We start from the raw sequence: 54,218 nt of genomic DNA on the forward strand, positions 1-54,218 counted from the left end.
ATAGGCGGGATCGTAATCGGCGACAAACTGCCCCTTGGCCCAATAGTCCAACAGCGCCAGTTGGGTATTGGTCAGGTAATTCATCGCATTGGTCACCGCCGGCATGGGGATGTCCATGGCATCACCGTAGACCCAGGGCCAGGGTTTCATGGACACATCCCCTGCAGCCGGGTTGCGAAATGCATTGGCTAGCGTCCGACGCAACTCGGCATAGGTGTCACCGGCCATGGACAGCTTGTGTAAATACTCGGGTGCCAGGAAATGCTGGGGCATGCCATAACCGAACCCGGCGGCAAATCCGGCATTCATCCACTGCAAATCGCACATGGCCTTGAGGATGGGGTAGATATCATCGCGGAATGACGGGCAGGTAGGGGCTGGCAACTGGCCCGCGGTAATGGCCAGATCGGTCATCAGGGCATACATGGTGCGCACGGACTTTTGCTGGGGCCCGTAATTGGGCGGTGCCACCACGATCCACGCGGGAGCCACCTCCAGTGGCTGGCCATCCAGGATGACCCGGGCGGTGACGGGACCATCGCTGGTGTCATCGTACCAGCCATCATTGTTAGCAAAGGTGGTCGGCGGCTTGTTATCGATAGAGGCCGATTTACCCAGGCCGCCAAATACCCGCAGGCGCCCCTTGGCATCGGTGCGCAGCTCACCCAGGGGTACCTCGGTATCCATAAATGTCCCGCCGCTGAAATGGTAGTCGGGCCCCTGGGCAGCGGGTGTTGCAATAGTCCTGGCACCGGGGGTGATGGACAAGCGCTGGCGCTCGACCTTGACGTTCGCATTGCGCCTTGTTGATGGCGTGGCCGTCGCCGCTTCGGGAATATCCAGCGCCAGTTCAAAGTTGTACCAGCCGGCCTTGTGATTGGCGACCTCAACTGTCCATTCGATATGGGTGGCACTATCCATCACCAGCTCACGCACCACCTGCCCCCTGGCGTTGTAACCATAGAGGCGGAACTCCGCCACTTCGCGTTTAAGTGCACCGGTGGAATCGCGATAAAAACCCGGCGGCTGAGGATAGGGATCGGGCACCTGCGGGCCGATATAAAAACCTTCTTCTTTCTTGGAATTCCCTACCCGGGCAATACCAATTGCAGGGTGGATCTTGGCGTACACAATATGGTTATCTGTTTGTTCTGTTGCAGTCATTGGTGTCTTTCCTTTTGTACCAGCGATAAAGAAAAAACGGATTCCCGTAGTTGTATTACAGGAATCCGTCATGGCCTATTTGGCAGCGGGTGACGTCGCAAAACTAAAAATAAAACTGTAATCCGTTGCGTAAGCCTTACCGCCCAGCTGTGCCCTGGCATCGCGCGCGACACTGGCATAGGCATGGCAGGACAAACAGTTAAAACCCTGTGCGTAGGTTTCCAGCATGGTATTGGCAACCGGCACGGTATTGAGCGATGGCGTTTCACCGCTGATCGATAAGGGCGTCAGCGGCGGATTGCCCGGTGGTGCATTGTCATTCACCGCCGCCGATGACCAGAGCACATTCACCAGCTGGTAATGGGTATACACCGAATCGGCATTGCTGCTGGCAATCAGTTGTTGTACTGCGCGGTTGAGCGAGGCCACGTGGTTATCGGTGGAATCCTTGATCGCAAAATCGCGGCTCACCTGGATGGGATAGGCCGGACAGTTGCCGCTAGTATCCAGATAATACGCGGGCGATACATTCACGTGGCAGGAGGTTTGGGTAACCGATGTGCCATTTTCAACCTTGGCCTTGCAACCCGCCGGCACCGGTTTGACCGTGCAGCTGTTGCTATAGAAGGTGTAATCGCCATCCACCGTGCCATCACTTTTAATACTGGCAGTATCCGGCGCATTGTCCTTGTGCTCAAACGTGGCCCAGATCCACTGCGGTTGCGATGCGGTCTTGCGGATAATGTGCATGCCCACTAACGCAATCGTGCTCGCGTGGCAATCCTTGGAAACCGGATCGTAAATCACACTGGTACTGAGCTTGTAATTTTTCCACTTGGGATTTTGTGGATCGCTCACGCTCAGCCAGGCCGCTTTAATCTCCAACCCACCCAGCACCTTGTCGTGGCCCAGGGGCATGGCAATATTCTTGTTCTGCTGGATATGGGCAGCCTGGGTATTGGCGTTATACAAACCATTATTATTGATGTAATCGTACTCGTCCTTGCCAATCAGGATTTCGTAATACACCAGGTTGCCACTCTTATCCGCCAGCCAATTGGGATTGTTGCCGGGAAATGCCTGCGAGGCCTCCTTACTCATATTAAAACTGCCCGGCATGCGGCTCGCCTGCATAACGCGCAAGCCCAGTGTCTGGGATATTTTTTGACAGCTGGATGGCACATCGGGCGTATGTCCCCAGGGCAGGGGTGGTTGGGCGTTTGCACGAAATACACTCTTGCTATTGGCATAGGTTTCCCACACCGAGGTTTGGTGCAAACCCGGCTCACCAAACACAGACGCAGACGCCGTCTTATCCGGCTCACCCGGATGGCTGGCATCGACCGGCCAGTTCAGGCCAATAAACGTTTGCCAGGCAAAACAATTCACACCATCTTGCGAAGTGATGGGTGTATCCCCCGGTGTGTTGTAATTAACCGCCGGTTTATTCAGGCAGGGAAAGCTGATTGGCGCACTGCTGCTGGACACCGTGCTCACGGCGGGAGCGTCAACCGCTGCGGATGACTCCTGTACCGGTTGCTGGCAGGCAGCCACCAGCAAACCGGTGGTAACCCCTATCAGTAATGTATGCTTCATGGATTAGTTTCCTTTTGCAGTCACAAACAACACACCCGGCAACGGCAAGGGCATATCACATGCGGGGTTGCGCACCGTCACACCTTTAAAGCCGGGACTTACCCCCGGCGCGACACTGATGCTGATAATGTAATTAAACAGTCCATCACCACCGGCGCTTTTTCCCGCCGGTGTCCCATCAGCAGTCTCTATGGCCGTTACTGTCACACTGATGCCCGGCTCGCTATTGCCCTGTGCATCCCAGAATGCAATTTGCGCCTCCTGGAAATTGTCATTGGCGTAACTGACCTGCAAAGCCATATTGGTGAGTGTTTGACCCTGGGCAATTTGTACCGGCAATTGCACAAACGGGGGAAAGGGGTTCACTGCCTGCATGGCCAGCAATACCGGGTTTGCCAACAGCATGCTCACCTGGCCGTTGGTATTACCGGTTTTATCAGTCACCGGTGGTAAAAATGCTTGCGAAGGTTCACCTGTAGCGGGGGCAATCGCTGTTCCCGCCAGGCATACATGGAATGTTTCTGCAATTTGACCCGCATAGAGAATCGGCACAGGCACCTGGGAACTGCCGGGCACGGCGTTGCCAATCAAAATATCACTGACGGTATAACCCAGTTCTTCCGGTACTGAAAATTCCGCATGCAATATCTGGTCGTAAGTCGTACCTGCCTGTTGGGCGGTGCGACCGCGAATGACCTTATAGAATTGGCCGGCATCCTTACCATCGGGTGTCTTATAGCTGCTGAAATCCGGGCGCTGCAAATACAAACCCACCGGGTTGGTTAAGGTGATTTTCACACCCAGGTTTTTCACCAACTGGTTTGCCTGCAAACCGATATGCGGATCACTGTTGCGATAAGCGCGTCCATAGGCACCGGCGCATACCATACGCTGCATGTTGTACTGGTCCGGCGGCAAATCGCGCAACAGGGTTGCCTGTGCCGCCAACATAATTTCCGCACCGATGGTGTTCGGTGGGCTGGTGAGATGCACAGCACCGCCATAGGTTTCTGTCGCCACCGTACCGGAATTCCATTTATTCAAGGGGTTATAGGCAGGGCGCCCTGTTGTCGGATCGATAACAAATCCCTTGCCATCGGCTGATGGCAATTGCAAATCCTCCAGCACCACATTCGGGCTCACCAATTGCTGGTAAAGCGCCAATACTTTTTCCGGTGAAACCTGCCACAGGGTAAACCAGTACTCCGGATTCTCGCAGGTAAACGCAATCTTGGTAATTTTTCCATCGGCATTGCGCGTCACGGACCACTCACAATATTCATCCAACCAACCGCGCGGCCCTTTAGGATCGTACTGTACCCACTCAGCAATCGACTGCTGCCAATTCAAATTAGGGCAGCGCTTGCTGGGAATAATAAACGGCAAACCTGTGGGAAACGCCTTCGATTGCGGAACATTGCCAAAATCCGCCAGCGCAAAAACCTGCGCATTCGCCATTTGATAAGGACTTTTTTCAGCCGCCGAAAAATAAATTTTCAAGCGGTTGGGAAAAGCCGTCCAAAAAATAGGTTCAACCGGATTAGCTGCGGTAATATCCGCCTGTTTGGGATTCACATACCAATCGCAGGGAGCCTGGTAATCCACAGTCCAGGGATTGCTAACCAGGGCAGCCTGGGTATACGCATCAATTGCCAAATCCCAATTTTGGTTGAGTTGCTGCTGCAGGGAGGGGTTGTCGCTGAAATCCTGAATTAATGCAGGAGTGGAAAATGTAAACGCTGACATATAAAAATTCCTTGTACATCGACATGTATTGGATAAGTGATGATCCATAGAAAAGCGCAGCCAAGATGCGCAATCGCTGTATTAACCCGGCATCATCCCTAGGCCAAGTTAACAGTAAAGCACCCCACCCCGAGTATTCCACCTGGAAATATTACAAAGGATTACAGGGATTGTTTTTTAAACAGCGGATTATGTTGATTGTGGCGGCAATACTAAAACTATTGTCAGTGAGTTTATCGAAGTAATTAGAACCATCGGTACGCGCAATAATACTGTACCTCGCTTGTATGCATGCAGATAGTTACGGTATTGCGTCTATAATTACCGTAAGCGCCTAACTAACCCCATCTATCGAGTTAATTGTTTTTTTACTAAGGTACTTTTCCTAAATTCACCAGGAGGCCTTATGAAAAAACGTAACGAAGAACAATGGCGAGCACTGTTTGCGCAGCACGACGCCAGCGGTGTATCAGCAGCCGTTTTTTGTAAGCAGAACGAGCTGTGCCCCAAATACTTCAGCTTGCGCCGCAAACAATTGGCAAAGATGGCCAGTAAAGAGGAAGCCGGTTTTGTTCGTGTAAAAGTAAAGCCCAAAATACCGCACGAAGCTTCTGGTGTGAAGGCTGCATCACTGACCATTCGCCATCATGTAGGCCAGCTTGAATTTGGCACACTACCGCCACCTCAGTGGCTGGCCCAATTGCTCAGGGCGTTGGCATGATCCAGTGGGATGATGTGCCGGTATACGTACACCGGCAACCGGTGGATTTTCGCAAATCCATTAATGGGTTGAGTGTCTTGGTGCAGGAGTCCATGGCACTGGAGGTATTTTCCCGATCCGTGTTTGTGTTTGGCAATCGCACCCGCAATAAAATAAAAATCCTCTACTGGGATAAAACCGGGTTTTGTCTGTGGTACAAGCGGCTGGAAAAAGACAAATTCAAATGGCCACGCCGGGGCGATGACGTGTTATCCCTCACCAATGAACAGTTCGATTGGTTATTACGTGGATTGGATATCGAAAAGCTACAACCGCATACTGAAAAATATTTCTTTTCTGTCAGTTAATGCTATCAACCTGTGCATGGGTTTTATAAAATATACCCATGAAAAATATTTCTGACCTTGTGCAAGAAAATATCGAACTGCAAAAAATAGTTGCGAATAAAGACGACATTATTTCATTGCATGAGAGATCCCTTCAAGAAAAAGAACAATCCCTTCACGCCAAAGAAAAGCGCATTCGCCTCCTTGAGGAATACATCCTCTCGCTTCAGCAAAAACAATTTGGCAGTTCCAGTGAAAAGCAGGAAGTGCTTCAAGCGGAGCTGGTCTTTACCGAAGCGGAGGATACCGCGGAAGCCGAAGCCCCTGAACAAGTGGATGCCTTTGCCGATGACACGGTTGTTGTAGCGGAGCATAAACGCAAGAAGAAACGTGCATCCATTCCCAAAGAGCTACATCGTATCGAGATTACCCACGATCTGCCTGAGGATCAAAAATGCTGTCCGCACGATGGATCGTTATTAAAACCCATCGGTTTTGAATCCCACGAACAATTAGACATTATCCCCGCCAGTGTTCGGGTGTTACATCACAAACGATTGAAATACGCCTGCCCCTGTTGCGAAAACTATCTTGTGACCGCAAAGAAACCCGCACAACCGATTGAAAAAAGTATCGCCTCACCCGGGCTGTTGGCCCATATTGCCACGCAAAAATATGTAGATGCCATGCCGCTGTATCGCCAGACGGACATTTTCAAACGTATTGGTGTGGAGATGGATCGCACTACACTCGCCAACTGGATGATCCGTTGTGGAAACCTGGTGCAGCCATTAATTAACTTGCTGCACGAAAGAATGTTGGAACAAACGATTCTTCATGCGGATGAAACGCGTGTGCAGGTGTTGAATGAAACCGGTCGTGCGGCTGAAACACAGAGTTTTATGTGGGTATTGCGCAGTACGCAACCCACGTGTGCAGCAGTGCTTTATCGCTACGAACCGACACGCAGTGGAAAAGTAATCACGGAATTGCTACGTGATTTTAATGGCGCACTCATGACCGATGGCTATGCAGCTTACAACGCACCTTGTGAAAAAAAGGGTATTACCCATTTAGCCTGTTGGGCACATGCGCGTCGCAAGTTTATCGAGGCACAAAAAATCCAGGCGAAGGGAAAAACCGGTAAAGCAGATCAAGCGATTGCGTTTATCCAGCAGCTCTATGGAATAGAAAAGGCGATTAAGGACAAAACGCCGGAAGAAAAATATCAACTGAGACAAACACAATCGCTGCCGGTGTTACAAAAAATAAAAGTCTGGTTGGATAAAGGCTTGGCACATTCACCGCCACAATCGTTGATTGGAAAGGCATTGCATTATTTGCATGAACAATGGCCGAAGCTGGTTCGCTATGTGGAATCGGGGGATTATCCGATTGATAACAATGCAGCGGAGAATGCAATCCGCCCGTTTGTGATTGGGCGAAAAAACTGGCTATTCTCCACAAGTCCCAAAGGGGCCACGGCGAGTGCAAATTTATACAGTGTGATTGAAACCGCCAAGGCCAATGGGCTGGAGCCTTATGGGTATTTAAAAACAATCTTCACTGAATTACCCAATGCGACAAGCCTCGAACAGATCGAGGCATTATTACCGTGGAATTACAAGGATGGGGTTAGTTAGGCGTTTACCATATAAAATGTATACGGTTACATATGGTATTGTTAAAATGGCGTATCAGATATATGACTCGGTTCGCAAATTTGAGCTATTTCGGGTTAATTGATCCATAACCACAAAACACAGGAATAAAAATGAAGAAGCTATTTTTCTTTTTGCTTTGTTTAGGAGTAGGAATGTCTTGTCATGCGCATGAAAATTTCATTACCCGACAAGACCATCAATTATTTGATGGTAAAAAATTATTTCGTTTTGCAGGAATTCAATTTCCAGAACTCCATAGAATTGAAGACGACAGCAAGGGTGTTTGTCATTTGGATCCGCGCGGCTGGGGGCAATTTTTTAAATGGCCGACAGCAGATGAACAAGAAAACTGGATTAAATCTTTGGTGCATACAGGGCACAAAGCTATGCGGGTTTATGTGCTTTCTATAGAGCAAGAGTTTGATCATGCTTGTAACCGACAAACGCATATTATGAAACCTGCTACTCCAAATGCTATGCCCAGATTAAATCCTATAGCGATGGAACACTATGATCGAATGATTGCCTTAAGTGACAAATATGGATTACGTTTAATACTCCCCATTGTTGACCACTGGCCTTGGTGGGGAGGACGTGAGCAATTAGCAGCTTTCTATGGCGAAAAACCAGAAGATTTTTATAATACAAACAGTAAAACATTTAAGGCTTATTTGAATATTATTGAGCAGTTATTGACGCGTAAAAATACGATAACAGGAAGAGAATATCGAGATGAAAAAGCAATCATGGCCTGGGAAACTGGTAATGAACTGCAAGATACAACAGCAGATTTTCTTCGCATTACGGCTGCACATATCAAAAATCTGGATAAAAATCACCTGGTTGTAGATGGCACTTATAAAAAAATTAATGAGTTTGCCTTAAACGATCCCAACGTGGATATCATCTCCAATCATTATTATGAAAATGCAGGCAATTTATCCCCATCTACGGTCACTGATGATTTAACCGCTATTAAAGGTAAGAAAGCTTACTTGATAGGAGAGTTTGGTCTGTTATCATCGCAGCAATTAGAAGAAATTATGAATGCTGCTGTTGATACCAAAATTAATGGCGCTAGTGCAGTTGGAGCATTTATTTGGGGCGGCAGAGGCCGTAGGCACAACGGTGGTTTTTACTGGCATCTCGAACCTGCCAATAATAAAACATACAGTTATCATCTACCTGGTTTTGCAGATGGAGATGCGAATGAAGAGATTACTGTGGTGAATATGGTGCGGCACGCTATTGCGAGAATGGATGGTGAAAAAGCTATGCGCCCACTTCCTATTCCTGAAGCACCATTATTGCGTACCATATTTTCGGAAAAAAATATCCAATGGCTGGGCTCTTCCACAGGCAGGCATTACACTGTCGAAAGGGCTGAAAATCCCAAAGGCCCCTGGAAAGTCATTGGAAAAAATATTTCTGATGGGAAAAATAAATTTAATCCTGATAGCGACAGCCTTTTTTCAGACAGTAGCAAATTTGAAGCGGGTAAAGAATATTTTTACCGTGTAACTGCTGTTAATGAAACTGGTGTATCGCACGCATCCAACATCCAATCCTTTAAGCGCTAGATAAAAATAAGAGCTGTTTACCTAGATGTGTCGGTGTAAAATAATTAGTGATACTTTTAGAAAGCTAAGCTATTGATTTGTATAGCTGACTACTTTTGTGCTTTAAAATAAATAGTGATACTAATTTTATTGATCGTTATTAAACAAAAATAATCATTAAAATAATTGGCGATACTATTTAATCTAATGCAGACATCCCACTATTTACTAACCGAACTGCGGTACCTCCCTCAAACTCACCTTTTCCAACCGTAAAGCCTCAAAATATCGGCTTTTAACCAGACTGGCCGAAACAGACTGTAGGACTATGCCCCAAAGCAAACGAGCCACCATTTTTTCATTGTAGGCACAATGCCTAAATTCTCTCCTTCAAATGAGTATATCAAAAAAAGTGATCTTGCCCAGCAACCGTGGACACAGTTTCAAGCACTCATCCGGGCCTCGTAGGCTTGCGGGCTGATGTGCCCCAGCGTGCTATGTCGCCGCTGGCGGTTATAGTCGGTTTCGATGTATTCAAACACGGTTTCACGCATCTGGGCGCGGCTCATGAAGCGCTCGCCATGGATGCATTCGACCTTCAGGCTGTGGAAGAAGCTCTCTGCACACGCATTGTCGTAGCAGTTGCCTTTCGCGCTCATACTGCATCGCAGCTGATGAGCGCGGATTAGACCCTGATAAGCCGTTGAGCAGTACTGACTGCCGCGGTCGCTGTGTACGATCACTCCCTTTGGCTGCTTTCGCCGCCACAGCGCCATGTGCAGAGCATCGCAGGCCAGGTCAGCCGTCATGCGTTCGCTCATGGCCCAGCCGACCACCATGCGCGAGTACAGATCAATGATTACGGCGAGATACAGCCAGCCCTCGTCCGTGTGCAGGTAGGTGATGTCGCCCACCCATTTCTGATTGGGTGCTGATGCTGTGAAGTCTTGCTTGAGCAGGTTCTCTGCCACCGGGAGCGAGTGTCGGGAGTTAGTTGTGGCCTTGAACTTCTTGGCCGCCTTGGCGCGTAAGCCTTGTCGCTGCATCGAGGCTGCAACCGTCTTGCGATTACAGCGCAGCCCGGCTTCCCACAGGTCATGGCACAGCCGCGGGGCGCCACTGCGGCCCTTACGGGCGTTATACGCTTGCGCGACCCGCTGATCCAGCTCGGCCCGTTGCTGGTGGCGCGTGGATGGCTCGCGTGAGCACCAGGCGTAGAAACCACTGCGGGCGACACCCAGAACACGGCACATGGCTTTCACCGAAAACGCTGGGGCATGTGTCCTCATGAAGGCGTACTTCACTTGAGGCTCTTCGCAAAGTACGCCGCGGCCTTTTTTACGATGGCCAGTTCTTCGGCTTGCTCGGCCAGGAGCCGCTTGAGGCGGGCGTTTTCGTCGGCCAGTGACTGTTCGCGCTCACTGCTGCTCAGGGTCTGCTGCTGCTTACTGCGCCATCCATAGAGCTGAGACGCATGAAGACCAAGCTGTTCGGCCGCTTTACTAACGCCAATTCGCTCGGCCAGCGCTAACGCTTCATTCTTGAAGGCTTGGGAGTGACGGGTACGGTTCTGTTTCATCGGGGTAGCGGTTCTTGCCATGGTTCACCTCGTTGCAGTTTATCGCTTAACGGGGTGTCCACTCGTGCTGGGCAAGATCAAAGGACCCGACCCATTAAATGCAAACGTTAACCAAAGGTTAAAGACGCCCCCCCCTTGACCACGCCTTGACCACGCCTTGAACAAGGCTTAATTGAAATAACTTAAAGAGTATGGATACATATCTTCTAAGCGATGGCTGACAATCAACGCTACCTTATCTCCATGCCTATCTGGATTGAATCCCTAATAAAAATGGCACCAAAAAGATGTCTTTAGGGTATCCAGAATCACTTCCGAGGTTATGTCGGTTAATAGGCCCACCTCGACATTTTTTGAGTAAGGTTCGTAATTGACAGGTTAGTCGCAAAAACCTAACATAAATCTGTTGCCCAAGAGGCCTTATTGCTTCCCCCCTTTCCCTTGAGGACTTGAAAGCCCAGCGTAAATCTGGGCTTTTCCGTTTCAGCTACGCCTCCCAGCTTTCCGGTCTAACATGGAAAGCGTATTAAGGACACTTGATCTTCGATGGGTATTGAAAGGCGTCGTTCGGGTATGCCACGCGCCAGTCTGCCCATATCAATTGTTGGTTTAGATTTGATTAATTAGTATACTGGCCGCGTTGGTGCGGACCGGAACCCGAAAGGGGGCATCAATGTCGGGTTGTAAAACCCCCTAGCCAGTGAGCAGGATATTCGGAGGCATCCGATAAAGAGTAGGCCGGACTTTTTTCTTTGACTATCGAATTCGGGGCTTTGCCTACAATGAAAGATGGTCGTCCGCTTGGTTTGGAGCATAGTCCCGCAGGCGGCTCCGACCAGCCTATTAAAGAAGGTCGACATTTGTCGACTTTTCATTTTGGTGGGCAGCAGTTTTGGCTCCTGCATGTGTGCGCTTATCTTGAACCACGTTTGTTTCATTCTAGTTCGGCGTAGCATACAAGTTAGGTAGATTCCTTCCGTACCCGTCGCGGTCAATGCCGAAACCGAATACGAACCTCATATCATCCAAATTTATTCCGACAAAATCTGGAGTAATTTCTTTATTTTCGCGCATCGCTCTATTGATCAAAACAGCTGTGTACACTTCATTTGCGCCTCGTTCTAGGCAGTAGTTTTTTATTTCATTTAATGTTTTACCCTCATCGCAAATATCATCAACAATAAGAACGGATTTTCCGTTGAGAGATTCATGACACTCAGAAATCCAATTCAGTTTGCTCCCCTTAGTTGAATCTCCATATCGAGAAGCGTGAACATAGTCAAGATTAATGTTTACTTTGAGAAGCGGCAATAGATGACCACAAAAGACTAGCGCTCCCTTCATAACACATATAACTATAATTTTCTGATTCTTTAACGTGCTATTTATTTGAGCTGCAATATGGGATATAGAACTCATGATTTCTTTGTTATCAAAAAGTTGTTTAGATGTAAAACTATGATCTTGAATTTCACTATTCATATAGAGATCCCCTCCAATATCGTTTAAATTTGCCCGAGTAAAAAATTTTCCCCACTTACGACAAGTCTCCAACTCATTAGATGCTCACCATTTTGGAACAGCTATGTCAAACTCACAGAGCAATTAATCAATTGGGTTGAAAACAATTCTGTCAGTTAAACATCAAAAAAATTGCTAGAGAACCGCTGCTCTGTGATTATAGCTTGGGGAATTAGAATGGCGGATAAGCGTTCCCTGCACTGGGCAGACGACTTCGACCTATTACGACTCACTTTAATCTTTAAGTGAAGCTCCTACATGTATTGGTAAGCATATAAACTAAAAGCCGATTTACCAGCGCGATTAATATACTATCCACGAACTTCCAATTACATAAACAACATATAAAAATTGACCGAAAGTAAGATGTGCCAAAATACTCATAATTGGCGTTAATATTGGGCGCTTATGCTTCCTAGCGAAAAATCCATATCCCAAGGCAGGCTGCATAATAAGATAAGGAAAAACAAGGGTTGAGGCACCAAAAATGGTGGCATTGTTAAGGTTGGGTTCAATCCCAACATATGCCATGAAATTAAAATAAAAAACAGAAAAGATCACACCAATTAGATAGTGCATAAACCAGCCCATGAACAGCTCATATCGTTCTGGCGCTGAGCTGCCAATCGGGTTATGCAAAAATTGCAGATACTGCATTTTTATAAACCATCTGCCGATAAACCGCCATTCAGTTTTTGGAATTCTAATTGTATAGTGCAATAATAACCCCAAACAATCCAAGAGAAATGTTGCCGCAATTCCTATTAGGATGTATAAAAATTGATTTTCCATATTGCCACTCAGTTATAGAAATTAAATCAATGCTGAATTATAAATTCTGCTTTCCAGTTCTCGAAATAACTCATAATCCTCTTTCATTTTTTTAGGGTGCCCACGTAAATAAGCAAAGCCAGGACTTTTAAAAAGATCAATTGTTTTCTCCAATTTCATGCCTGCGCAAAGAGAAGATGTAAGTGAGAAAAAACTTTGAATTTGAGCAATTTCTTGAAAATCAGGATTTCTGCGCAATAGCCCGTCAGAGTGAGACATCAAATATATGTGCCGCATAATTTCTGGATTTGGATGTCTAGGTTTTCTTAATAATGCATCGAATTTTTCTGGAGAAAAGCATGCATCAATCGTAGCAAGAAACTGATTCGTTTCATAATGGCTCGCTATTGCAGCCATATCAACAGCACCTTCAAATCTCGCTCCGCATTCTATTAAAATAGGCCCGCTAGTTGTCATCATGATCTCGCAGTGTGCTGGGCCAAATTTAATGCCTAGCGCATGCAATGCTGATTCTGCATACGAAGTTAGTATTTTCCAAACGTCGGAATCTACGTTCACTGAGTCCGCATAAGAACAGACCGCATGTTGCTCAAAAAAACCCTTATTTATTTCCCAAATATCAGTAAAATATGGTTTACCATTTCTTGAAACTGAATTAACGATATATTCTTGACCAGACAAGAACCCTTGGGCAAGAACCTCATGATTTGGTTGGTTAAACAAATTTCCTGTACCAATAATTTGCTTATATGCATTTTCAACTTCTTTTTCGCTCTCACATATAAAAACATTTTGACCACCACCGCCCGAGCAAGGTTTTAATACACACTTTCCACTAATATTTGTCCCAATCCATTTTTGTAGTTCAATTAAACTGGAGCTGCAAAAATGGTTCATTGATGGAATATTTGCTTTTTTTAAGGACTCGTGCATTAGATATTTATTTCTTCGAGCAGCTGAAAGGGAGAAATTGTTATAAGAAATGCCCAAGTAATCTGCAATAATATCCGCTGTCTCCACTCCCGGTTCTGAACCCGCCATAACAAGTTGTATATTCTCTTTTTCTAATGAATTTAAGATGTTATTAATTCCCTGAGCGTCCACACAAAAACACTTAGAAAAATTAGTTTCAATGAAAGAATTTTGAAGTTTTTCAGGGAGATTTTTTGAGCTGCGAACATGTAAACACTCATAGCCAAGACCATTTAATACGCTCGAAAACCCAGCGCCAAGTGAATAACTATCCACTAACAATATCTTTGCTTTACTGATTTTCATTACATTTTCTCTCTAGGGAGCTGAAGGAATCCAATATAAATTCACTATTTGAAATTAAATCAATAGATTTAATAATTGAATCTGAAAGATTTGAAACTGCCATGTCGAAGTTGTTGACAAATTGATGCTCTGAAGTAACTTGGCTCAATAGAACATTCGTAATTGTTTTTATTGCAAAAAATGGCGTATGTGTTAAAAAACAGATCCAAGCTATAGCTGCGCACTCCATATCCTTGACTATAGAATTGCACTCTCTCATGGCGTCTAGGTCGCTTATGGTCAAAGCTAGCGAGCTACCAGACGATACTATTCCTTGCGTCGCTCCTATAGCAACGGCGAGCGCTGTAGTGTCAATAACGGGATAGCCACCAAGCGCTGACTCATTAAACCCCGGAAGCGGAACCCTTCTATCATGGAAAAAGCAATGCTCATTGCTAATGTAGGTTTTTCCAATCTCGGTAGAATCATCTGAAAGTAACCCTGCCGTACCGCAAGAGATCAACAGATCAGGTACAAGGTGCGCACAAGCCATGGTTGCTGCTAAAGTGGCAGGAACTGGACCAATAAGATCAACATTGTAAGCAGCATCCACTCCAATTATTATGCAAGAAATTGATAAATTATTATATTTACCACGATAAAGAATTAATGGCAGATTGTTGTCCCATAGAGGTGTAGCTCTTATTAATTTGAGTCTTTGGATAGTAGGCATCGCTTCATCTCGCATGGCAAAGATAATGCATAAATGCTTTAGTTTATTATTCATAACACTTACACCTTAAAATCGGGTGTAATGGATGAGGGCGCTTGAATGTAAATACCACGAAATATTTTCCCTTCGTCGTAAATTGTGACTTTACGAGAATTAACATTTAAAGACTCTAACAAAAAATTAAGTTCATATGCGATCGTATTTAGGTTCTCTTTAGATGAGAATCGAACGCCTTCATCAGTAAAATTACATTGTATCTCTGAGTAACCACTTTTTTTGTAGTAATCAGATCGTGCTCTGTGCGCACAAGCGTTAGTTTGATAAGTAGAAATAAAGATATCCGCATTTAAATTGCAGATAACGTTTTTTATTCTTTTAAAATCAGGAATATTACCGAAACAATTAAACGGAAAGTAAACCAGACAAGACTTATTGAGTAATTCAGGGACGGTATCAAAATTTAAATCATATGCTGAGAGTAGCTTAGCGTGACCATGTTTTTCAATTTTGCTTTCACGAATTGCAATATTTGCCTTTTCAATATACCGCTTAACAATATCAATCCCACAATAACTTATCTGGTGTGACTCGGCCAAATATATTGACCGGCCTTCCATGCATCCCACCTCAACCAGGCAGCTGTAGTTTCCATTGCCCAGAATTGAATTGACCATTTTATCTTCTAAAACAAGATAAGATTCAATGTCATTAGAAAAGTTGCTGGAATCAACCAGTGAGTCGCCAAAAGAATCATAAAATGTCGAGACTATTAAATCATTTTCAGATGCTGAATTCATGTTCCGTCCTAATTAATTTTCCTATTGCACTACGATTGGTGATCCTATCTAGTTATGCGTATTAACTCATTAATTAAAATCGCGTTATGTCGCATAATAAACATCTCCTAGTGAAATATTGCTAAAACCTTTCAGTAAAGACAAGTACTCGTCCATTGCTTCCATCAATAAATTGGCATCTTCAGAAAAGGAAAATAAAACAGTAATGATCTTGCCCAGCAACCGTGGACACAGTTTCAAGCACTCATCCGGGCCTCGTAGGCTTGCGGGCTGATGTGCCCCAGCGTGCTATGTCGCCGCTGGCGGTTATAGTCGGTTTCGATGTATTCAAACACGGTTTCACGCATCTGGGCGCGGCTCATGAAGCGCTCGCCATGGATGCATTCGACCTTCAGGCTGTGGAAGAAGCTCTCTGCACACGCATTGTCGTAGCAGTTGCCTTTCGCGCTCATACTGCATCGCAGCTGATGAGCGCGGATTAGACCCTGATAAGCCGTTGAGCAGTACTGACTGCCGCGGTCGCTGTGTACGATCACTCCCTTTGGCTGCTTTCGCCGCCACAGCGCCATGTGCAGAGCATCGCAGGCCAGGTCAGCCGTCATGCGTTCGCTCATGGCCCAGCCGACCACCATGCGCGAGTACAGATCAATGATTACGGCGAGATACAGCCAGCCCTCGTCCGTGTGCAGGTAGGTGATGTCGCCCACCCATTTCTGATTGGGTGCTGATGCTGTGAAGTCTTGCTTGAGCAGGTTCTCTGCCACCGGGAGCGAGTGTCGGGAGTTAGTTGTGGCCTTGAACTTCTTGGCCGCCTTGGCGCGTAAGCCTTGTCGCTGCATCGAGGCTGCAACCGTCTTGCGATTACAGCGCAGCCCGGCTTCCCACAGGTCATGGCACAGCCGCGGGGCGCCACTGCGGCCCTTACGGGCGTTATACGCTTGCGCGACCCGCTGATCCAGCTCGGCCCGTTGCTGGTGGCGCGTGGATGGCTCGCGTGAGCACCAGGCGTAGAAACCACTGCGGGCGACACCCAGAACACGGCACATGGCTTTCACCGAAAACGCTGGGGCATGTGTCCTCATGAAGGCGTACTTCACTTGAGGCTCTTCGCAAAGTACGCCGCGGCCTTTTTTACGATGGCCAGTTCTTCGGCTTGCTCGGCCAGGAGCCGCTTGAGGCGGGCGTTTTCGTCGGCCAGTGACTGTTCGCGCTCACTGCTGCTCAGGGTCTGCTGCTGCTTACTGCGCCATCCATAGAGCTGAGACGCATGAAGACCAAGCTGTTCGGCCGCTTTACTAACGCCAATTCGCTCGGCCAGCGCTAACGCTTCATTCTTGAAGGCTTGGGAGTGACGGGTACGGTTCTGTTTCATCGGGGTAGCGGTTCTTGCCATGGTTCACCTCGTTGCAGTTTATCGCTTAACGGGGTGTCCACTCGTGCTGGGCAAGATCAGTTTTTTTGAAAGCACTGTACCAGACAAATTTTTTTAGGGAATACTGCCGAATTAAGCTATTTGTGTTTTCGTTAGTACCTAGTTAGAGTGATATACCAGAGAGCTGATTCCAAATTTTCTTGTAATCAGCTCCACTCATGCGAGAAGTATTTGGCTTAAGTCTTTCCCAATCTTCAGAGCGAAGACTTTTAAGATATTCATTTACATCTTTAGAGGATGGTAGTGTATCTTTGGTTTTTGCCATCGTTTTATAATCTGCTCCTACGGATTCAGCAATACTTCGCGGTACAAAGTTCATACGCATAACAACCGCCTCTTCTGATCGGACCCCGTGATACAACATTGCGGGAAGATTGTTAATTTGCTGACGCTCAACCTCCGACAACTTTTCAAAATCAATTCCAGCAGTTGGCATTTTACTTAATGCCGATAATCCCCAAGCTCCATTATTAGCCAAATCACGATACAAAGCTTTACAAGCTTTTGATATTTTATCGGTTAATGAATCACCATCAAAATGAGTTTCGGCAATTTTAGCTAGGGATTCACCTGAGACCCAAGCTTTGGTTATATCTGCAAGTTTTCGGTGACCTGGACCGCTCCCCTTAATGTCATCAAGTCCCTTTTTCAATTGAGGGATTTGAATCATTACGCCCATTAAATCAGCCAACGAAGAATTATTACTGCCAAATAAACTAGATGGATGCCAATCCTCTTGTGATATGTCGAGTTGATTCATAGAAAGCAAAGCAGTACGAACTCCTTCAGGCGAAAAACCAGTGGAGTCTGCCAATACAGCATTAACTGGATGTTGTGCCAATTCCTGAGCGTAACTACGGGTGGCATCCAATAATGCGTCAGCTTTTTCTTGCGAAAGGATATCTTGCTTTGCTCGCAATGCACCAAATCCAAAAGTATTTCGCAATGTTTGTTCAGCTTCGCTGATAACTGTATCTAAATTTTGTTTTTCATTCCATAAATGAGCTATGTAACTACGAAAGTCAGCCCACTGATCATGTTTAAGAATCAACTTTAAATTGTTTAGCTCACCCCTCTGAAGCAGTTCTTCCAACAAAATTTCCAACCGGGAAATTAAAGAGCCCGTCGCCGCACTAACATATTTTTTTATTTCGTCAGGATTGTCGCCTGCTGCAATTCCTACGACACCAACACTCCCATGCCCTATACGACCCGCACGGCCGGCTAAATTCCAGAACGTACGATGAGACATTTTTTTGCCGTAAATAAAATCTGTCGATGCCAGAAATACCGAAGAAACAGGGAAATTTAATCCCTGTGCAATTGTAGTTGTCGCGCATAATATTCGAATGCGATCGTTTTCAGTAAGCCACTCTATTAATGCGAGCACTTCAGCAGGTAACCCAGCATGATGAAGCGCAACTCCCTTTGACAGCATTTCTATAAGCTCGAACTCCGGGCTAATCTCTGTGGCAAGAAAACGCTGAACCAATCTAATGTCTTCATGAATAGTGTCGAAAGGCTCAAGCGCATCCGACACCATCCTTGCCATAGACCAGGCATCAGGAATTTTTTGCGCAACCGCAATACTTGTGCCTCTTTTTGAAAAAGCTTTCGCCATTGCGACGGCTTGTCCAGACAACGTTTTTGCTGTTGAATAACTTAGCTTAGGGATTGGACGAACACCATCTACTTCATAAACCCCTTTAAGGTTAATGGTTCGTTGCGTAGTTATTAGTGTTTCAAAAGTAAGTCTCCAATCTCCCTTTTTTTCACAGGGAATTCTGTTAAATATTCCTACGATACGTTCATTTGGTTGCCACGCGGAAGTGCTTAGACTAATAGACCGCCCTCTGTCTGCTCCTAACCATTGAGCAAGATCTTCAGCATTCGGAACAAACGGCATCATTAATAAAAAATTAGCTTTTGGTGCTTCATGTTTGATAGTTGCCAGAAGTAACTCGATTCGTAACCCACGTTCTTCGTCTTCAATATTGTGAGCCTCATCCATAACAACCAATGCTAGTGGCCGCTTCACTTTTTTGTTGCGCATCACTAATTGCAATTTTTCTGGAGTTACCACCAAAACCTGAAAGGCTTGTTCTTTGTTGAGAAGACTCTCTTCAAATGAATCTATTTCTATTGCGCCTACAAGTTGCGCCACATGAATACCCAGCGGTTCAAAATCAGATCGCAAGCGTCGAGTGATTTGTGACACCAATGCCCGAGTGGGTGCGATGTAGACCACCCAACCATCATCTTGCGCAAACTGATTAAGCGCTTGCAGTATGCGAAATTGAGCGAGCTGCGTCTTTCCACCGGATGTCGGCATTTCAACAACTACCGCTCTATTAGCCTGATCCAGTAAACCTAACTCCTGAATCGCTGCTCTTTGGGGAGGAAGAAGCTCAAACATACTCCTGTGTTTCGTTATCTGATCGACAAAGCGAGTAACACGCGAGTTAACAGCATGAGCAACCCACCATAAGGAACCTGCAGCCATCTTACGACTAGCGACGTGAAGCCATCGCAATATCATCTCAAATTGGGAGTCTTGTGATTTTTGTGCGGCTTTTACAGCAGCCTCAAAATGTTGATCAAGCTCAGTTGCGATAGACGACGGTTCGCCTTGTAGCATATACATAGCAAGGCGTTCAGTTGCCTTAGCAAAATGATAAAGTGCAATCAGCCTTAAAGCGATTGACTGGCCATGTCCGGCAGCACCTTCTAATAAGTGCTTCTCAAATTCTGCCTGATCAGTACGTAAGCCAAGAATGATTAACGATACTTGTTCCAGATCATCCCATCGATCTTTACGTAATAGGCGAATCCAAGCGTCGAATAATCGATACAAGACTCTTGTATCCCAACTTACATCTGCTATCGATGGAATTGCAAAAGATTCTTGATGATCAACAAACCATCTGCGCAAATCCGTCCAGCGTTCGCCACAATAAGCAAGTCCAGCTAAATGCAAAACATGGAAAATTCTTTTATCGGCATCACTTGGAATCGGTAAAATACGATATAAACCAAAAGCCCTATGCGCACCGGCTTGAGCACTCTTCTGCAAAGCCAAACTTTCATTGGATTTTGCAGGATACAGCAACACATTTAAGCCCTCGATTGCGGCAAGCTCATACACCATTGCAACTTGTTCAACGAGTGCAAATTCAGAAATACTACTACCAGTATTGTTATGAAGTAGTTGACCAAGCGAGGATTTAACCAAGAGTGAATCAGCAAGATCTAACGCCGTGGCACGCATTTCACCACTCAGAGACTGAACCGCCCAATGCTGATCAATTTGCGCTAAATCCTGAAGAGAAATTGTCATTTCTCATCTCCAGATTTTCCGGCAGCAACTACTTTATCGGGTAAGCCGGCAATTGAAGCTTCTGGCAAATAAAGCGCATAAAGTTCGATAGTAGTAGCAGCGGGACAATTTTGATCCAATGAAACAGCTCTACTTAAAAGATCAAGCTCTTTCGGTTCAACATCGCGCACCAGTACACCGAAGATAGCGACATCTGCATTATCTGAGATATAGCGTTTTGCGGCGCTTTTATATTTGTCGGCCCAGTCTTTATCTATTGCCCTGTAGCCCAAATATCTTATTAAGCTGCCTTTGACATGGGCACTATCACGAAGATCTTCCAATTGCTTGGTCAAGCCACTGCGACCATACATGACTTGCGGCGGCCACTTAGCTTCACTGGATGTTTTAATTTCTCCGAACGCAAAACGATGGGAATTAACTTCTAAATCTGTTTTTTGAAATCCAACCAAATCTGCTCCCGCAGGACTTGCATTTGGGTTTTTCAAATCACGGCTCGTTGGCCAAGGAAAAATACAATTGTTGTTTTCTGTAACGTGAAATTCTGCAATGGCTTCACCAACCCGCCAGTCTTCAGGCTTCGTATTATCAACCAATAAATTATGAATTCCGGCTGATTCGAAATCAGTGCTAGCCAAACTGGTTACTAAATTTAAAATTTCAGAAATACCTGATGAGTCCAGCAAAAGATCTTTAACAGGGCCGCTAATGATATGGCTCACTTCATCATGAGTATAAGACAACCCTCGCGCCACAACGGACGTTTGGTCCACTGTGTAAACAATCTTAGCTACCGGTTTGAATGTCATTTTGCATATCCCTACATTATTTATTTTTTTGGATTTTATTTTCCAATTCCAAACTTTGTTGTTTGTTACCACCGAATTTATTGTGTCCTGCCCCCCGGGGTGATTTGGCCGCAAATTCGATCCGCGAAATGACTTGCTGAAAGTCGATTTCTTTTTCTTTCATCTCACCCAAAAGCGCGGCTATTACCGCTAAATGCGCAGGCACTTCACCTTTTTTTGCATAATTACTAATAGAACTTCTATTCATTTTAAGTAGCTCTGCAAGCTCATGAATTTTAAGCCCGGCCTTACTAACGTGACGCTGAAATTCTTGATAGTTCATTACTAAATATTAGCAAAAATACCCAAAAAAAACAATTTTTAAGGCATTAATTTATGATTTTTAGGCATTAATTTATGTATATTTCACACACCCATGTACACAACCAATTCAAGATCAAAACTGAAAAAATTGAAATATTCAACCGTAAGCTTTATATGGCTTGAAGAATACCCTCGGGTTCATCTGCATCTATGGTTGATCAACCGACCGAGACCCAATTCAGCTAGTTATAAAACGCTAAATATTTTCCACGATCATCGAGTTAACCTCCTTGCATTAATGGTCAGAACGCATTCGCTATTCGCACTGCCCAGCTCTTATATACAGTTTCAGGCATATCAGGCTTCAGCTCGTTCGGATGCCGTATACACGCATGCATAAGCGTCATCTGCTGTAGTCTTTCCCTATCCCAATGCCCCGACTTTTTTACCAGATCATCCAAAATAGCTTTGATAGTATTTTCTACCCTTGTGTCATCGCGAAGACGAAAGGCTAGGGTAGTCAAACTGTGATCATCGCTGAGATCAATTTCTATTACATGGATGTGGTCCCCGCCTGCGATCTCCAATTGAGCATATAAAAATGCACGCTTGGTGTTGGCTTTGATATACAGGAACTTTTTAGCTTGGGATGACTGAATGACGTCAGCTTTTTCAAAAATTTCCGACACGCCGAGATGTTCGATCACTTTGAGCTGTTCTAATCCGTTGCGAATGTAATTAAAAAAGCCAACATCAGATGGCGAACTATCGTCCAGGGATTTAAAATCAGCGGATTTATGATTTCCCTTTCCTTTGCCGCCTAAAACACTGAGCGTTGTGGTTTTTGGTTCTTGATCGTCTTCGCCTTTTTTTGATTCATCTTTAGCGGCCACTTCTACCACCTGAACTTCAAAAACCCGTTGAGTATTCAATATTTCATTGAAGTAAAGCGCTCCTTTTGGAACGTCTAATATTCTGGCTCTACTTAAATTTGACGGACTTTCATCGACAGTTGTCTCTGGATCAAAATTTTCAGATGGCCACTGACCGCCCGGCTTTTTATCCTCTTTTGGTACTTTATCTTTTTCAAATTTTATATCTAATGGATGATGAAAACTTATCGTATGAAATTGATCTGTCATGGGTAAGTTGGCCACACTGGAAATTTCTTCGACCAATACATTTCTACCATGATTTTGCGTGTAAGCACGAATAAATACATCGCTCATATCAAACGGCTCAAATCGGAACAGCCACACCTTTGCGTTTGATTTCTCGATTGAAGTTTCCAAAATGTTCTTGAATATGGATAAATAACTATTTGTCACTTCAGGATTTAAATTGAGCCAAGCAATATAACTTTGATGGGCCTTGATATCTAATAGGCTATGTGGGTAAGTCTCGCTTAACCTGATGTGCGCATGTGATCCATCCAGCTCCACATCAATCAATCTATTCAAGTTTGCTTCATAAAATGCCGACCTAGTATTCAACGCGGTTTTAAAAAACAAAACTCTGGCTAATTCAATACATGGAATCCACACATACCGTTGCTTGAATGAAAATCTAAAAAGCAGCTGATTCGCATATTCACTAGAAAGCTTCTTTCTCGTAGTGAACTTTTCATAATCTGCCATGGTTTGAATTGACCATGATGATGTAGGAGGTAGATCAATTGCTAAAAAATTAGATTTTGGTCTAACAATTCTATTTTTAGGATAAACTCTGCCAATTGCTAACGCTGGCAAAGCTTCTATTGCTAAAGGAATTTTAGATGTAGTTGAATCTGGTAGCTCAAACTCACACGCAATGTTCCAATTGCTTTCAGAATAGCGAAAGCAGTTTCCAAAGCTTACCAGTTTTGCGTTTTCAGGTATCTTCCTGAATGATGCGTGAAGTGCCAAGAGACAATTTCCTTTTCAAATAGTGTATGTTTTTTATGATTGCTTTCGTTTGATATTCTTTGCGTATGCCAGCTTTTCGAAAGATTATCCATACCTCTAACGATTGGTGTTGCTTAATTAAATCATGGATAACACTTTCAATTCTACGCCAACGGTATGCATCTGGAGACTCTGCAATCTTTTTAATGAAATCGATAGTCTTAGGTAATTTATCTGGATTTTTTTCAAGCGATGCACGTTGCCCAGACTGTTTAATAATCCATGACATACTGCTTCTGCCATGATTATTGCGTAAAGCACCAGATTTTTTTAAATTTTTTACATGTTTTAAAAATTCCGTGTCGCGCCGAACCCAGTCGGCGACAAATTGTTTCGTATTTCTTGGCGCCTGACAAGGTGTATTTTGACTTAGCCAAAGGCGATCATTGCGATAAAGCCAAGCGTACAAAGCACCAAATCCGCCCGTAATTCTTAACCATTTCACACCTTTTTTCGGGTAAGCCGTGATAGCGGCTTTCCATTCACGACGTTTTTCTTTGCAGGCAACAACATCAACTGTTACTTCATGTGCAATCGGAATTTGTGTAGGTACAATTAATTGTTGTGCTCCTGTTATGCCAGACAGTGGCGAGATACTTCCCAGCGACTGCCAAACTACCAAATGACAGAGATAATGGAAGGTTTTTCTATGCTTTCGAAATAGATTTATTAACCACTGTGGATCACTTAGTGATAGCCCGAGTATGTCCATTACTGAGGCAGACCAATATGCCTCCAGATGATTAGCCAGTGCGCTATGGTTCACACGGCTTTTATTCAAATATGAGTGATTTTCTGCAAGCTGTTGGTAATAGTGAGCCCATTGCGCGAACGATATAGAAACATCTAAATCCAAATTTATTAGCTCATCAATATGCTGGCTTAACAACATCAGTTTCTGTTTTTGCTTCGTAGTAAAATCTGATGGAATCTTTCTTACCAAGCTGGCATTGATTGCTGGAAAAAATTCATACTTTCCTTGTGGTCGAAACAAGGCGTCCGTTTCATACAAATACTCTTTGTGGATCGGACATACCATTACACCCGATAACTGGTGTAGCCGGTGCCAATAAGGTTCACCGAACAATTCCAACTCATCACGATAACAATATTTACAGAGTCTTAAAAATTTCGGGACTTTGATGTTTGAAGCAGCAACCCCTGTTCTGGTGTGAACATCCCAGGCTTTGCCAGATAATACTGACTGGACAACCTTTTCGTTTCTGTCTGCTTGCAGGAAATATTTGTACGCGGGATAGAGACTATGCTTCGTTAACCATTGATCTGCTGTTATGTGTGTCAGGTGATAGGTTTTTTGTTCCAAGTCCAGTAAATGACCTGGAAAATCAACAACGGCAGCTACATTTCGAGAGCCAAATAGATCGTTCACTATCTGGCTATCCGAAATAATACCTTGGTGTAGTTTGTATCTGGCTATGACGCTATAGAGCAATTCGTCCGGGTAGGGTACTGGGAAATACCCCAGCACTTAGCTTACCTTCAGGCAATCGCTGACGGCAGCAATTACGCCTGCAGTTTTGAATGCTTCATGTATTGTCGAATTTCCCCGTTGGCTATAAATATAACGGATATCGTTTTCTGGTAATTGATCCCATAGTGAAACCTTCGGTTTTTTAGAGGGATTTTTTACTTTAGGTGGCGCTGGAGTCGAATGCAAAAGATTCAGCATTCTGTGAACAACTTGCATAGTGTCCAGATTTGGATCTTCTTTTAAGGCCGCATCTATAAGAGGGACAGCTATATCCCTGTTAATTCCAAGTAATTCAGCAGCAGTCATGATGGTATTTATTTTGTCATTATCTAGCGGCGGTATTGCTTGCTCAGTATCATTGGTAAAATATTTTTGCTGTTGCAGTGCCTGAAGGAGCTTGGCCTCTACCTCGGGCATTACCAAATCACCATACTTAACTATTTCTTCAGGATTTCCACTGCGAAGTGCTTGAAGCATTTTGTGGACTGGTTGTAGATCATCCTCATAAACTTTTTTAATTAGCTCAACAGTCAATGTTTCCTTGCCGAGAATCATTGCGCGCCACTGCGATAAAACGTAAAGCTTCACCAAAATGTCGATCACTCCTTGGCTCAAGTCATAAAGAGTGTCTGTTATTTGTTGTGTTAAATTTCCCTTACTACGCAACCATTGATACTTCCAGATATAACTCACTAATCTATTCCATTCGTCATCTTGTGGAATGCGATCCCATAAGACATTACCTAATCCTGTGGTGCGTTTCGCCATTTTAAAATCTGTTGCAAAAAGATTTCGAGCCTTAGGTGTACCAACAAAGACTACAGGTACTCCTATAGAGTTAGTTAGGGTGACGAAGAAATCCAACATTGCCTCTTCGCCTCCGGATCGCTTCTTACTTAAATGCTGGATCTCATCTATCACCAACACACCTATTGCGTGGAGGTTCGCGATTTGGGCCATTTCAGCGATCAAACTGTCTACACTTACTCTGAGTTTGCAGTAGGTATTAAAGTATTGGGTGCCTATACGGCTATCTACAGCACGAAAGAAGTTATAGCAAAGTTCGGTCAATGATCCATTACGTGGACATTCGAGCTTTAACCAGGGAATCTGAATTACGTGAAGTTCAGGATGAAAAATTGCTTTGGGATACGTCTCAAGACATTTTTGCACTGCTTTGGTTTTGCCACAGCCAGACAAACCTATGATGGAAAAACCGACTGCAGTAGATTCAACTTCTCTTCTTACGGTTAAGTTAATATCTTTATTAACAATCCGGTCATAGCCATTGTTTAAATGTTTCTTGAAAGCTGCTGTAGCAGGGTTCCGGCCAATATACCCTTGACGAATCAACACGCTAAGTTTCTGCTCTAACACACCATGCTGTACTCTCGGTTGGAAAAACTGGTGAGTTAATCTTTGCAGCGCATGAATTCTCTGGTGCCAATCCAGGTTAAGTTCCCTCTCATCAAATGATGGTGGTACTATCATGTCTTTGAGAACTGATTGCAAATCCTTCAATAGCGGTAACGCGCTGATAAACGGGTTATCTGTGTATTCAGGTAAACCGTGATCCTTGTATTCAGCGATTTCTATCTTATTGTTATCAATTTCCATCATCGTCCCCGTAAATGATATCCAGCATATTCGGAACGCTATAATCTTGTGGTTTTTCGCCCGATAGATAAACCACATTATCTTTTTTAACTGGAAGCTTTTCTGGTTTCGATTGTGGCGGCATCACGCCATTTCGGGCACGATTAACATCAATTTCATTTTTCTTGTTTTCCCGGATGTCAGCGGTTCGTTGAGATTTAGGCAGGTGCGACATGTCTTTGTTTTTTGAACGCGCTTCCTCAACGATCTCTTCAATTTTTTTATCGCGCGTTAATTCGCCTTTTAACTTCGTGAGTTTCGACCGCGCCCCCGTTTTGGCTTGCTCATCCTGAATTCTCCATACATCCCAAAATGTTAAGCCTCGAAAAGCTCGACTTCGTTCAGTAAGCTCAAAAGGAATAAATTTGTCGTACTTGCCATCCGGACGAAAATAAATCGTGTCGGCACAATGCGGATCGTAAGCGACTAATACCTTCATTGATTGACCTTTAATCCTTTCGAACCATCCTTCCTTAACCGCAATCGCGGCGCTGTAATAGCAACCAAAAAGATTCAAGCCCAGTTCGGAGATAGGTACTTCTTTATGGGGCATCAAGTTGACAGCGGCAAGTTCTTCGCTGACACCCCTAAGCTTGCCCGTACGATTTTGTATTCCCCAGTTCCATAACGCTAACGGGATAAGTGGCAGATTTGTTGGTATATCGCGATCAGGATCGTAATATTCCATCGCATGTGTGGTGTTATAAATAATGACGCAATTAATAATGATGCGAGTGATATCTCTCAATGTAAGTTCGGCGTCCATTCGATAATCCGAACCACCACGTTTTTTAACGATGGTGCTAGTGACGTAACCTTCAACGTATGGTTTAAAGTCAGCCTGCAGTGTTCTAAATTGTTGCTCTACAATGCCTTTCCAATCTGCTCTGAACGATGGCGTGTTTTGGACGTTAATAAATAATGCCTCGGAAAGCACTTCTACTGCTTTTCCTATTAGCTCACCTTTATCCCCAAGAATAGCTTCAGGTTTACCAATGACTGGCCATTCGTCTTGATTGATAGTAATACCGTAACTTGCGCAATATCGCACCTTGTCGAACATGGTGTTTGCCAATGCAAACATTGCACTTACCCATGATGGCCCCTCCAATCCTACGTGCACACCAGTAATCATTCGGCTGAATACATCAATTACAATATAAATTACCGGACGACCAACAATAACGCTGCGAGTCTCTTCATCAATCAAATAAAGGTCACCAATCGTTGCATCGATCTGGTATAAGCTGCCAGGTCCCATTGCACTTGCCGTCGATGACCCCAAGACAGGGCGATAGTCCTTCTGGTAAATAATCTCGCCGAGTCGTTTTTTAATTTTTTCAGTGTCTGTTACTTCCTTTTGGAGGAAGTAATAAAATTGTTCATAGGTTGGAGCCTCGGCTAACTGCTCTTCGTTGTTTTTCTTAGAGCTATCAAACCCAAGCAAAAACAACGCCCTGCGGTATACGAACCGAACCGTATTTTCGTCGTTTGTTAAGTAATACACTTTGATAACTGTACGAAATATTTTTTCTATTTCTGCTGTGATATTGGTGCCAGTACCTAGCGCTACTTTGCGAGGACGCCCACGTTTTTTATCGGTGATGGCTTTGGGTTTGTTCGGACTCCCCTTATTGCTTGTGTCTGGATACAAAGCATTGGGATTCTTGCCACGTTGCCAATATTCTCTGAGTTTTCTGTATACCAATGCTTTAGTGGTCTCATGCTTTGCAACCATCGCTTGGATCATTTTTCCACGCGAACCACGTTCATAAATAGCAGGCTCGTCAGTAACATACGGCTCCACCATTTCCCACGCTTTTTTCTGAATATTTTTCGCCCATTGAGATTGCTTGGTTGGGTTCAGGATAAATAATTCAAAAGGGTCGTCGATCCAGCGCATCTCTTCATTAGCAAGGTGTTCCACTAGAACCGCACGCTCTACTTGCTGAGGCAACGCATTTTCAGCGTCTATATCTATCCAATAGATTGTCTTTGGTTCGCTCCATAAAATGCGATAGCGGTGATCCGATAATTCATAGACATCATTCACCAACAGCATATTCATAATCCTGTTCGAGCCAAAAATGTGAAGGAGTAAGATCTTTTGCTCTCAGGTTCACAATCGTTAAAGCTTCAAGATCAAAGAAGAAAGCTCGCTGGGCAAGGAACTGTCGTAGTAAAGAAAGGTGGGTACCCGGCTCGATGTTATATTCGTCATCTAATCGGGTGGTTATAGCGGTAATTTTTTGTGAAGGGGACTGATTAATCGCGGCGAGCAATATTTTAAAATATTCTTGTTGTTGCTCAGGGGTACTCAAATCAAAGTGATTCATGTAGGGATGAAACCACTTTACATTCTTTTGGAGTAATGCCGGAATTTCCAGCTCTGTTACCAAGTTAAACTGTATGCCCTTGGAGACCCAGTAGCGGCGTTCCAATTCCATTTTTTCAAGTACACGCGGATCATCAAGTTCTTCGGCATATTTCGCAGATATTGCCCTGCGAATAGTTTTACCTTGGATATTCAGATCAACCAGAAAGTCTGTGGTAAGGACTTCGTCTGTACCTTGATAGCTCAGATGAGCTATCCCCATCTCACGGGCAATAGTTTGTGAGTCCTCAAGAGGCACCGGAAATTGTTCGCGGATATCGGTCACCTGCGAATCCCAATCCAGCATCAGCAATACATGGTATTCAAGGTCGGACAGCAACTGGTGAACGCGACCCACTGTAACGCTGGGCGAGCGATTATATCTTCCCCTGGAGTTCACATCCCTGACAGTCAAATAGGGTTTATAGGCTCTGCCGGCACCTGAACCAGCGCCTTTAGCTAAACGCGAAGCTATCTGCTTTTCCGCTTTAGCCTTGATTTCCTTAGTTTTTTCGGGATTCTTGGACATTAAAAAACCCAGTAGCAACCTATTTTGATCAAATATAGGCCACTGCTGGGTTAGTATCACTAATTATTTTAAAGTATCGCCATTTATTTTAAAGTATCACTAATTATTTTAAAAAGACAAAACCGGGATTTCTCCCGGTTTTCTTCATTCGACCGTTACCGACTTGGCTAAATTCCTGGGCTGGTCTACATCTGTGCCTTTGATAATGGCAACGTAATAGCTCAGCAATTGCAGTGGCAAGGTGTAGAGGATAGGTGCCAACCAATGATGGATATGGGGTACGTTGATAACACGCATGGTTGCGTCAGATTCAAAGTGTGCGTCGACATCGGCAAAGACGTAGAGTATGCCGCCACGCGCGCGGACTTCTTCAACGTTGGATTTGAGTTTTTCCAGCAGGTCGTTGTTGGGTGCGACAACAATAATCGGCATTTCCGCATCGATCAGTGCCAGGGGGCCGTGCTTTAATTCGCCGGCGGCATAGGCCTCTGCGTGTATATAAGAGATCTCCTTTAATTTGAGTGCGCCTTCCATCGCAATCGGGTACTGGTCGCCGCGCCCCAAAAACAGGGCGTGGTGTTTATCGGCAAACTCTTCGGCGAGCGCTTCGATCTGTGGTGCTAACGCCAGGGATTCTTCCAGTTTTGCAGGAAGGTTTTTTAGCGCGCCAACCATGTCGTGTTGTTGTGCCGCACTCAAACCATTGTATTTGCCAATCGCCAATACCAGCATTGCCAAACCGACCAATTGTGTGGTGAACGCTTTGGTAGAGGCCACACCAATTTCCGCACCGGCGCGGGTCATGAAGGCAAGGTCTGACTCACGCACCAGCGATGAACCGGCGACATTACAAATCGTCAGGCTGCCGAGATAACCCAGGTCTTTTGCGAGGCGCAGGGCTGCAAGTGTATCTGCTGTTTCACCGGATTGGCTGATGGAAACCAGCAGGCTGTTTGGTTGCACAAAGGATTTGCGATAACGGAACTCGCTGGCGATTTCAACATTGCAGGAAATGCCGGCGAAAGATTCAATCCAATAGCGCGCGACCAGACCGGAATGGTAGCTGGTGCCACAGGCAACGATTTGCACGTGTTTTACTTTTTTGAACAACTCAGCGGCACCGTTGCCGAAAGTTTCATCCAATACCGAGTCATTACTCAAACGACCCTCAAGGGTATTCAATACCGCATGGGGCTGCTCATAAATTTCCTTGAGCATGAAATGGCGATATTGGCCTTTATCACCCGCGTCATAACTGGCGGTGGATTCATGGATCTGGCGTTCGACCTTGACGCCGTCGCGGTCATAAATATCAATACTGTGACGGGTAATTTCCGCAACATCGCCCTCTTCAAGGAAAATGAAACGGCGCGTTACCGGCAGGAGTGCCAACTGGTCGGAGGCAATAAAGTTTTCACCAATCCCCAAACCTATAACCAACGGGCTGCCCGAGCGTGCAACCACCAGGCGGCTGGGATCATTTTTGTCCATCAACACTGTGCCATAAGCACCGTGTAATTGTTTGACGACTGTTTGCACCGCGGCGAGCAGGTTGCCGCTGGTTTGCAATTCTTTTTCCACCAGGTGTGCAATCACTTCGGTATCGGTATCCGATGTGAATACATAGCCCTCGGCCTGCAGCCGGGTGCGCAGCGGACTGTGGTTTTCAATAATACCGTTGTGCACTACAGCGATATGTTCTGTGGATACATGCGGGTGCGCGTTGCGCTCACTGGGTTCACCATGGGTGGCCCAGCGTGTGTGCGCAATACCGGTACCACCCGGTGTCGGGCTCGCCAGGATTGCATCGGCCAACTCTTTGACTTTGCCCAAGCGGCGCACGCGCTGCAATTCACCATTACCGCTGACCACTGCCACACCGGCAGAGTCATAACCGCGATACTCCAGGCGACGCAATCCCTCCACCAAAATATCCACCACATCGCGTTGCGCTACAGCGCCGACGATTCCACACATAAAAACTCCTTAGGCTGTTAGCAATTTATAAGCAGGTCTTGTTTACAGGCTGGCGCAAATGACTTGCACGCCGTGTTGTTCGATTTGTTGTTTGTCTTTTTCTGCAATGGCTTCATCCGTTACCAACACCTTGATAATGGACCAGGGCAATTCCAGGTTATGGATTTTGCGGCCAATCTTGTCCGACTCGGCCATCACAATCACTTCGCGCGCGACCTCTGCCATCACCCGGCTTAAGCTGTAGAGTTCATTGAATGTAGTAGTACCGCGGGCGAGATCCAGACCATCGGCGCCGATAAAAAATTGGTCGAAGTTGTAGGAACGCAAAATCTGTTCGGCGAGTTGCCCCTGGAAGCCTTCGGATTTTGGATCCCAGGTGCCGCCAGTCATGAGGATGGTGGGTTCGTTTTCCAGCTCGCGCAGGGCGTTGGCGATGCTGAGGGAATTGGTCATCACCACCAGCCCCTGTTTGTGGGACAACTCCGGCAGCAGGGCGGCCGTTGTCGAGCTGCCGCTGTCGAGGATAATGCGGTTGTGATCGCGGATTAACTGGGCGGCAGCCCTGGCAATCGCTTGCTTACGAACCGAAACTTTTTCAGCCGGATCACTGATCAGCTCCTGGGGAACCAATACAGCACCGCCATAGCGGCGCAGGAGCAGGCCATTGCCCTCAAGGGCAGCAAGGTCTTTGCGGATGGTAACTTCGGAGGTGGAAAACTGGTTGGCGAGGGTTTCAACGCTGACTTCGCCCTGGCTGTTTAGCAGGTCGATAATTGCGCGACGGCGCTGCTGGGTATTGCGTTTGGTCATGATGGCTTGCCAATAAGTTTCGAAACGAAAGCAATTGTATGTATTCGAAACTTAATGGCAAGCAAATTATGGCTTAGTTACTGACAAACTTGGATAACAAGCGGATATAGGCCACCTGGTAATCGTTGTGGTTCTCCGTGACTTCCCAGGAATTGAGCGGCCAACTGGTATTAAAGTCGAGGTAAGACTTCATCGCCGGCTGGCCAGTGGGGGGATTGGGAGCGGCCGTGCCGCAATCCTGGTGAGGGTTTTGCGTGTTGCAATTACTATCCCAGTTATAGTTAGGGTTGGGGCCGCCAACCAGGAAACCGGGTGCCGGACCGTAAACGGACTGACCCACTCGATCCCAATTCGCACTTTTATCAGCAAACCAGGAGTGATAAAACTCATTGACTGAACTGTGCACACCCAGGCTGTACATATTGGACAGATAAACCATACCCAGGGGATTGGTGCCATGCAGATAGTTGAGATACCCCAGCGCGGCATTATTGGCTTCCCCCGCATGCTGACTGGACAGGGCTGCATAATGCACAAACAAAGTCCCCCTTTGTGACATAGAGCGATTGCTGCCCCAGGAAAAACCTCCTGCACCCTCCAGGTATACGCGATATGCGTCATTTGCATTGCGCACACCCGCAAGGTAATCAGAACCGGTTATCTGGTTACTGTAATCCGAGCGAATGGTATTAGCAGTTGAACTGGTTGCACCGGGTAAGCTGGCGTAATACAGGAAGGTATTAACGCGATTGGTATTCCAGTGGGATACCCAATACAGCCGGTTACTGTTGATAAAGTTTTCGGCAAGGGTTTTATAGGCATCGGTACCTGTTAGTGCAAACAGATAAACCGCTGCCTGGACTTTCTTTTCAGTAAGGGCATTGGCACAACGCTGTTGTGCAGTGGCATCACTGCCCGGTGCGGAACAGACCTCCTGATCACCCGCACCCAACCCCTGATAAATACCCTGGTTATTGTTAACACGCACATCCGGATTATTGCCAGCCCAGGTCCAGGCATTAGCCGCACGAGTTTGCAAGTCAGCAGCGTAGCTTGCTAGCAATTCATTACCCAGGTCGGCAAATACCTTGGCACCAAAGGCAAACGCGGCGGCACTGCTCAGGGTAGCCGATGTACTGGCCGGGCCATAATAACTGCACCCCATTGCTGCCGAAGGCGGGCTGGCGTGTGCCAAGCCAAGAATGGACAATACTGACCCATCGTTATTTTGCATTTTTTTCAGCCAGTCAAATCCCCATTTGATTTCATCGATGAGGTCGGGAATACCGTTGCTGGATTCAGGAATATTAAAGTCATCCGTCCAAGCCGATGGGTTTTCCAAATAAGCGTGGAGCAGGGCAATCAGGTAATCGGCATGCCAGTTGGTGTATTTATTGTAATCGCCGGCATCAAACCAGCCCCCGGACAAATCCTTTTCTGTACCACTAACACCAGTGATAGTGTTGCCTTCACGTTTAAACAAACGTGCCTGGGTATCCTGGCAACTCCCTAAGTGACTGGCACCATCTGTCCAGCCAGCCTCTGCATAGGGCTGTTGTTTGGCAAAACCGGCCCGCTGGTAAAAGAAGGTACGCACAGCGTGTTTAAGGACAGGCTTATAGACATCGGCTGCAATCCTGAATCCGGGTGAACGCACATTGCGCTCTACATCGACAACGGCGTAATTACCTGTCGCGGTGACATTGGAAAAATCAAACCACCAGACCTTATCACCCGCTTCCGCCGATACGGCACCACTTTTCCAGGCGCTGGCCGTACCTGTGTGCACAACCTGCCCATTGTGCAGGTTAACCAGTTGGTAGTTGCCACCGGGTGTAAAACTCTGTTGCGCATCAAAACCGGTTTGGGGATCGCGAATCACGGCTATCTTTTGCGCATCCGGCAGGTAGCCGAACTGATCGACCACCATAAAATTGCTGATGCTGGCAGTGAGCGAACCCTCAGAACTTGCCGAGCTGGCACTTGAGCCAGGGGAAGATGCAACACTTGAACTGCTGATAGCGCTGCTACTGGAGGATACAGGCTCCACACTGGCAGTGCTTGAACTCACCGATGAGCTTATCGAGCTGCTGGAGCTGTCTTCCGCGCTGGAACTGCTAATCGCGCTGGACGAACTGGATGTCACAACCGATGACAGGCTGCTGGATACTGCGCTTGAAACCTGTACTGCACTGGATGAATGGCTGGAACTTATTGAACTGGCCACCGAGGAAACGACCGCAGAACTGTTGGAACCTCCGCTACCGCCACCACCGCCGCCACAGGCAGTTATTATTCCGGTCAGGCTGATCACGAAAAGACGGGATGATAAGGACATACAAACCTCTTTATGGTTATTTTGTCCCTATCCTACACCACCCAAGAAACCGGTTACAGGATACAGCACTTATTTTTGCATCTTTGGCCCATCCAATAAAAACGGAGCCGAAGCTCCGTTTTTACCAGCACTAGAGCTTGCGCCCCAGTCGCTTTTCTACCATTTTCCGCTCCCAGCGCGGGCTTAGCCAACCAAATACTTCATAAGCCCAGCACCCGTGCAACAAAACCCCTAATCCCCATCCCATAAAGGGCCAATAGATATGTTCAATCTGGTGGCCACCGCTGAATAAAAACACACTGGTGAAAACCACATACATCAATACATGGGAATAGAATTCCTTAATTCCCTTTACATACTGCATGGCCTCAACTTCATCGACTTTTAGCGGTTGTTCGCTCATATCATCTGCTCCTGACTCGAAGGTTGCCGGATCTACCTCAAACACCGAGGCCAGTGATTTGATTGTTTCCAAGCCAGGTTTACTACCGCGCTCTATACGCTGGATCGTCCTGATACTCAGGCCGGTCAATTCCGCCAATTGCTCCTGTGACCAACCGCGCTGTAACCGAAGCTTTCTTACAATCATGTCATCACCTCAAACCTTGGGTGGAGCGACTATCGGTCAAATACGCCTCCAGCAACACGTCAGCAACCTGACATGTTTGCGACAACAACGATTTTTCTATTGGGATGAAGAGCACAACAATAGGGCTCAGGATTTCCTGGTAGGCCGCTCCCAGCCTTGAATATTGCGCTGTTTACCACGCGCTACGGCTAATTCAGCGGCGTCTACATCGCGGGTGATAACCGAGCCTGCACCCACCGTTGCACCGGCGCCGATATTGACTGGCGCCACCAGGGCTGAGTTGGAGCCGATAAAGGCGTTATCACCAATCTCGGTTTTGAATTTATTCACACCGTCATAGTTACAGGTGATAGTACCTGCACCCACATTCACGCCACTGCCTACACGTGCATCACCGATATAGCTCAGGTGATTTACCTTGCTGCCTTTGGCGATAACCGCTTTTTTGGTTTCAACAAAGTTGCCAATTTTCACGGCATCCGCCAGGTTGGTCCCGGGGCGCAGGCGCGCGTAAGGGCCAATATCACAATCGGCGGCAATTACCGCATCTTCGATATGGCTAAATGCTTTGATGTGGGTGTTATTACCGATTTTGCTGTTGATAATGATGCAGTTGGGCTCGATCACCACACCATCGCCCAGGACAACCTCGCCCTCAATGACACAGTTGATATCGATTACCACATCGCGGCCAGCACTCAGGTTGCCGCGACAGTCAAAGCGCGCCGGATCGAGCAGGGTCACGCCCGCGTCCATCAGTGCCCTGGCCTGTTGCTGCTGGTAGTAACGCTCCAGGGTCGCCTGTTGCTGGCGGTTGTTGATCCCTTCCACCTCCTGGATCGCCCCCGGTTGTTCCACATGGATGGCCACACCATCTGCCTTGGCCATGGCAATAATATCGGTAAGGTAATACTCGCCCTGGGCGTTGTTATTGCCGAGCCTGGGCAACCATTGCTGCAAATGCCTGGCTTTCACGGCCATGATGCCGGTATTGATTTCACAGATTAAACGCTGCTCGTCACTGGCATCTTTATGCTCCACGATAGCGACCACCGCACCGGAGGTATCGCGCACGATGCGGCCATAGCCGCTGGGATCGGGCAGGTCAACGGTCAGCAATGCCATTTGTTGGTCGGTGACGCCGGCCACCAGCTTTTGCAGGGTCGCAGCGCGGGTGAGGGGCACATCGCCATACAGGATTAATACCGTCGCCTCGGGACGCAGGTGGGGCAGGGCCTGCTGAACCGCATGGCCGGTGCCCAACTGCTGGGCCTGTACAACAAATTTCACATCCGGCGCCGCCATGCGCTGCTCCACCTGTTCAGCGCCATGTCCTACGATCAATAAGAGCTGTTCACCACCCACCTGGCGCGCGGTATCAACAACATGCTGCACCAGCGGCTTGCCGCCAATGGGATGGAGCACCTTGGGCAAATCGGAACGCATACGAGTGCCTTTACCGGCGGCAAGAATCAAGATATCGAGCATGGAAGAATCCTTGTGAATGGGCAAAAACCGGGGCGCAGTTTACTCCTTATTCAAGCCGGCCAACACCTCGGGGGTTTACCCCCATAACCCATTTCGCTAGTGTGACGAGCTCGACAATGCCTGGCTCGCCACGATGAACAACCTCCTTTGCCCCTGCGGCTCCCGCCTCAATTACAGCATCTGCTGCCAACCCCTGCACCAGGGCACGCCCGCTGCCAACCCGGAAGCCTTAATGCGCTCGCGCTACAGCGCCTTTGTCCTGCGACTCGGCGATTACCTGCTGCAAAGCTGGCACAGCTCCACCCGCCCGATCTCACTCAGCCTGGAAAACTCGCCGGACTGGCGCGGGCTGCAGGTATTGAGTGCAAGCCAGCAGCAAGACCATGGCAAGGTCCACTTTCGCGCTGTCTATCGCGAGGGAACACACTGGGGTTTTCTGCAGGAAGAATCGGATTTTGTGCGAGAGCAGGGCCATTGGTATTACCTCCACGGCACAACCCGTGAAGGCCAACTCAAACCCGGTCGCAATGATCCATGCCTGTGTGGCAGTGGTAGGAAATTTAAGCTGTGTTGTGGGTGAAAATATAATGTGCTTATGTTGATAAAAAACGGGCCTCAGTTGAGGCCCGTTTTTTATTGAAATCGCAACTTGCTTATTTGCCGGCTTTCTTTTTGATCGCCTGCAAGGTGCGCAATTGCGCAGCGGCTTCTGCCAGTTGTACGGCAGCGCGCTGGAAATCGATTTCCGATGCCTGCTCAGCCAATTGATGCTGGGCGCGCTCTTGCGCTTCAAGCGCAGCAGCCTCATCCATATCATTGGCGCGCAGGGCAGTGTCGGCCAGCACAGTCACATGGTAGGGTTGAACTTCAAGGTAACCACCGGACACGTAGAAAATTTCTTCGGTTCCACCCTGTTTGATGACACGCACCGGACCTGGATTAATGCTGGTCAGCAAAGGCGCGTGACCATAGGCAACACCCAGATCACCCAGGGCACCTGTTGCAACGACCATCTCCACCAGGCCGGAGAAGATTTCACGCTCAGCACTGACGATATCGCATTGAAGAGTCATGGCCATACTTGTGTCTCTTGAACTTGGGTAAACGGCAAACCAGCCCCGCTTGGCACGGGGCTGAGGTTATTACTTGAGTTTGCCGGCTTTTTCGATGGCTTCGTCGATACCGCCCACCATATAGAAGGCTTGTTCAGGCAGGTGATCGTAATCACCGGCTAACAAGCCTTTGAAACCACGAATGGTTTCTTTCAGGGGAACGTACTTGCCGGGTGAACCGGTAAATACTTCTGCCACGTGGAAAGGCTGGGACAGGAAACGCTCGATTTTACGCGCACGGTTTACAGTCAACTTGTCTTCTTCTGACAGTTCGTCCATACCCAGGATGGCAATAATATCTTTCAGCTCTTTGTAACGTTGCAATACCGATTGGACACCGCGGGCTACTAAGTAGTGCTCGTTACCAATAACCATTGGATCAAGCTGGCGCGAGGTAGAGTCCAGTGGATCAATCGCCGGATAAATACCTTTCGCCGCAATATCACGACTCAATACTACGGTAGAGTCCAAGTGCGCAAAGGTAGTCGCGGGTGACGGGTCAGTCAGGTCGTCCGCCGGTACGTATACGGCTTGTACAGAGGTAATAGAACCGATCTTGGTAGATGTAATGCGCTCTTGCAGCACACCCATTTCTTCTGCCAGTGTTGGTTGGTAACCCACCGCTGAAGGCATACGGCCCAGGAGGGCAGATACTTCGGTGCCGGCCAGGGTGTAACGGTAGATATTGTCAACGAACAACAGAACGTCACGACCTTCGTCACGGAATTTTTCCGCCATGGTCAAACCGGTCAGGGCTACGCGCAAACGGTTGCCTGGCGGCTCGTTCATCTGGCCGTACACCATGGCTACTTTGTCGACCACGTTGGAATCTTTCATCTCGTGGTAGAAGTCGTTACCTTCACGGGTGCGCTCACCCACACCGGCAAACACCGACAAACCGCTGTGCTCTTTGGCGATATTGTTGATGAGTTCCATCATGTTTACGGTTTTACCTACACCGGCACCACCGAACAGGCCGACCTTACCGCCTTTGGCGAAAGGGCAAACCAGGTCGATTACCTTAATACCGGTTTCCAGCAGTTCTTCTGAAGCGGCAAGCTCTTCATAGGCAGGCGCAGCGCGGTGAATCTGCATACGCTCCTGTTCGCCGATGGGGCCGGCTTCGTCAATCGGGTTACCCAACACATCCATAATGCGACCCAGGGTTTGCGTTCCCACGGGCACTTTGATGGGTTCGTTGGTATTGGTTACGCTCAGGCCGCGACGCAAACCTTCGGAGGAACCAAGAGCAATAGTGCGCACTACACCGTCGCCTAATTGCTGTTGCACTTCGAGGGTAAGGTTGCCTTCGCTGATAACCAGTGCATCATAAACTTTGGGTACTGCATCGCGCGGGAATTCCACGTCGATAACGGCACCGATAATCTGAACGATACGTCCGCTACTCATTTCCGGTTCCTCTTTGTCCAGGGGCTCTTTGACAAAAGCCTTGGATCAAAAATGTGAAGGTTTAAAAACAAAAACTTTTCGCTAGCCTAGTGTTTCGCTGGTTAGTGGGGAACTTGCAGCTTATTGCACCGCTGCCGCACCGCCCACAATTTCCGACAGTTCCTGGGTAATTGCTGCCTGACGCGCCTTGTTATAAATCAGCTTAAGGGTGTCGATCAGTTCACCGGCGTTATCGGTAGCGTTTTTCATCGCGATCATACGCGCGGCCTGTTCACAGGCCGCGTTTTCGACAACCGCTTGATACACTTGCGACTCGATATAGCGGGTGAGCAGCCCTTTCAACAAGGCTTCTGCGTCCGGCTCGTAAATGTAATCCCAGTGATGCTTGAGCTTGGTGGTCTCTTCTGCAACCAGCGGCAACAACTGATGGACATTGGGCTTTTGGGTCATGGTGTTGACGAATTCGTTACTTACCAGGAACAGCTTGTCGATCTTGCCTTCTTCAAACGCATCGAGCATGACTTTGACGCTGCCAATCAGATCCGCTAATTCCGGTGCTTCACCGATATCGCGGGTCGAGGCAATCACATTGCCGCCGTAGGTTTTGAAAAACTGTGCAGCTTTGGCACCGATAATACACAGGTCGATAGCAATACCCTGATCAGCCCAGACCTTCATACTTTTGATAGCGGTTTTGAACGCGTTGATGTTCAAACCACCACAGAGTCCGCGGTCACTGGAAACCAGGATATAACCCACACGCTTGACTTCACGCTCTTTCATAAAGCGGTGCTTGTATTCGGCGCTGGCGTTGGCCAGATGGCCGATCACGGCGCGAATACGCGTGGCGTAGGGCTTGCCCAACTGCATGCGATCCTGTGCACGACGCATCTTACTGGCGGCAACCATTTCCATTGCGCTAGTAATTTTTTGTGTGCTTTTGACGCTCGATATCTGCGTCCGAATTTCTTTTGTACCTGCCATACTCAAAGACTCTTGAGAGAGTGATGAAGCTGCGCGTTGCGCAGCTTCCCATTACCAGGTGCGGCTTGCTTTGAGCTTGGTGATCAGCTCTTTGAACTTGCCTTCCAGTTCGCCATTCCAATCGCCAGTCGCATCGATATGCGCTATGGTATCGGCGTACTCCGCTTTGGCGAAGGAGAGCAGGGCCGCTTCAAAATCCAGCACCTTGTTCACTTCGATATCTTTCAGGTGACCTTCGTTAGCGGCATAAAGCACCAGCGCCATTTGTGCAACAGAAAGGGGCGCAAATTGCTTTTGCTTCATCAGCTCGGTAACGCGTTGGCCGTGTTCCAGTTGCGACTTGGTCGCTTCGTCCAGGTCAGAAGCAAACTGGGAGAAGGCCGCCAACTCGCGATACTGCGCCAGTGCGGTACGAATACCACCGGACAGTTTCTTGATCACCTTGGTCTGCGCTGCACCACCCACACGGGATACAGAGATACCGGCGTTCATTGACGGGCGAACACCCGCGTTGAACATGGACGATTCCAGGAAGATCTGACCATCGGTGATAGAAATCACGTTGGTGGGAACGAACGCAGAAACGTCACCGGCCTGGGTTTCAATGATCGGCAGCGCGGTTAAGGAACCTGTTTGGCCTTTCACTTCACCATTGGTGAACTTCTCCACGTACTCTTCGCTCACGCGAGAGGCGCGCTCCAGCAGGCGCGAATGCAGATAGAACACATCGCCAGGATAGGCTTCACGACCTGGTGGACGGCGCAGCAGCAGGGAGATTTGACGGTAAGCCCAGGCCTGCTTGGTCAGGTCGTCATAAATAATCAGTGCATCCTGGCCGCGGTCGCGGAAGTATTCACCCATGGTGCAACCGGCAAAAGGTGCCAGGAATTGCATGGCTGCTGGGTCAGATGCGGTAGCAGCAATTACGATGGTGTGATCCATGGCACCGTGCTCTTCCAGCTTGCGCACAACGCTGGCAATAGAAGAGGCTTTCTGGCCGATAGCTACGTAAATACACTTAATGCCAGAGCCTTTTTGGTTGATGATCGCATCAACCGCAATAGCCGTTTTACCAATCTGGCGGTCACCGATGATCAGCTCGCGCTGGCCACGGCCAATCGGCACCATGGCATCGATCGCTTTCAAACCGATTTGCACTGGCTGGTCTACCGACTTACGCCAGATAACGCCAGGGGCAATTTTTTCCACCGCATCGGTTTGGCTGGTATTGATAGGGCCTTTGCCATCGATGGGGTTACCCAGGGCATCCACCACACGGCCGAGCAATTCGGGGCCAACGGGTACTTCAAGGATGCGACCGGTGCACTTACATTTTTGGCCTTCGGCAACACCGCGGTAATCGCCCAGGATTACTGCGCCGACGGAGTCGCGCTCCAGGTTCAGTGCCATACCATAGACACCGCCTTCAAATTCGATCATTTCGCCGTACATCACTTCGGCGAGACCGTGGATACGAATAATACCGTCGGTTACGGAAACCACAGTACCTTCGTTTTGAGCTTCTGTTGAAAATTCAAGACCGGCAATACGCTGCTTGATGATTTCGCTGATTTCAGAAGGATTCAGTTGCTGCATGCTCTGTTCCTCAACCCTAATTAGTTAGGATTTCAATGCTTCGGCGAGTTTAGCCAAACGTCCGCGCACTGAACCGTCGATAACTGTGTCACCGGTGTGGATAACAACACCACCCAGCAAGCTCTTGTTTATAGAGCTGTGTACACTCACGTTACGATCCAGTTTGGCGCTCAGGGCTTGGGCCAGTTTGTTAATCAGGTCGACAGGCAACTCATAAGCTGCTGTCACCTCGACATCAATCGTTTTTTCCTGCTGGGCCTTCATTCTGGCGAACAACTCCTTGATATAAGGAAGCAGTGCCAGACGCTTGTTGCTCGCAAGGGTGCGGATGAAGTTTTGTTGCTTTTCATCCAGCTGATCACCGCAAACTTGCACGAAGACGGAAGCTTTTTGCTGTGCAGACAGGGCTGAAGCGGCGAGCGCTTTTTTAACCTGCTCCTGTGCTGCTACGGCGGCTGAAACTTCCAGTGCTTCATACCAGGACTGCAATTGATTGGCAGCCTGGGCAAATTCAAATGCTGCTTTGGCGTAAGGTCTTGCCAAGGTGGTTAGTTCAGCCATATCTACCTCTCTTACAGCTCGGCAGCGAGTTTGTTAACCAACTCGTTGTGAGCATTTTGATCGATAGAAGATTCCAGAATTTTTTCCGCACCGGCCAGGGCCAAAACCACCACCTTGCTGCGCAACTCTTCTTTTGCACGGCTGGTAGCCAGTTCGATTTCTGCCTGGGCTGAGGCCTTGACGCGCTCGGCTTCCTGTTGCGCCTTGAGTTTTGCTTCTTCAACAATCTCAATCGCGCGCTTGTTGGCCTGGTCGATAATGGCAGCAGCTTCCTTCTTGGCAGAAGTCAGCTGTTCAACCACTTTCTTTTGCGCCAGTTCCAGATCTTTTTCGGCTCTATCCGCAGCTTGCAGACCATCGGCGATACGCTTGCTGCGCTCTGCCATTGCCGCAACAATGGGTGGCCACACGTAGCGATACGTCAGGTAGATGAAGATGGCGAAGGCCACCATCTGACCTATGAAAGTTGCGTTAAAGTTCACAGTTGAATGCCTTTGTTAAAGGATGAGTGTCGTGGGCGTAAGTTCCCGCAGGAATTAGGCACCCAGTGCGAACAGAATGTACATACCGATACCAACACCGATCATTGGAATCGCGTCCACCAGACCCATAACAACAAAGAATTGCGTACGCAGCATCGGCAGCAATTCAGGCTGACGTGCGGCACCTTCCAAAAATTTACCACCCAGCAGGGCCACGCCGATTGCAGCGCCGATTGCGCCCAAACCGATCACCAGTGCACCTGCCAAAATAATCAAAGCTGCTGCTTCAGTCACAGTGTTTCTCCTCGTTAAGGTTAAATAAAAAAGTGGGTTAAAACTTAATGTTGCTCATTGGTCTGGAAAGCCATGCTCATGTACACGATGGTCAGCACCATGAAAATAAAGGCTTGCAGCGCGATGATCAAAATGTGGAACAGGGCCCAGATGAGTTGCAGGGAAATACCGAACAACCCCAGTACCAGATTGACGCTGTACATAATTGCAATCAGGATAAAAATCACTTCGCCAGCATAGAGGTTGCCGAATAACCGCAGGCCGAGGGATACGGGTTTGGCAAGCAGGCTGACCAACTCAAGTAACAAGTTGATAGGAATGCAAAGGATTTGTATGAATATATTTTTGCTGCTGAAGGGGTGCAGGGTCAGTTCACCCAGGAAACCACCTATGCCTTTCTCACGGATACTGAAAAATATAATCAGCAGGAACACGGCAAAAGCCATACCCAGGGTAACGTTGGGATCAGTGGAAGGTACAACCTTGAAGAAAACATTATGCGGATCCGCACCAAAGGCATTTACAGCAATCACCTCAGCGGTTTTAGGCAACAGGTCGATAGCTACCAGATCCATGGCGTTCATAAAGAACACCCACACCAGAATGGTAAGGGCCATAGGCGCCACCATGGCATTCCTGTAGGGGAACATGCCTTTCACATTGTTATCGACAAATTCGATAACGGCTTCAATCCCGTTCTGGAAACCTGTAGGCACACCGCTACTGGCTTTTTTGGCAACACCGCGAAAGAGCAGGAAAAATACCAATCCCAAAAATACGGACCAGCCCATGGAGTCAACATTGATCGACCAGAACCCCATTTGCGCCGCTTCTTCAGCGCTTTTGGCAAAACCCCAACTACCATCAGGCAATTGACCATAGGTGAGATTGGTGAGGTGGTGTTTGATATAGCCTGCAGAGGTGAGAGCTTCGTGTTCAGCGGATGCCATGGTTACTATCCAAAATTGCCCAAATAGAATTCTGTTTTATCAACGGCGATTTCCGTTCCCGGACGGAATACCCGTGGCTGCATTAACGGGACCGCCTTTGTAGGCAATCAACCAGGCAACCAGCTGCGTCATAACATAGGCGAGCAGCATAAGCGCGGCGTAGGTTGGCTCCCTGAGCCAGTCAATCCGGGAGAAGGCCAGTGCCAGCAGTATCAGGCTGACCAACCATTTACTTGCCTGTCCCAGATAAAACGCCAGCAACATTTTGTGCGGCGGCTGCCCTAACGCCGGGCGAAAAACCACGAGTGCCAGCCAGGTATTGGCTGCAACTCCAATCAATCCACCGATAAGTAATGAAATGGCGACTTGATGTTGAAAAAGGGCGCCGGCTGCAGCGATGAGCAAGGTGATAAGCAACTGCAAAGCCGGGGCGCGGAGAGCATAAGCGCGGCCATCGAGATAACGTGACACGGTTGCTGGCTCCCCCTATTTTTGGCGGCGGCATTCTGTCATAAACCATCGCTTATTACCATTGGTAACAAGGTGATAACCGGACGCTCAAATGCGGCGCATTATAGAGACTAACCCCCCGAGCAGCAACCTTCGGACTAGCACCAAATGCAAAAACTGACTAGTAAATTCCCTGTAAATTTACGCACAAAAAATTTCCGGGAGAAATCTTTGACGCCGGAAGCGGCGGCCCCGCAGGGGTGGCGGCCATGAACGGCGGCCACAAAAAATCTGATTTAAACGGAGTTATTCTGTAATTGATTATTTTATGTGCGCCAGTATGCCGTCGAGCTCATCCAGCGAGTTGTAAGTAATTACCAACTTACCCTTTCCTTTTGCACCATGTTGGATCTCGACACCGGCTCCCAACGTCTCTGACAGGCTGTCCTGCAGGCGGCGGATATCCGCCGAAACATTTTGCTCAGGCTTGAATTTGTCCTGGTTTTTACCTTCCTGTACCTGGCGTACCAGCGCTTCGGTTTGACGGACAGATAAGCCCTTGGCCACTATCTGGCGGGCGATCTCACGCTGTTGCGCCGGTTCGAGGGTGAGCAGGGCGCGCGCATGGCCCATTTCCAGGTCGCCGTGTTCCAGCAGGGTTTTCACATCCTCGGTCAGGGCTATCAGGCGTAGCAAATTGGTAACCGTCACGCGCGATTTGCCTACAGCCTGGGCCACTTCAGCGTGGGTGAGTTCGAACTCATCCTGCAGGCGCTTGAGGGCCATGGCTTCTTCGATAGGGTTGAGGTTTTCGCGCTGGATGTTTTCGATCAGCGCCATGGCGATGGCAGCTTCATCCGGCACGTCGCGAATCACTGCCGGAATCTTGTCCAGGCCAGCCAATTGGGTGGCGCGCCAGCGGCGCTCACCGGCGATGATCTCGTAACGGCCTTCGCCGATACTGCGCACCACGATTGGCTGCATTACGCCCTGGACTTTGATGGACTCGGCCAATTCTTCCAAGGCTTCGGGGTGCATATCGCGGCGCGGCTGGTATTTGCCGCGCTGGATCAGTTCCACCGGTAAATGGGCCAACTTGCCGTCTTTGTACTCCAGTTTGCTATCGGCGGCAGCCGGGTCCAGGGGCATTTCCGGGGCAGGTGCGGTTACCCCCAGGCCTGCGCCCAAAAGTGCATCCAGGCCTTTTCCCAACCCCTTGCGTTTGCTTGACATAGTGAAACCTTATTTCCGTGTTTAGTGAGTCGCGGCCGCTTCAACAGCGGCTTTGCTGCTGTGCTCGTTGCGGCGCAGTATCTCGCCCGCCAGCGCCAGGTAGGCAATCGCCCCCTTGGATTGGCGATCAAACGCCAGCACCGGCATGCCGAAACTGGGCGCTTCGGCCAGGCGCACATTGCGCGGGATACAGGTGCGGTAAAGGCGATCGCCAAAGTGCTGTTGCAACTGCGCAGAGACATCGTTGGTGAGGCTGTTGCGCGGATCGTACATGGTGCGCAGCAAACCTTCGATTTTGAGGTTGGGATTCAGTACCCGCTGGATTTGCTGGATGGTGTTGACCAGCGCCGATAATCCCTCCAGGGCATAGTACTCACATTGCATGGCGATAATCACACCGTCACAAGCTGCGAGCGCATTCAGCGTGAGCATATTGAGCGAAGGCGGGCAGTCGATCAGGATGTAGTCGAATTGGTCGCGCACCTGGTTGATGGCGTTTTGCAGGCGGCGCTCCTTGTTCTCCAGCGCCAGCATTTCCACCTCGGCGGCCGTCAGGTCGCCATTGGCGGGCAATACCTGGTATTTACCGCTGTCGGAAAACACCAGGCAATCGCCGATGGCTTCGCGCTCGGTAAGTACATCGTAAATACTTTTTTCCAATTCATTTTTGCCGATACCCGAACCCATGGTGGCATTGCCCTGAGGGTCGAGGTCCACCAGCAGTACCCGTTTTTTGGTGGCGACCAGGGAAGCTGCAAGATTGACGCAGGTGGTGGTTTTGCCAACACCGCCTTTTTGATTGGCAATGGCATAGATCTTGGTCAAAGCAACATCCTCTTGGCACCCCGACAGGGATAGTAATTGTTGTAATTAAGGTTCTTGTGGTTGAAGTATCAGCAAATGGCGCTCGCCATCCGTTTCGGCGACCTGCAGTTTAACGGTTTCCACCAGGCGAATCTTGCCGGCGATAGGTACTAATTCGTCTTCCGGAAACAAGCCTTTCATGGCCAGGTAAATTCCACCGGGCGCCAGCAAGCCAGCGCAACCTTCGGTCATATCCTGCAGGCTGGCAAAGGCGCGGCTGATGACGCCCTGGAACAGCCCGGCAGGGGCAAATTCTTCCACCCGGCGATTTTCCACCGTCACATTGTCCAGGCCCAACAGGGTTTTGACATGGAACAGGAAGCGGGTTTTTTTACCATTGCTGTCGAGCAGGGTAAATGTTTTTTCCGGGAACATGATCGCCAGGGGGATACCGGGCAGGCCGCCGCCGGTACCCACATCGATCATGCGCGCCAGCGGATACGGGCTGCGGGCGATCCAGGGCACCACACTCAGGCTATCCAGCAGGTGGCGCGCCACCATTTGTGTTACATCGCGCACCGCGGACAGATTATAGGCCTTGTTCCACTTTTCAAACTCGCGAATATAGGCCAGCAGCTGCTCCGTTTGTCGCTCGCCCGGGGCAACCCCCATTTGCGCGGCGCCGTTGAGCAGCTGCTTGCGCAGGACAGAATTTACATCACTCACGGATTTCTCGCTTAACCGGCTTGTTGCTCAGGCACAGGGTGATCGTCTTTCAGGCGCTTGAGCAGCCCGCGTTTTTTCAGGTACACCAGCACCAGTGAAATAGCCGCCGGGGTGATACCGGAAATACGTGCCGCGCGCGCCAGGGTTTGCGGGCGGGCGGCGCTGAGTTTTTGTTTTACTTCGTTGGACAAGCCTTCCACCTGGGCATAATCCAGGTCTTCCGGAATCAGGGTGTTTTCATAGGCGCGCAGACGGTTGATATCGTCCTGTTGGCGGTCGATATAACCGGCGTACTTGGCTTCGATCTCTACCTGTTCCGCTGCAGCTTCACCCGCCAAAGGTTCGCCTTTCAAGCTAGCCACATCGGCATAGTTGAGTTCGGGGCGCTTGAGCAGGTCCATTAAGCTGTACTCGCGCGCCAGGCGGACGTTGATTTTGGCTTCGATTTGCTCTGCCTCGGCAGAACCCGCCTGTATCCAGGTGGACTTCAGGCGCTGTTGCTCCAGGGCAATTTGCTCGCGTTTTTCGCAGAAGAGTTGCCACTGCTCATCGCCAATTAACCCCAGCTCGCGGCCTTTTTCGGTCAGGCGCAGATCGGCGTTGTCCTCACGCAGCAACAGGCGGTATTCGGCGCGGCTGGTAAACATGCGATAGGGTTCTTTGGTGCCCAGGGTAATCAGGTCATCCACCAATACCCCCATATAGGCCTGGTCGCGCGTGGGGCACCAAGCCGCTTTGCCCTGCGCGCGCAGCGCGGCGTTGATACCGGCGAGCAAGCCCTGGGCGCCGGCTTCTTCGTAACCGGTCGTGCCGTTAATCTGGCCGGCGAAGAACAGGCCGCCAATCACACGGGTTTCCAGGCTGTGCTGCAAATCCTGCGGATTGAAAAAGTCGTACTCAATGGCATAGCCGGGACGCAGGATATGGGCGTTTTCGAAACCCCGCATGGAACGCACGATTTGCAGTTGCACATCGAACGGCAGGCTGGTGGAAATCCCGTTGGGGTAGAGCTCATGGGTGGTTAATCCCTCAGGCTCGATAAACACCTGGTGTGAGTCTTTATCGGCAAAGCGATGGATTTTATCCTCAATGGACGGGCAATAGCGCGGACCAATACCTTCGATCACCCCGGAATACATGGGCGAGCGATCCAGGTTATTGCGAATCACCTCATGGGTTCTTTCGTTGGTATGGGTGATGTAGCAGCAAATTTGCGGCGGCTGCATGGCGCGGTTGCCGCGCACCGACATTACCGGGCGCGGCTCGTCGCCCCATTGTTTTTCCAATAGGTCAAAGTTGACCGTGCGCGCATCAATACGCGGCGGCGTACCGGTTTTCAGGCGATCCACACGCAGTGGCAATTCGCGCAGGCGCCTGGACAGGGCGATAGATGGCGGGTCGCCCGCGCGGCCGCCGGAATAATTTTCCAGGCCTATGTGGATAAGCCCACCGAGGAAGGTACCGGCAGTGAGTACCACCTGGTCGGCCATAAATTTCAGCCCCATTTGCGTCACCACACCGCGCACCTGATCCTGCTCCACAATCAGGTCATCGACCGCCTGCTGGAAAATCCACAGGTTGGGCTGGTTTTCCAGGGTGTGGCGAATCGCGGCTTTATACAGGATCCGATCCGCCTGGGCGCGGGTAGCGCGCACCGCCGGACCCTTGCGTGCATTAAGTACACGAAATTGAATACCGCCCTTATCGGTAGCGAGCGCCATAGCACCACCCAGGGCATCAATTTCCTTCACCAGATGACTTTTACCGATACCGCCAATAGCCGGGTTACAACTCATCTGGCCCAGGGTTTCTATGTTGTGCGACAGCAGCAGGGTTTTGCAGCCCATGCGCGCCGCGGCCAGGCAGGCTTCGGTACCGGCATGGCCGCCGCCAATCACAATCACGTCGAAACGATCGGGGTAAATCATTGCTTACTACCTTGCAGACCGGCTGCGGAAAAACCCTGGAGAGGTGAGGGGAAACAAAAGGGGCGACATTATAGAGCGAGTCTTTGTTTTGCACAAAACTTGTACAGGGAATAATCAGTTTCCGGTTTATTCACAAAAATGGTTCGCGTTACAACAAAGGAGAAATTTTTTAGAAATGAAATATAGAAATGTTGATTAGGAAAAGATTGATACTGTTATTTTATATAGTGCACTCCCAATTTGTGGATAAGTTAGTTTTATATAATATTTTCAATAAGTTAAATCATGGAAAACCCGTGTGAAAAGCTACTGGAAAACCGGGGTTAACCTGGGATTTAGCTGTAGATCAAAGCCCGGGTTATACAGAAATTCCAAAAACGGCGACTTATCCCCAAAAGCATCGCCAGTTTATGGCAAGCCAATACACAGATATACCCACACCTGAACAGGTTTACCCCTGAAAAAGTATTGTTAAACAGGGAGTTATCGCTGATTTTTGATATTTTCTGTGGATAACCTGTGTAACTGTGTGGAAAAAATTGGCGATAAGTCGGTATAAAGGTTTTTGTTAGAGGAATCTTTGCTGGAAAATACACCAATCCCGATATGGTTTACCGGGAAAGAGTCTGAGAAGGATTTAAGAAAACTTGATGGGGAAAATACCAGGAAGGGGTTATTTGCCGATACAAAAACTGCTGAAGATACGCCCAAGCAAATCATCCGGGGTAAATTCACCGGTAATCTCACCCAGCGCATGCTGAGCCTGGCGCAGGTCTTCTGCCAGTAATTCACCGGCTGCAAAGCCTTGCAGTTGCGCCTGGCCGGCGTTGAGGAAGTGTTGGGCGCGTTCCAGCGCATCCAGGTGGCGGCGGCGTGCAGTAAAGCCGCCTTCTCCCGAGGCGTTGAAACCCACAATTGCCTTGAGGTGGTCTTTCAGGGCATCCATACCGCTGCCGGTAGCGGCGCTGATACCCAGATAATCCTGCCCTCGGGTATTTTCAAACAGGCCGGCCTGTTCACCGCTCAGGTCAATCTTATTGCGTACCAGGGTAATTTTGTGCGGATCGTCAAGCTTATCCACAAATTCCGGCCAGATAAGCCGTGGATCTGTCTCGGCAGTGTGGCGGCTGTCCACCAGCAGCAGGACGCGATCGGCCTGCTGGATTTCACTCCAGGCGCGCTGGATGCCGATTTGCTCCACTTCATCCGGGCTGTCGCGCAGGCCGGCGGTATCGATGATGTGCAACGGCATACCCTCGATGTGGATATGTTCGCGCAGCACATCGCGGGTGGTGCCTTCAATTGGTGTGACTATGGCGGATTCGCGCCCGCTCAGGGCATTGAGCAAACTGGATTTACCGGCATTGGGCCGGCCGGCAATAACGACGCGCATACCATCGCGCACCAGGGCGCCCTGGCGTGCCTCTTTAAAGACGCTGTCCAGTCGATGGCAGATATCGTCGAGGTCCCGGGCAACCTTGCCGTCACTGAGAAAATCAATTTCTTCTTCCGGGAAGTCGATGCTGGCTTCGACATAGATGCGCAGATGAATCAGGCTCTCGACCAGATCCTGGATGCGTTTGGAAAAAGCCCCTTGCAGTGAGTGCAAGGCGTTGCGCGCCGCCTGTTCAGTGGTGGCATCAATCAGGTCGGCAATGGCCTCGGCCTGGGCCAGGTCGAGTTTATCGTTAAGGAAGGCGCGCTCGGAAAATTCCCCCGGTCGGGCCAGGCGTACACCCAGTTGCAGGATTTCGCGCAGCAGCAGGTCGAGGATTACCGGGCCGCCGTGGCCCTGTAATTCCAGGACATCTTCACCGGTAAAGGAATGGGGGTTGGGAAAGAACAGGGCTATGCCCTGGTCGAGGGTGTCGCCGCTGTGGCTGCGAAAATCGCAAAAGTGGGCATGGCGCGGCTGCAGGGGGATACCCAGCAGGCGTTCGGCGATGAACCTGGCTTTGGGACCGGAGATACGGACAATACCGACACCACCGCGGCCGGTGGCAGTGGCGATGGCGGCGATGGTGTCGGTATTGGGGTTCATCAGGCTTTGCTATCGGCCCGTTCGATTTGGCGGGTAATCACGTACTGTTGGGCGATAGACAACAGGTTGTTGGTGACCCAGTAAAGTACCAGACCGGCCGGGAACCACAGGAACATAAAGGTAAAGACAAATGGCAGCATGTTCATAATGCGCGCCTGCATCGGGTCTGTGGGCTGCGGATTGAGTTTTTGCATGATCCACATAGTGGCACCGTAAATAATCGGCAGCACAAAATAGGGATCCATGCGCGACAGGTCTTCGATCCAGCCAAAGAAGGGCGCATGGCGCAGTTCAACGGATTCCATCAATACCCAGTACAGAGCGATAAACACCGGCATTTGAATCAGCAGTGGCAGGCAACCGCCAAAGGGATTTACCTGCTCGGTTTTATATAACTTCATCATTTCCTGGGAGAATTTCTGGCGATCTTCACCGTAGCGCTCTTTCAGCTCCAGCAACTTGGGCTGCAACTTGCGCATTTTGGCCATGGACCTGTAGCTGGCGGCTGACAGGGGGAAAAACAGCAATTTTACCGACAGGGTCAAGCCGATAATCGCCAGGCCCCAGTTGCCGAGGAAGCCATGGATAAATTTAAGGAAAGCAAACAGGGGTTTGGCGATCCACCACAGCCAACCGTAGTCCACGGTTAAATCCAGGTAAGGGGAGATTTCCTCCAGGCGTTCAGTATCCTTGGGACCTGCATAGAAACTGGCTTTAATCACACCTTTACTACCGGGTTCCACCACCACGGGTTGGGTCGTAAAGCCCAGCAGGTAGAGATCCTGGTCGCCGAGCTTGCGCAGTTTGTAGTTAACCTGGCTGCTGGCGTCGGGAATCCAGGCGCTGATAAAGTAATGTTGCACCATGGCAACCCAACCGCCCTGGCGACTGGTTTCAAAGGTTTGTTTGGCGATGTCTTCGAAATGGATCTTCTTGTAGTTTTCTTCACTGGTGGTAATCGCGGCGCCCAAGTAGGGGTTCATCTCCAGGGCACTGACTTTAACGAAATTCTGGCTATCGCGTTTGATCTGGCCATACAGCTGCGCACTCCAGGGCGTTTCAGCCTGGTTGTCGATCAGGTATTCCACGCCAATCAGGTAATCGCCGCGTTTGAAACTGAAACGCTTGGTGATGTTCACGGCGCCCTGTTGCAGGGTGAGGTCAACAACCAGACCATCACTCCCTTCTTTTAATTCATAGCTGGTGCTGCTGCTGTTAAAGAGTGGACGACCCTGGGCGGTATCCGTGCCGTTGGTTCCGATCAAGCCACTTTGTGACACATAAGTATGGTTGTTGCGATTATCGAGCAACACAAAGGGCTCATCGGGAGTATTCAGCTTGGCAAAATGGCGCGGCAGGGAGACGCTGGCAATATCGCCACCCAGTGGGTTAATGGTGACCAGCAAGTTGTCGGTTTTTACCTGGATCAGTTCTACCTTACTGCTGTCAGCCGTAGCCTGGGGTGTGTCACTGGCGGTTGGAACGGCGCTGGGAATATCGCCGTTACTGTCCGGTGCTATGGCAGCAATACTGCTACCGGCAGGAGTATTACCGGCTTGGTGCTGGGGAAGCTGTTCCTGGAAGTGATTCCAGCGGATAAACAACATCAGGATGACCGCGGCAATCGCGGCGAGTAAAAGGTTTTTTTGCCAATCCATCTTAGTGTTTGCCATGAGTAGGGTGAGTGTGAGAACAGCAGGTCGCCTCGTGTTCGGGAACCGGATCGATTCCCCCCGGGTGCCAGGGGTGGCATTTTATAAGGCGACGCGCCGTTAGATAAATACCTGCTAAAAATCCATGGGTTTTTAGCGCTTCTTCCGCATAGTGGGAACAGCTGGGATAAAACCGGCACTGGTTACCAATCCAGGGGCTCAACAAATAGCGATAGCCGTGGAGCAGCTTGACACCTGCCCACACCAAACCGGCATTAAGCCTGGCGAGCAGTTGTTTGAGCAGTATCAGCATTGGAACTAGCCTCCCGCTGGCGCGCTTTTTTGAGGATACGTTGCAACTGTTGCCGGAATTGGGCGACAAATTCGGCATTCTCCAAATCGGCAACCCCCTTGCGGGAGAGCACAATAACATCCAAACCGGCCAATTCCTGCTGTTGCAGGCGAAATTGTTCACGCACCAGGCGTTTGATGCGATTGCGCTGGACAGCGAGGCTCACGTGTTTTTTGGCAATGACCAACCCCAGGCGGGGATGCGGCAGTTGGTTGGGACGGGAGAGGATCAGGAACAGTTGGTGCGAAGCGCGGAAGGGAGCGTCATCAAAGACAGTTTGGAAATCTCTAGAGCAAAGCAGGCGCAACGATTTGCCGAAGGCTTGCTTCACTCTAGGGATACCGGGTAAGCATTAAACGCGGGTCAGCTGCTTACGGCCTTTAGCGCGGCGACGTGCTAAAACCAGACGGCCGTTTTTGGTCGCCATACGGGCGCGGAAACCGTGGTTGCGAACGCGCTTGATATTGCTGGGCTGGAATGTTCTTTTCATGACACTAACCTGTTGTTGATAAATAACGATCCTTATATTTAAGAAGCCGCTTGTCGAGGAAGCCGCTTGCTATCTATAGGATCGAGCCTAAAAAAATCGGTGGGATTCGGGACTATCAATACCTGGAGCAAGTCCTGGTTTGCTGCCCGATCTCTCCCCTGAACTGGCCGAGGGGTAAAAGGACGCGGGATTTTAAAGAATGCCCCGGGTGAAAGCAAACAATTTTGTCCATTTAATCGGCAATTTGCACTTTATTCTCCGCCATTGACGTTTTACCAGTTTGCTACCAGTTAGCTCAGTGGTTATCAACAGGGTTATCCACATTTTTCATGTTTTTGTGATGATTTATGTGTCATTGATGGAATTAGTCTATCTGTATAACTGGTTGAATTTAATCAGCTAATTCCGGCTGATTGCGATTTATTTTCAGTTTTCTTGTGGATAACTCCAGGAGCGCGGAGTAGACTAGCAAACCAATTTCCCCGGTGTTTTTTCGAGCTTTGGGTTGTACAACTCTGTGGTTGTATTTTCGCTTGATTTTGTCGACCGCCGGGTTTGCCTTGGTTTTTGCAGGGTTAGTCTTTGCATCAATAGTCTGTTAATAAATGATCGAGCAGGGGA

At 48.5% G+C, this 54,218-nt stretch carries 46 protein-coding genes (1 of these 46 only partly in view); 5 read left to right on the plus strand and 41 right to left on the minus strand.

What is annotated here, in order from left to right:
• The 3 genes from CJA_RS18205 to CJA_RS18215 all read right to left on the minus strand — a co-directional run.
• Positions 1 to 1,164: the 5' portion of a LodA/GoxA family CTQ-dependent oxidase gene (locus tag CJA_RS18205; RefSeq protein ID WP_012489348.1), read on the minus strand. Its footprint begins 687 nt before the window's first position; the window shows 1,164 of its 1,851 coding nt (coding positions 1-1,164); the start codon lies at positions 1,162 to 1,164; its stop codon lies off the left edge, out of view.
• A 75-nt stretch (positions 1,165 to 1,239) separates the two neighbouring features.
• Positions 1,240 to 2,760, minus strand: a complete 1,521-nt coding sequence (locus CJA_RS18210) for a hypothetical protein (RefSeq protein WP_012489349.1) — start codon at positions 2,758 to 2,760, stop codon at positions 1,240 to 1,242.
• Between the two features lie 3 nt (positions 2,761 to 2,763).
• Entirely contained in the window at positions 2,764 to 4,506 is a 1,743-nt protein-coding gene (locus CJA_RS18215; RefSeq protein ID WP_012489350.1) for a hypothetical protein, read from the minus strand.
• A gap of 406 nt (positions 4,507 to 4,912) precedes the next feature.
• Here CJA_RS18215 and tnpA point away from each other — a divergent pair, with 406 nt between their 5' ends.
• The 4 genes from tnpA to CJA_RS18235 all read left to right on the plus strand — a co-directional run bounded on the left by tnpA (position 4,913) and on the right by CJA_RS18235 (position 8,797).
• The gene (gene tnpA / locus CJA_RS18890) at positions 4,913 to 5,227 is read left to right on the plus strand and encodes an IS66 family insertion sequence element accessory protein TnpA (protein ID WP_012485813.1); all 315 of its coding nucleotides are present in this window, start codon (positions 4,913 to 4,915) and stop codon (positions 5,225 to 5,227) included.
• Entirely contained in the window at positions 5,224 to 5,574 is a 351-nt protein-coding gene (gene tnpB, locus CJA_RS18225) for an IS66 family insertion sequence element accessory protein TnpB (RefSeq protein ID WP_012486948.1), read from the plus strand. The genes tnpA and tnpB overlap by 4 nt, the downstream gene beginning before the upstream one ends.
• A gap of 38 nt (positions 5,575 to 5,612) precedes the next feature.
• Positions 5,613 to 7,196, plus strand: a complete 1,584-nt coding sequence (tnpC, locus tag CJA_RS18230; protein ID WP_012486949.1) for an IS66 family transposase — start codon at positions 5,613 to 5,615, stop codon at positions 7,194 to 7,196.
• Positions 7,197 to 7,327: 131 nt separating this feature from the next.
• On the plus strand, positions 7,328 to 8,797 hold the full coding sequence (locus CJA_RS18235; RefSeq protein ID WP_012489351.1) for a glycoside hydrolase 5 family protein: 1,470 nt from the start codon (positions 7,328 to 7,330) through the stop codon (positions 8,795 to 8,797).
• 422 nt (positions 8,798 to 9,219) lie between these two features.
• On the opposite strand, the gene CJA_RS18240 is transcribed toward CJA_RS18235, so the two are convergent.
• The 20 genes from CJA_RS18240 to glmU all read right to left on the minus strand — a co-directional run bounded on the left by CJA_RS18240 (position 9,220) and on the right by glmU (position 36,532).
• A protein-coding gene (locus CJA_RS18240; RefSeq protein ID WP_085953148.1) for an IS3-like element ISPa20 family transposase occupies positions 9,220 to 10,376 on the minus strand; the annotation gives its coding sequence in 2 pieces (ribosomal slippage) (positions 9,220 to 10,118 and positions 10,118 to 10,376; 1,158 coding nt in all).
• Between the two features lie 918 nt (positions 10,377 to 11,294).
• Positions 11,295 to 11,837, minus strand: a complete 543-nt coding sequence (locus CJA_RS18255; protein WP_012489352.1) for a hypoxanthine-guanine phosphoribosyltransferase — start codon at positions 11,835 to 11,837, stop codon at positions 11,295 to 11,297.
• A gap of 342 nt (positions 11,838 to 12,179) precedes the next feature.
• Positions 12,180 to 12,668, minus strand: a complete 489-nt coding sequence (locus tag CJA_RS18260; protein ID WP_012489353.1) for a DUF2938 family protein — start codon at positions 12,666 to 12,668, stop codon at positions 12,180 to 12,182.
• A 21-nt stretch (positions 12,669 to 12,689) separates the two neighbouring features.
• The gene (locus CJA_RS18265; protein ID WP_012489354.1) at positions 12,690 to 13,946 is read right to left on the minus strand and encodes an ATP-grasp domain-containing protein; all 1,257 of its coding nucleotides are present in this window, start codon (positions 13,944 to 13,946) and stop codon (positions 12,690 to 12,692) included.
• A complete protein-coding gene (locus tag CJA_RS18270) occupies positions 13,933 to 14,712 on the minus strand; it encodes a phosphorylase family protein (RefSeq protein WP_012489355.1) in 780 nt (259 codons plus the stop codon). Before CJA_RS18270 ends, CJA_RS18265 begins: the two co-directional genes overlap by 14 nt.
• Positions 14,713 to 14,717: 5 nt before the next feature.
• The gene (locus tag CJA_RS18275) at positions 14,718 to 15,455 is read right to left on the minus strand and encodes a hypothetical protein (RefSeq protein WP_012489356.1); all 738 of its coding nucleotides are present in this window, start codon (positions 15,453 to 15,455) and stop codon (positions 14,718 to 14,720) included.
• A gap of 236 nt (positions 15,456 to 15,691) precedes the next feature.
• A protein-coding gene (locus tag CJA_RS18280; protein WP_085953148.1) for an IS3-like element ISPa20 family transposase occupies positions 15,692 to 16,848 on the minus strand; the annotation gives its coding sequence in 2 pieces (ribosomal slippage) (positions 15,692 to 16,590 and positions 16,590 to 16,848; 1,158 coding nt in all).
• 142 nt (positions 16,849 to 16,990) lie between these two features.
• Entirely contained in the window at positions 16,991 to 20,224 is a 3,234-nt protein-coding gene (locus CJA_RS18290) for a DEAD/DEAH box helicase (RefSeq protein ID WP_012489357.1), read from the minus strand.
• A complete protein-coding gene (locus tag CJA_RS18295) occupies positions 20,221 to 21,033 on the minus strand; it encodes a hypothetical protein (protein WP_012489358.1) in 813 nt (270 codons plus the stop codon). The genes CJA_RS18290 and CJA_RS18295 overlap by 4 nt, the downstream gene beginning before the upstream one ends.
• 16 nt (positions 21,034 to 21,049) lie before the next feature.
• Complete coding sequence (locus CJA_RS18300) at positions 21,050 to 21,355, minus strand: MerR family transcriptional regulator (protein ID WP_012489359.1); 306 nt, start codon at positions 21,353 to 21,355, stop codon at positions 21,050 to 21,052.
• Between the two features lie 283 nt (positions 21,356 to 21,638).
• Positions 21,639 to 23,240, minus strand: a complete 1,602-nt coding sequence (locus CJA_RS18305) for a Tn7-like element transposition protein TnsE (RefSeq protein ID WP_012489360.1) — start codon at positions 23,238 to 23,240, stop codon at positions 21,639 to 21,641.
• A complete protein-coding gene (locus CJA_RS18310) occupies positions 23,206 to 24,768 on the minus strand; it encodes a TnsD family Tn7-like transposition protein (RefSeq protein ID WP_012489361.1) in 1,563 nt (520 codons plus the stop codon). Before CJA_RS18310 ends, CJA_RS18305 begins: the two co-directional genes overlap by 35 nt.
• The gene (locus tag CJA_RS18315; protein WP_041551819.1) at positions 24,769 to 26,391 is read right to left on the minus strand and encodes an ATP-binding protein; all 1,623 of its coding nucleotides are present in this window, start codon (positions 26,389 to 26,391) and stop codon (positions 24,769 to 24,771) included. It abuts the gene before it with no gap.
• Positions 26,378 to 28,489 (minus strand): Mu transposase C-terminal domain-containing protein, encoded by a 2,112-nt coding sequence (locus CJA_RS18320; protein WP_012489363.1) that lies wholly within the window; start codon positions 28,487 to 28,489, stop codon positions 26,378 to 26,380. The genes CJA_RS18315 and CJA_RS18320 overlap by 14 nt, the downstream gene beginning before the upstream one ends.
• Positions 28,473 to 29,330 (minus strand): heteromeric transposase endonuclease subunit TnsA, encoded by an 858-nt coding sequence (locus tag CJA_RS18325; RefSeq protein ID WP_012489364.1) that lies wholly within the window; start codon positions 29,328 to 29,330, stop codon positions 28,473 to 28,475. The genes CJA_RS18320 and CJA_RS18325 overlap by 17 nt, the downstream gene beginning before the upstream one ends.
• A gap of 144 nt (positions 29,331 to 29,474) precedes the next feature.
• Positions 29,475 to 31,307: a glutamine--fructose-6-phosphate transaminase (isomerizing) gene (gene glmS, locus CJA_RS18330; protein WP_012489365.1), complete on the minus strand. Its 1,833-nt coding sequence runs from the start codon at positions 31,305 to 31,307 to the stop codon at positions 29,475 to 29,477.
• A 42-nt stretch (positions 31,308 to 31,349) separates the two neighbouring features.
• On the minus strand, positions 31,350 to 32,117 hold the full coding sequence (locus CJA_RS18335; RefSeq protein ID WP_012489366.1) for a DeoR/GlpR family DNA-binding transcription regulator: 768 nt from the start codon (positions 32,115 to 32,117) through the stop codon (positions 31,350 to 31,352).
• A 73-nt stretch (positions 32,118 to 32,190) separates the two neighbouring features.
• Positions 32,191 to 34,455 carry a glycoside hydrolase family 9 protein gene (locus CJA_RS18340; protein ID WP_012489367.1) on the minus strand — a complete coding sequence of 755 codons (2,265 nt, stop codon included), beginning with the start codon at positions 34,453 to 34,455 and terminating at the stop codon, positions 32,191 to 32,193.
• 130 nt (positions 34,456 to 34,585) lie between these two features.
• Positions 34,586 to 35,044 carry a helix-turn-helix domain-containing protein gene (locus CJA_RS18345; protein ID WP_012489368.1) on the minus strand — a complete coding sequence of 153 codons (459 nt, stop codon included), beginning with the start codon at positions 35,042 to 35,044 and terminating at the stop codon, positions 34,586 to 34,588.
• Between the two features lie 126 nt (positions 35,045 to 35,170).
• Positions 35,171 to 36,532, minus strand: a complete 1,362-nt coding sequence (gene glmU, locus CJA_RS18350) for a bifunctional UDP-N-acetylglucosamine diphosphorylase/glucosamine-1-phosphate N-acetyltransferase GlmU (RefSeq protein ID WP_012489369.1) — start codon at positions 36,530 to 36,532, stop codon at positions 35,171 to 35,173.
• Between the two features lie 133 nt (positions 36,533 to 36,665).
• Here glmU and CJA_RS18355 point away from each other — a divergent pair, with 133 nt between their 5' ends.
• Positions 36,666 to 37,112: a YchJ family protein gene (locus CJA_RS18355; protein WP_012489370.1), complete on the plus strand. Its 447-nt coding sequence runs from the start codon at positions 36,666 to 36,668 to the stop codon at positions 37,110 to 37,112.
• 73 nt (positions 37,113 to 37,185) lie between these two features.
• On the opposite strand, the gene CJA_RS18360 is transcribed toward CJA_RS18355, so the two are convergent.
• The 18 genes from CJA_RS18360 to rpmH all read right to left on the minus strand — a co-directional run bounded on the left by CJA_RS18360 (position 37,186) and on the right by rpmH (position 53,597).
• Positions 37,186 to 37,611: a F0F1 ATP synthase subunit epsilon gene (locus tag CJA_RS18360; protein ID WP_012489371.1), complete on the minus strand. Its 426-nt coding sequence runs from the start codon at positions 37,609 to 37,611 to the stop codon at positions 37,186 to 37,188.
• Between the two features lie 63 nt (positions 37,612 to 37,674).
• Complete coding sequence (gene atpD / locus CJA_RS18365) at positions 37,675 to 39,054, minus strand: F0F1 ATP synthase subunit beta (RefSeq protein ID WP_012489372.1); 1,380 nt, start codon at positions 39,052 to 39,054, stop codon at positions 37,675 to 37,677.
• Between the two features lie 120 nt (positions 39,055 to 39,174).
• On the minus strand, positions 39,175 to 40,038 hold the full coding sequence (gene atpG / locus CJA_RS18370) for a F0F1 ATP synthase subunit gamma (RefSeq protein WP_012489373.1): 864 nt from the start codon (positions 40,036 to 40,038) through the stop codon (positions 39,175 to 39,177).
• A 51-nt stretch (positions 40,039 to 40,089) separates the two neighbouring features.
• A complete protein-coding gene (atpA, locus tag CJA_RS18375) occupies positions 40,090 to 41,634 on the minus strand; it encodes a F0F1 ATP synthase subunit alpha (RefSeq protein WP_012489374.1) in 1,545 nt (514 codons plus the stop codon).
• Positions 41,635 to 41,658: 24 nt separating this feature from the next.
• Positions 41,659 to 42,195 carry a F0F1 ATP synthase subunit delta gene (locus tag CJA_RS18380; RefSeq protein WP_012489375.1) on the minus strand — a complete coding sequence of 179 codons (537 nt, stop codon included), beginning with the start codon at positions 42,193 to 42,195 and terminating at the stop codon, positions 41,659 to 41,661.
• An 11-nt stretch (positions 42,196 to 42,206) separates the two neighbouring features.
• Positions 42,207 to 42,677 (minus strand): F0F1 ATP synthase subunit B, encoded by a 471-nt coding sequence (locus tag CJA_RS18385; protein ID WP_012489376.1) that lies wholly within the window; start codon positions 42,675 to 42,677, stop codon positions 42,207 to 42,209.
• Positions 42,678 to 42,731: 54 nt separating this feature from the next.
• Positions 42,732 to 42,971 (minus strand): F0F1 ATP synthase subunit C, encoded by a 240-nt coding sequence (gene atpE / locus CJA_RS18390; RefSeq protein WP_012489377.1) that lies wholly within the window; start codon positions 42,969 to 42,971, stop codon positions 42,732 to 42,734.
• A 44-nt stretch (positions 42,972 to 43,015) separates the two neighbouring features.
• Complete coding sequence (gene atpB, locus CJA_RS18395; protein WP_012489378.1) at positions 43,016 to 43,921, minus strand: F0F1 ATP synthase subunit A; 906 nt, start codon at positions 43,919 to 43,921, stop codon at positions 43,016 to 43,018.
• 39 nt (positions 43,922 to 43,960) lie between these two features.
• On the minus strand, positions 43,961 to 44,392 hold the full coding sequence (locus CJA_RS18400) for an ATP synthase subunit I (RefSeq protein ID WP_012489379.1): 432 nt from the start codon (positions 44,390 to 44,392) through the stop codon (positions 43,961 to 43,963).
• 300 nt (positions 44,393 to 44,692) lie between these two features.
• A complete protein-coding gene (locus CJA_RS18405) occupies positions 44,693 to 45,604 on the minus strand; it encodes a ParB/RepB/Spo0J family partition protein (protein ID WP_012489380.1) in 912 nt (303 codons plus the stop codon).
• A gap of 21 nt (positions 45,605 to 45,625) precedes the next feature.
• Entirely contained in the window at positions 45,626 to 46,429 is an 804-nt protein-coding gene (locus CJA_RS18410; RefSeq protein ID WP_012489381.1) for a ParA family protein, read from the minus strand.
• Between the two features lie 45 nt (positions 46,430 to 46,474).
• A complete protein-coding gene (rsmG, locus tag CJA_RS18415; protein WP_012489382.1) occupies positions 46,475 to 47,134 on the minus strand; it encodes a 16S rRNA (guanine(527)-N(7))-methyltransferase RsmG in 660 nt (219 codons plus the stop codon).
• Positions 47,135 to 47,145: 11 nt separating this feature from the next.
• Positions 47,146 to 49,062 carry a tRNA uridine-5-carboxymethylaminomethyl(34) synthesis enzyme MnmG gene (mnmG, locus tag CJA_RS18420; protein ID WP_012489383.1) on the minus strand — a complete coding sequence of 639 codons (1,917 nt, stop codon included), beginning with the start codon at positions 49,060 to 49,062 and terminating at the stop codon, positions 47,146 to 47,148.
• A gap of 673 nt (positions 49,063 to 49,735) precedes the next feature.
• The gene (gene mnmE / locus CJA_RS18425) at positions 49,736 to 51,103 is read right to left on the minus strand and encodes a tRNA uridine-5-carboxymethylaminomethyl(34) synthesis GTPase MnmE (RefSeq protein WP_012489385.1); all 1,368 of its coding nucleotides are present in this window, start codon (positions 51,101 to 51,103) and stop codon (positions 49,736 to 49,738) included.
• Positions 51,103 to 52,761, minus strand: a complete 1,659-nt coding sequence (gene yidC / locus CJA_RS18430; protein ID WP_012489386.1) for a membrane protein insertase YidC — start codon at positions 52,759 to 52,761, stop codon at positions 51,103 to 51,105. Before yidC ends, mnmE begins: the two co-directional genes overlap by 1 nt.
• A 1-nt stretch (position 52,762) precedes the next feature.
• Positions 52,763 to 53,068: a membrane protein insertion efficiency factor YidD gene (yidD, locus tag CJA_RS19220; protein WP_202944169.1), complete on the minus strand. Its 306-nt coding sequence runs from the start codon at positions 53,066 to 53,068 to the stop codon at positions 52,763 to 52,765.
• Positions 53,031 to 53,438, minus strand: coding sequence for a ribonuclease P protein component (rnpA, locus tag CJA_RS18435; protein ID WP_012489388.1), 408 nt, complete (start codon positions 53,436 to 53,438; stop codon positions 53,031 to 53,033). Before rnpA ends, yidD begins: the two co-directional genes overlap by 38 nt.
• A gap of 21 nt (positions 53,439 to 53,459) precedes the next feature.
• Entirely contained in the window at positions 53,460 to 53,597 is a 138-nt protein-coding gene (rpmH, locus tag CJA_RS18440) for a 50S ribosomal protein L34 (RefSeq protein ID WP_012489389.1), read from the minus strand.
• Between the last annotated feature and the right edge of the window lie 621 nt (positions 53,598 to 54,218).

The organism is Cellvibrio japonicus Ueda107 (assembly GCF_000019225.1).
GTDB lineage: Bacteria > Pseudomonadota > Gammaproteobacteria > Pseudomonadales > Cellvibrionaceae > Cellvibrio > Cellvibrio japonicus.

Excerpts from the sequence above, each read along its gene's own strand:
- atpG (WP_012489373.1), bottom strand. The coding sequence starts at position 40,038 with ATGGCAGGTACAAAAGAAATTCGGACGCAGATATCGAGCGTCAAAAGC.
- CJA_RS18320 (WP_012489363.1), bottom strand. The coding sequence starts at position 28,489 with ATGCTGTTGGTGAATGATGTCTATGAATTATCGGATCACCGCTATCGC.
- glmS (WP_012489365.1), bottom strand. The coding sequence starts at position 31,307 with ATGTGTGGAATCGTCGGCGCTGTAGCGCAACGCGATGTGGTGGATATT.
- tnpC (WP_012486949.1), top strand. The coding sequence starts at position 5,613 with ATGAAAAATATTTCTGACCTTGTGCAAGAAAATATCGAACTGCAAAAA.
- atpB (WP_012489378.1), bottom strand. The coding sequence starts at position 43,921 with ATGGCATCCGCTGAACACGAAGCTCTCACCTCTGCAGGCTATATCAAA.
- CJA_RS18260 (WP_012489353.1), bottom strand. The coding sequence starts at position 12,668 with ATGGAAAATCAATTTTTATACATCCTAATAGGAATTGCGGCAACATTT.
- CJA_RS18295 (WP_012489358.1), bottom strand. The coding sequence starts at position 21,033 with ATGACATTCAAACCGGTAGCTAAGATTGTTTACACAGTGGACCAAACG.
- CJA_RS18340 (WP_012489367.1), bottom strand. The coding sequence starts at position 34,455 with ATGTCCTTATCATCCCGTCTTTTCGTGATCAGCCTGACCGGAATAATA.
- yidC (WP_012489386.1), bottom strand. The coding sequence starts at position 52,761 with ATGGATTGGCAAAAAAACCTTTTACTCGCCGCGATTGCCGCGGTCATC.
- tnpA (WP_012485813.1), top strand. The coding sequence starts at position 4,913 with ATGAAAAAACGTAACGAAGAACAATGGCGAGCACTGTTTGCGCAGCAC.
- atpA (WP_012489374.1), bottom strand. The coding sequence starts at position 41,634 with ATGCAGCAACTGAATCCTTCTGAAATCAGCGAAATCATCAAGCAGCGT.
- glmU (WP_012489369.1), bottom strand. The coding sequence starts at position 36,532 with ATGCTCGATATCTTGATTCTTGCCGCCGGTAAAGGCACTCGTATGCGT.
- CJA_RS18405 (WP_012489380.1), bottom strand. The coding sequence starts at position 45,604 with ATGTCAAGCAAACGCAAGGGGTTGGGAAAAGGCCTGGATGCACTTTTG.
- atpD (WP_012489372.1), bottom strand. The coding sequence starts at position 39,054 with ATGAGTAGCGGACGTATCGTTCAGATTATCGGTGCCGTTATCGACGTG.
- CJA_RS18290 (WP_012489357.1), bottom strand. The coding sequence starts at position 20,224 with ATGACAATTTCTCTTCAGGATTTAGCGCAAATTGATCAGCATTGGGCG.
- CJA_RS18275 (WP_012489356.1), bottom strand. The coding sequence starts at position 15,455 with ATGAATTCAGCATCTGAAAATGATTTAATAGTCTCGACATTTTATGAT.
- mnmE (WP_012489385.1), bottom strand. The coding sequence starts at position 51,103 with ATGAACCCCAATACCGACACCATCGCCGCCATCGCCACTGCCACCGGC.
- CJA_RS18360 (WP_012489371.1), bottom strand. The coding sequence starts at position 37,611 with ATGGCCATGACTCTTCAATGCGATATCGTCAGTGCTGAGCGTGAAATC.
- mnmG (WP_012489383.1), bottom strand. The coding sequence starts at position 49,062 with ATGATTTACCCCGATCGTTTCGACGTGATTGTGATTGGCGGCGGCCAT.
- rpmH (WP_012489389.1), bottom strand. The coding sequence starts at position 53,597 with ATGAAAAGAACATTCCAGCCCAGCAATATCAAGCGCGTTCGCAACCAC.
- CJA_RS18265 (WP_012489354.1), bottom strand. The coding sequence starts at position 13,946 with ATGAAAATCAGTAAAGCAAAGATATTGTTAGTGGATAGTTATTCACTT.
- CJA_RS18235 (WP_012489351.1), top strand. The coding sequence starts at position 7,328 with ATGAAGAAGCTATTTTTCTTTTTGCTTTGTTTAGGAGTAGGAATGTCT.
- CJA_RS18215 (WP_012489350.1), bottom strand. The coding sequence starts at position 4,506 with ATGTCAGCGTTTACATTTTCCACTCCTGCATTAATTCAGGATTTCAGC.
- CJA_RS18335 (WP_012489366.1), bottom strand. The coding sequence starts at position 32,117 with ATGACCAAACGCAATACCCAGCAGCGCCGTCGCGCAATTATCGACCTG.
- CJA_RS18300 (WP_012489359.1), bottom strand. The coding sequence starts at position 21,355 with ATGAACTATCAAGAATTTCAGCGTCACGTTAGTAAGGCCGGGCTTAAA.
- CJA_RS18380 (WP_012489375.1), bottom strand. The coding sequence starts at position 42,195 with ATGGCTGAACTAACCACCTTGGCAAGACCTTACGCCAAAGCAGCATTT.
- CJA_RS18355 (WP_012489370.1), top strand. The coding sequence starts at position 36,666 with ATGAACAACCTCCTTTGCCCCTGCGGCTCCCGCCTCAATTACAGCATC.
- CJA_RS18255 (WP_012489352.1), bottom strand. The coding sequence starts at position 11,837 with ATGAATAGTGAAATTCAAGATCATAGTTTTACATCTAAACAACTTTTT.
- tnpB (WP_012486948.1), top strand. The coding sequence starts at position 5,224 with ATGATCCAGTGGGATGATGTGCCGGTATACGTACACCGGCAACCGGTG.
- CJA_RS18270 (WP_012489355.1), bottom strand. The coding sequence starts at position 14,712 with ATGAATAATAAACTAAAGCATTTATGCATTATCTTTGCCATGCGAGAT.
- CJA_RS18345 (WP_012489368.1), bottom strand. The coding sequence starts at position 35,044 with ATGATTGTAAGAAAGCTTCGGTTACAGCGCGGTTGGTCACAGGAGCAA.
- yidD (WP_202944169.1), bottom strand. The coding sequence starts at position 53,068 with ATGCTGATACTGCTCAAACAACTGCTCGCCAGGCTTAATGCCGGTTTG.
- CJA_RS18315 (WP_041551819.1), bottom strand. The coding sequence starts at position 26,391 with ATGATGGAAATTGATAACAATAAGATAGAAATCGCTGAATACAAGGAT.
- CJA_RS18210 (WP_012489349.1), bottom strand. The coding sequence starts at position 2,760 with ATGAAGCATACATTACTGATAGGGGTTACCACCGGTTTGCTGGTGGCT.
- CJA_RS18325 (WP_012489364.1), bottom strand. The coding sequence starts at position 29,330 with ATGTCCAAGAATCCCGAAAAAACTAAGGAAATCAAGGCTAAAGCGGAA.